This window comes from Thermodesulfovibrio sp. TK110 (assembly GCF_054658355.1).
Genome location: NZ_BAAHNB010000001.1, coordinates 227,350 through 283,677 on the forward strand (window position 1 = coordinate 227,350; position 56,328 = coordinate 283,677).

General features: G+C 34.7%; 61 protein-coding genes and 1 tRNA gene (2 of these 62 cut by a window edge). 47 read left to right on the forward strand and 15 right to left on the reverse strand.

Annotated features, from left to right (window positions below):
- The 4 genes from ACYQ3X_RS01225 to ACYQ3X_RS01240 form a co-directional block, all read left to right on the forward strand.
- On the forward strand, positions 1-283 hold the end of the coding sequence (locus ACYQ3X_RS01225; RefSeq protein ID WP_460180022.1) for a class I SAM-dependent methyltransferase. The gene continues 464 nt to the left of window position 1, outside the view; only the last 283 of its 747 coding nucleotides appear in the window; its start codon lies beyond the left edge, outside the window; it ends in the stop codon at positions 281-283.
- A 273-nt stretch (positions 284-556) separates the two neighbouring features.
- Complete coding sequence (gene selD, locus ACYQ3X_RS01230; protein ID WP_460180023.1) at positions 557-1,579, forward strand: selenide, water dikinase SelD; 1,023 nt, start codon at positions 557-559, stop codon at positions 1,577-1,579.
- Positions 1,580-1,684: 105 nt separating this feature from the next.
- Positions 1,685-2,164 (forward strand): Hsp20/alpha crystallin family protein, encoded by a 480-nt coding sequence (locus tag ACYQ3X_RS01235; protein ID WP_460180024.1) that lies wholly within the window; start codon positions 1,685-1,687, stop codon positions 2,162-2,164.
- 29 nt (positions 2,165-2,193) lie between these two features.
- Complete coding sequence (locus ACYQ3X_RS01240) at positions 2,194-3,078, forward strand: NAD-dependent epimerase/dehydratase family protein (protein WP_460180025.1); 885 nt, start codon at positions 2,194-2,196, stop codon at positions 3,076-3,078.
- Here the strand turns inward: ACYQ3X_RS01240 and ACYQ3X_RS01245 are convergent.
- Positions 3,075-4,310 (reverse strand): molybdopterin molybdotransferase MoeA, encoded by a 1,236-nt coding sequence (locus tag ACYQ3X_RS01245; RefSeq protein WP_460180026.1) that lies wholly within the window; start codon positions 4,308-4,310, stop codon positions 3,075-3,077. The genes ACYQ3X_RS01240 and ACYQ3X_RS01245 overlap by 4 nt on opposite strands.
- 30 nt (positions 4,311-4,340) lie before the next feature.
- Here ACYQ3X_RS01245 and mntA point away from each other — a divergent pair, with 30 nt between their 5' ends.
- From mntA to ACYQ3X_RS01260, 3 genes are read left to right on the forward strand one after another with little or no spacing between them, the layout of a single operon-like run.
- Positions 4,341-5,213 carry a type VII toxin-antitoxin system MntA family adenylyltransferase antitoxin gene (gene mntA / locus ACYQ3X_RS01250; protein ID WP_460180027.1) on the forward strand — a complete coding sequence of 291 codons (873 nt, stop codon included), beginning with the start codon at positions 4,341-4,343 and terminating at the stop codon, positions 5,211-5,213.
- A complete protein-coding gene (locus ACYQ3X_RS01255) occupies positions 5,210-5,911 on the forward strand; it encodes a segregation and condensation protein A (protein WP_460180028.1) in 702 nt (233 codons plus the stop codon). The genes mntA and ACYQ3X_RS01255 overlap by 4 nt, the downstream gene beginning before the upstream one ends.
- The gene (locus ACYQ3X_RS01260; protein ID WP_460180029.1) at positions 5,889-6,368 is read left to right on the forward strand and encodes a metallophosphoesterase; all 480 of its coding nucleotides are present in this window, start codon (positions 5,889-5,891) and stop codon (positions 6,366-6,368) included. The genes ACYQ3X_RS01255 and ACYQ3X_RS01260 overlap by 23 nt, the downstream gene beginning before the upstream one ends.
- On the opposite strand, the gene ACYQ3X_RS01265 is transcribed toward ACYQ3X_RS01260, so the two are convergent.
- A complete protein-coding gene (locus ACYQ3X_RS01265; protein ID WP_460180030.1) occupies positions 6,342-7,292 on the reverse strand; it encodes a radical SAM protein in 951 nt (316 codons plus the stop codon). The two genes, ACYQ3X_RS01260 and ACYQ3X_RS01265, sit on opposite strands and share 27 nt — an antisense overlap.
- 57 nt (positions 7,293-7,349) lie before the next feature.
- On the opposite strand from ACYQ3X_RS01265, the gene mtnA reads away from it, so the two are divergent.
- The 7 genes from mtnA to ACYQ3X_RS01300 are packed head-to-tail and all read left to right on the forward strand — an operon-like array spanning position 7,350 to position 14,185.
- Positions 7,350-8,378 carry an S-methyl-5-thioribose-1-phosphate isomerase gene (gene mtnA / locus ACYQ3X_RS01270; protein ID WP_460180031.1) on the forward strand — a complete coding sequence of 343 codons (1,029 nt, stop codon included), beginning with the start codon at positions 7,350-7,352 and terminating at the stop codon, positions 8,376-8,378.
- Positions 8,375-9,343, forward strand: a complete 969-nt coding sequence (locus tag ACYQ3X_RS01275) for a polyprenyl synthetase family protein (protein ID WP_460180032.1) — start codon at positions 8,375-8,377, stop codon at positions 9,341-9,343. Before mtnA ends, ACYQ3X_RS01275 begins: the two co-directional genes overlap by 4 nt.
- Complete coding sequence (gene surE, locus ACYQ3X_RS01280) at positions 9,343-10,092, forward strand: 5'/3'-nucleotidase SurE (protein WP_460180033.1); 750 nt, start codon at positions 9,343-9,345, stop codon at positions 10,090-10,092. Before ACYQ3X_RS01275 ends, surE begins: the two co-directional genes overlap by 1 nt.
- Positions 10,076-11,458, forward strand: coding sequence for an NAD(P)/FAD-dependent oxidoreductase (locus tag ACYQ3X_RS01285; RefSeq protein ID WP_460180034.1), 1,383 nt, complete (start codon positions 10,076-10,078; stop codon positions 11,456-11,458). The genes surE and ACYQ3X_RS01285 overlap by 17 nt, the downstream gene beginning before the upstream one ends.
- A 30-nt stretch (positions 11,459-11,488) precedes the next feature.
- Complete coding sequence (locus ACYQ3X_RS01290) at positions 11,489-12,307, forward strand: hypothetical protein (RefSeq protein ID WP_460180035.1); 819 nt, start codon at positions 11,489-11,491, stop codon at positions 12,305-12,307.
- A gap of 6 nt (positions 12,308-12,313) precedes the next feature.
- Positions 12,314-12,961, forward strand: a complete 648-nt coding sequence (locus ACYQ3X_RS01295; protein ID WP_460180036.1) for a protein-L-isoaspartate(D-aspartate) O-methyltransferase — start codon at positions 12,314-12,316, stop codon at positions 12,959-12,961.
- 9 nt (positions 12,962-12,970) lie between these two features.
- Positions 12,971-14,185 (forward strand): saccharopine dehydrogenase family protein, encoded by a 1,215-nt coding sequence (locus tag ACYQ3X_RS01300; RefSeq protein WP_460180037.1) that lies wholly within the window; start codon positions 12,971-12,973, stop codon positions 14,183-14,185.
- Here ACYQ3X_RS01300 and ACYQ3X_RS01305 read toward each other — a convergent pair.
- The 3 genes from ACYQ3X_RS01305 to ACYQ3X_RS01315 form a co-directional block, all read right to left on the reverse strand.
- On the reverse strand, positions 14,163-15,443 hold the full coding sequence (locus tag ACYQ3X_RS01305; RefSeq protein ID WP_460180038.1) for a sigma-54-dependent transcriptional regulator: 1,281 nt from the start codon (positions 15,441-15,443) through the stop codon (positions 14,163-14,165). The two genes, ACYQ3X_RS01300 and ACYQ3X_RS01305, sit on opposite strands and share 23 nt — an antisense overlap.
- The gene (locus tag ACYQ3X_RS01310) at positions 15,416-16,543 is read right to left on the reverse strand and encodes an ATP-binding protein (protein ID WP_460180039.1); all 1,128 of its coding nucleotides are present in this window, start codon (positions 16,541-16,543) and stop codon (positions 15,416-15,418) included. Before ACYQ3X_RS01310 ends, ACYQ3X_RS01305 begins: the two co-directional genes overlap by 28 nt.
- A gap of 104 nt (positions 16,544-16,647) precedes the next feature.
- A complete protein-coding gene (locus ACYQ3X_RS01315) occupies positions 16,648-17,712 on the reverse strand; it encodes a ribonuclease Z (protein ID WP_460180040.1) in 1,065 nt (354 codons plus the stop codon).
- A gap of 23 nt (positions 17,713-17,735) precedes the next feature.
- Between ACYQ3X_RS01315 and galT the strand changes: the two genes are divergently transcribed.
- From galT to ACYQ3X_RS01345, 6 genes are all read left to right on the forward strand, one after another.
- On the forward strand, positions 17,736-18,734 hold the full coding sequence (gene galT, locus ACYQ3X_RS01320) for a galactose-1-phosphate uridylyltransferase (RefSeq protein ID WP_460180041.1): 999 nt from the start codon (positions 17,736-17,738) through the stop codon (positions 18,732-18,734).
- Positions 18,731-20,218, forward strand: a complete 1,488-nt coding sequence (glgA, locus tag ACYQ3X_RS01325; RefSeq protein ID WP_460180042.1) for a glycogen synthase GlgA — start codon at positions 18,731-18,733, stop codon at positions 20,216-20,218. Before galT ends, glgA begins: the two co-directional genes overlap by 4 nt.
- Entirely contained in the window at positions 20,193-22,796 is a 2,604-nt protein-coding gene (locus tag ACYQ3X_RS01330) for a PAS domain S-box protein (protein WP_460180043.1), read from the forward strand. Before glgA ends, ACYQ3X_RS01330 begins: the two co-directional genes overlap by 26 nt.
- Positions 22,777-23,136, forward strand: coding sequence for a response regulator (locus tag ACYQ3X_RS01335; RefSeq protein WP_460180044.1), 360 nt, complete (start codon positions 22,777-22,779; stop codon positions 23,134-23,136). Before ACYQ3X_RS01330 ends, ACYQ3X_RS01335 begins: the two co-directional genes overlap by 20 nt.
- The gene (locus tag ACYQ3X_RS01340; protein ID WP_460180045.1) at positions 23,133-24,425 is read left to right on the forward strand and encodes a M16 family metallopeptidase; all 1,293 of its coding nucleotides are present in this window, start codon (positions 23,133-23,135) and stop codon (positions 24,423-24,425) included. Before ACYQ3X_RS01335 ends, ACYQ3X_RS01340 begins: the two co-directional genes overlap by 4 nt.
- Positions 24,426-24,487: 62 nt before the next feature.
- Positions 24,488-25,726 (forward strand): M16 family metallopeptidase, encoded by a 1,239-nt coding sequence (locus tag ACYQ3X_RS01345; protein WP_460180046.1) that lies wholly within the window; start codon positions 24,488-24,490, stop codon positions 25,724-25,726.
- Here ACYQ3X_RS01345 and ACYQ3X_RS01350 read toward each other — a convergent pair.
- Positions 25,721-28,207 (reverse strand): DNA polymerase I, encoded by a 2,487-nt coding sequence (locus ACYQ3X_RS01350; protein ID WP_460180047.1) that lies wholly within the window; start codon positions 28,205-28,207, stop codon positions 25,721-25,723. The genes ACYQ3X_RS01345 and ACYQ3X_RS01350 overlap by 6 nt on opposite strands.
- 82 nt (positions 28,208-28,289) lie before the next feature.
- Here ACYQ3X_RS01350 and ACYQ3X_RS01355 point away from each other — a divergent pair, with 82 nt between their 5' ends.
- From ACYQ3X_RS01355 to ACYQ3X_RS01400, 10 genes are all read left to right on the forward strand, one after another.
- Positions 28,290-29,114, forward strand: coding sequence for a transketolase (locus ACYQ3X_RS01355; RefSeq protein WP_460180048.1), 825 nt, complete (start codon positions 28,290-28,292; stop codon positions 29,112-29,114).
- On the forward strand, positions 29,101-30,081 hold the full coding sequence (locus ACYQ3X_RS01360; protein ID WP_460180049.1) for a transketolase family protein: 981 nt from the start codon (positions 29,101-29,103) through the stop codon (positions 30,079-30,081). Before ACYQ3X_RS01355 ends, ACYQ3X_RS01360 begins: the two co-directional genes overlap by 14 nt.
- Positions 30,078-30,725, forward strand: coding sequence for a cell division ATP-binding protein FtsE (gene ftsE, locus ACYQ3X_RS01365; RefSeq protein WP_460180050.1), 648 nt, complete (start codon positions 30,078-30,080; stop codon positions 30,723-30,725). Before ACYQ3X_RS01360 ends, ftsE begins: the two co-directional genes overlap by 4 nt.
- A complete protein-coding gene (locus ACYQ3X_RS01370; protein WP_460180051.1) occupies positions 30,722-31,585 on the forward strand; it encodes a cell division protein FtsX in 864 nt (287 codons plus the stop codon). The genes ftsE and ACYQ3X_RS01370 overlap by 4 nt, the downstream gene beginning before the upstream one ends.
- Positions 31,582-32,733 carry a murein hydrolase activator EnvC family protein gene (locus ACYQ3X_RS01375; protein WP_460180052.1) on the forward strand — a complete coding sequence of 384 codons (1,152 nt, stop codon included), beginning with the start codon at positions 31,582-31,584 and terminating at the stop codon, positions 32,731-32,733. The genes ACYQ3X_RS01370 and ACYQ3X_RS01375 overlap by 4 nt, the downstream gene beginning before the upstream one ends.
- Positions 32,734-32,754: 21 nt before the next feature.
- Positions 32,755-34,026, forward strand: a complete 1,272-nt coding sequence (locus tag ACYQ3X_RS01380; RefSeq protein WP_460180053.1) for a S41 family peptidase — start codon at positions 32,755-32,757, stop codon at positions 34,024-34,026.
- Between the two features lie 81 nt (positions 34,027-34,107).
- Positions 34,108-34,626 carry a YceD family protein gene (locus ACYQ3X_RS01385; protein WP_460180054.1) on the forward strand — a complete coding sequence of 173 codons (519 nt, stop codon included), beginning with the start codon at positions 34,108-34,110 and terminating at the stop codon, positions 34,624-34,626.
- Positions 34,619-34,801: a 50S ribosomal protein L32 gene (gene rpmF, locus ACYQ3X_RS01390; protein WP_353683344.1), complete on the forward strand. Its 183-nt coding sequence runs from the start codon at positions 34,619-34,621 to the stop codon at positions 34,799-34,801. Before ACYQ3X_RS01385 ends, rpmF begins: the two co-directional genes overlap by 8 nt.
- 8 nt (positions 34,802-34,809) lie before the next feature.
- Positions 34,810-35,847, forward strand: coding sequence for a phosphate acyltransferase PlsX (gene plsX / locus ACYQ3X_RS01395; protein ID WP_460180055.1), 1,038 nt, complete (start codon positions 34,810-34,812; stop codon positions 35,845-35,847).
- Complete coding sequence (locus ACYQ3X_RS01400; protein ID WP_460180056.1) at positions 35,807-36,784, forward strand: beta-ketoacyl-ACP synthase III; 978 nt, start codon at positions 35,807-35,809, stop codon at positions 36,782-36,784. The genes plsX and ACYQ3X_RS01400 overlap by 41 nt, the downstream gene beginning before the upstream one ends.
- Before the next feature lie 3 nt (positions 36,785-36,787).
- Here ACYQ3X_RS01400 and ACYQ3X_RS01405 read toward each other — a convergent pair whose 3' ends face one another.
- From ACYQ3X_RS01405 to ACYQ3X_RS01415, 3 genes are read right to left on the reverse strand one after another with little or no spacing between them, the layout of a single operon-like run.
- On the reverse strand, positions 36,788-37,501 hold the full coding sequence (locus ACYQ3X_RS01405; protein WP_460180057.1) for a TVP38/TMEM64 family protein: 714 nt from the start codon (positions 37,499-37,501) through the stop codon (positions 36,788-36,790).
- The gene (locus ACYQ3X_RS01410) at positions 37,488-38,261 is read right to left on the reverse strand and encodes a slipin family protein (RefSeq protein WP_460180058.1); all 774 of its coding nucleotides are present in this window, start codon (positions 38,259-38,261) and stop codon (positions 37,488-37,490) included. Before ACYQ3X_RS01410 ends, ACYQ3X_RS01405 begins: the two co-directional genes overlap by 14 nt.
- Before the next feature lie 9 nt (positions 38,262-38,270).
- Positions 38,271-39,890 (reverse strand): methyl-accepting chemotaxis protein, encoded by a 1,620-nt coding sequence (locus tag ACYQ3X_RS01415; RefSeq protein WP_460180059.1) that lies wholly within the window; start codon positions 39,888-39,890, stop codon positions 38,271-38,273.
- 162 nt (positions 39,891-40,052) lie between these two features.
- Here ACYQ3X_RS01415 and ACYQ3X_RS01420 point away from each other — a divergent pair, with 162 nt between their 5' ends.
- From ACYQ3X_RS01420 to ACYQ3X_RS01460, 9 genes are all read left to right on the forward strand, one after another.
- The gene (locus ACYQ3X_RS01420) at positions 40,053-40,451 is read left to right on the forward strand and encodes a nucleotidyltransferase domain-containing protein (protein WP_460180060.1); all 399 of its coding nucleotides are present in this window, start codon (positions 40,053-40,055) and stop codon (positions 40,449-40,451) included.
- Entirely contained in the window at positions 40,448-40,897 is a 450-nt protein-coding gene (locus ACYQ3X_RS01425; protein WP_460180061.1) for a DUF86 domain-containing protein, read from the forward strand. Before ACYQ3X_RS01420 ends, ACYQ3X_RS01425 begins: the two co-directional genes overlap by 4 nt.
- Positions 40,881-41,441: a type I restriction enzyme HsdR N-terminal domain-containing protein gene (locus ACYQ3X_RS01430; protein ID WP_460180062.1), complete on the forward strand. Its 561-nt coding sequence runs from the start codon at positions 40,881-40,883 to the stop codon at positions 41,439-41,441. Before ACYQ3X_RS01425 ends, ACYQ3X_RS01430 begins: the two co-directional genes overlap by 17 nt.
- Entirely contained in the window at positions 41,438-43,156 is a 1,719-nt protein-coding gene (locus tag ACYQ3X_RS01435; protein WP_460180063.1) for an NAD+ synthase, read from the forward strand. The genes ACYQ3X_RS01430 and ACYQ3X_RS01435 overlap by 4 nt, the downstream gene beginning before the upstream one ends.
- 58 nt (positions 43,157-43,214) lie before the next feature.
- Positions 43,215-43,460, forward strand: a complete 246-nt coding sequence (locus ACYQ3X_RS01440; protein ID WP_460180064.1) for a hypothetical protein — start codon at positions 43,215-43,217, stop codon at positions 43,458-43,460.
- Positions 43,461-43,566: 106 nt separating this feature from the next.
- A complete protein-coding gene (rsmI, locus tag ACYQ3X_RS01445; protein ID WP_460180065.1) occupies positions 43,567-44,397 on the forward strand; it encodes a 16S rRNA (cytidine(1402)-2'-O)-methyltransferase in 831 nt (276 codons plus the stop codon).
- The gene (locus tag ACYQ3X_RS01450) at positions 44,397-45,404 is read left to right on the forward strand and encodes a zinc-dependent alcohol dehydrogenase (protein ID WP_460180066.1); all 1,008 of its coding nucleotides are present in this window, start codon (positions 44,397-44,399) and stop codon (positions 45,402-45,404) included. Before rsmI ends, ACYQ3X_RS01450 begins: the two co-directional genes overlap by 1 nt.
- On the forward strand, positions 45,401-46,243 hold the full coding sequence (locus tag ACYQ3X_RS01455) for a fumarate hydratase (RefSeq protein ID WP_460180067.1): 843 nt from the start codon (positions 45,401-45,403) through the stop codon (positions 46,241-46,243). The genes ACYQ3X_RS01450 and ACYQ3X_RS01455 overlap by 4 nt, the downstream gene beginning before the upstream one ends.
- Positions 46,240-46,770 carry a Fe-S-containing hydro-lyase gene (locus ACYQ3X_RS01460; RefSeq protein WP_460180068.1) on the forward strand — a complete coding sequence of 177 codons (531 nt, stop codon included), beginning with the start codon at positions 46,240-46,242 and terminating at the stop codon, positions 46,768-46,770. The genes ACYQ3X_RS01455 and ACYQ3X_RS01460 overlap by 4 nt, the downstream gene beginning before the upstream one ends.
- Here the strand turns inward: ACYQ3X_RS01460 and ACYQ3X_RS01465 are convergent.
- Genes ACYQ3X_RS01465 through dtd form a run of 4 tightly spaced genes read right to left on the reverse strand, consistent with a single transcriptional unit; the run spans position 46,762 to position 48,948 of the window.
- Positions 46,762-46,983, reverse strand: coding sequence for a DUF2283 domain-containing protein (locus tag ACYQ3X_RS01465; RefSeq protein WP_460180069.1), 222 nt, complete (start codon positions 46,981-46,983; stop codon positions 46,762-46,764). The genes ACYQ3X_RS01460 and ACYQ3X_RS01465 overlap by 9 nt on opposite strands.
- Positions 46,971-47,282, reverse strand: a complete 312-nt coding sequence (locus ACYQ3X_RS01470) for a hypothetical protein (protein ID WP_460180070.1) — start codon at positions 47,280-47,282, stop codon at positions 46,971-46,973. Before ACYQ3X_RS01470 ends, ACYQ3X_RS01465 begins: the two co-directional genes overlap by 13 nt.
- Positions 47,283-47,298: 16 nt before the next feature.
- Positions 47,299-48,504: a tRNA nucleotidyltransferase/poly(A) polymerase family protein gene (locus tag ACYQ3X_RS01475; RefSeq protein WP_460180071.1), complete on the reverse strand. Its 1,206-nt coding sequence runs from the start codon at positions 48,502-48,504 to the stop codon at positions 47,299-47,301.
- Positions 48,505-48,507: 3 nt separating this feature from the next.
- Positions 48,508-48,948 (reverse strand): D-aminoacyl-tRNA deacylase, encoded by a 441-nt coding sequence (dtd, locus tag ACYQ3X_RS01480; RefSeq protein ID WP_460180072.1) that lies wholly within the window; start codon positions 48,946-48,948, stop codon positions 48,508-48,510.
- Between the two features lie 2 nt (positions 48,949-48,950).
- Between dtd and ACYQ3X_RS01485 the strand changes: the two genes are divergently transcribed.
- On the forward strand, positions 48,951-50,033 hold the full coding sequence (locus tag ACYQ3X_RS01485; RefSeq protein WP_460180073.1) for an HD domain-containing phosphohydrolase: 1,083 nt from the start codon (positions 48,951-48,953) through the stop codon (positions 50,031-50,033).
- On the opposite strand, the gene panC is transcribed toward ACYQ3X_RS01485, so the two are convergent.
- The gene (gene panC, locus ACYQ3X_RS01490) at positions 50,030-50,878 is read right to left on the reverse strand and encodes a pantoate--beta-alanine ligase (protein WP_460180074.1); all 849 of its coding nucleotides are present in this window, start codon (positions 50,876-50,878) and stop codon (positions 50,030-50,032) included. The two genes, ACYQ3X_RS01485 and panC, sit on opposite strands and share 4 nt — an antisense overlap.
- Positions 50,879-51,008: 130 nt before the next feature.
- On the opposite strand from panC, the gene ACYQ3X_RS01495 reads away from it, so the two are divergent.
- The 5 genes from ACYQ3X_RS01495 (at position 51,009) to argC (ending at position 54,521) form a co-directional block, all read left to right on the forward strand.
- Positions 51,009-51,644 (forward strand): YdcF family protein, encoded by a 636-nt coding sequence (locus ACYQ3X_RS01495; protein WP_460180075.1) that lies wholly within the window; start codon positions 51,009-51,011, stop codon positions 51,642-51,644.
- A gap of 181 nt (positions 51,645-51,825) precedes the next feature.
- Positions 51,826-52,566 (forward strand): N-acyl homoserine lactonase family protein, encoded by a 741-nt coding sequence (locus ACYQ3X_RS01500; protein ID WP_460180076.1) that lies wholly within the window; start codon positions 51,826-51,828, stop codon positions 52,564-52,566.
- A 77-nt stretch (positions 52,567-52,643) separates the two neighbouring features.
- Positions 52,644-53,075 (forward strand): 50S ribosomal protein L13, encoded by a 432-nt coding sequence (gene rplM, locus ACYQ3X_RS01505; protein ID WP_460180077.1) that lies wholly within the window; start codon positions 52,644-52,646, stop codon positions 53,073-53,075.
- A gap of 17 nt (positions 53,076-53,092) precedes the next feature.
- On the forward strand, positions 53,093-53,479 hold the full coding sequence (rpsI, locus tag ACYQ3X_RS01510; RefSeq protein WP_460180078.1) for a 30S ribosomal protein S9: 387 nt from the start codon (positions 53,093-53,095) through the stop codon (positions 53,477-53,479).
- A gap of 1 nt (position 53,480) precedes the next feature.
- Positions 53,481-54,521, forward strand: coding sequence for an N-acetyl-gamma-glutamyl-phosphate reductase (gene argC, locus ACYQ3X_RS01515; protein ID WP_460180079.1), 1,041 nt, complete (start codon positions 53,481-53,483; stop codon positions 54,519-54,521).
- On the opposite strand, the gene mnmA is transcribed toward argC, so the two are convergent.
- Entirely contained in the window at positions 54,496-55,521 is a 1,026-nt protein-coding gene (gene mnmA / locus ACYQ3X_RS01520) for a tRNA 2-thiouridine(34) synthase MnmA (protein ID WP_460180080.1), read from the reverse strand. The two genes, argC and mnmA, sit on opposite strands and share 26 nt — an antisense overlap.
- 37 nt (positions 55,522-55,558) lie before the next feature.
- Here mnmA and ACYQ3X_RS01525 point away from each other — a divergent pair.
- Positions 55,559-55,645: transfer RNA gene (locus ACYQ3X_RS01525), tRNA-Ser, on the forward strand.
- A 124-nt stretch (positions 55,646-55,769) separates the two neighbouring features.
- Positions 55,770-56,328: the start of a LytS/YhcK type 5TM receptor domain-containing protein gene (locus ACYQ3X_RS01530; RefSeq protein WP_460180081.1), read on the forward strand. 1,145 nt of this gene lie beyond the right edge of the window; only the first 559 of its 1,704 coding nucleotides appear in the window; it begins with the start codon at positions 55,770-55,772; its stop codon lies beyond the right edge, outside the window.

Below are 56,328 nucleotides of genomic sequence, written 5' to 3' on the forward strand. Positions count from 1 at the left end.
GCAAAGTATCTTTCTTGTTACTGAAAAAGTTTTCTACCCTGATAAGTTTAAATTAATTTATCCTGAATACTCACTGATTTTTAACCATTCCTACCTCTGTGAAAGCTCCTTTGCCTATCACAGCCTTGATGAGATTTTTGAACACTGGGAGTTTAAAAATAAAAGAGAGCTTTTCAGCTGGGAAAGGCAAAAGCTTATAAAATCAATCACTTATGAGAAGGGGCATTACTGGCTCAAAGATTTTGCAATAGTAAATATATTTTACTGGAGGAGGGGAGTATGATTCTGCAAATTTTTGTCACTTTGTTTTTCTATTTTATTCAACATAACAGGCAAACTCAGCTTTTTTCATTCCTGGAAACCTTCACAGTTTGAATATTCAATTAGTGGTAATTATGTGAAAAGCGATGGTTCGTTCCTCTGGAGTTGTCACCAAATAAATGGGATGCCCTTGTTGCTTTGGTACACCGAAGCAGTCAATTTCTTAGGTATTCAAGAGATGATTCTATAGGCAGTTTTAGCAAGTTATGGTAAAATTAAAAAAAAAGGGGTTGAAATGCTTACAGAAAAAGTTAAGGCTGCTGGCTGAGCAGCAAAGATAGGTCCAGGGGACCTGGAAGAAATATTGAAATATATTCCGTTACCTGAAGATCCTAATATTTTAATTGGTTCTGAAGATTGGTCTGATGCTGGAATTTATCGTTTAAAAGAAGATCTGGCAGTGGTGCAGAGTGTTGATTTCTTCACTCCCATTGTTGATGATCCCTATGATTTTGGACAGATTGCAGTAGCCAATGCCTTAAGTGATATATATGCAGTGGGTGCTAAGCCTCTTCTGGCTCTCAATATTGTTTGTTTTCCAGTAAATGAAATGGATAAATCAATCTTAAGAGAAATTTTAAGAGGCGGAGCAGATAAACTCAAAGAAGCAGGAGCTTTTATGATAGGAGGACACAGTGTTGAGGACCCTGAGATAAAATATGGAATTGCAGTAACTGGAATTGTCCATCCTGAAAAATTTGTTACTAACAGGGGTTCAAAAACTGGAGATATTTTAATTTTAACAAAACCTATTGGAACAGGAATTCTTTCAACAGCACTTAAAGGGAAACTTCTTGATCCTCAGACAGCAAAGATTCTTACTCAGACAATGGCTTTGCTTAATAAAACAGCTTCAGAAGTTATGATGAATATTGGAGTTCATGCCTGTACAGATATAACTGGATTTGGATTACTGGGACATGCTTTAGAAATGGCAAGAGCAAGCAAAGTAACAATAAAAATATGGAAAGATAAAGTTCCGCTTCTTCCAAAAGTTTTTGAGTTTGCTTCCATGGGAATTGTTCCAGCAGGAGGTAGAAGAAATGTAAACTATTGTTCAAAATTGATTGATACAGGACAAACAGATCCAATAACTCTTGATGTTCTTTCTGATCCTCAAACCTCAGGAGGACTCCTCATTTCTGTAGCTTCAGATAAGGCAGATGCTTTGATTGCAGAATTGAATTCAAAGGGAATTCTGGCAATCCCAGTAGGTGAAGTTATGGAAAAAAGCCAGGGCAAAGTTATTTTAATTTGATATGAATTGTATAAAATAATTTAATAAAATCTCTTGACAAAAAGAGCATTTTGATGATATATTTAGTTAGATAATATCAATATCACCTAAAAGGAGGTGTTAGCCATGACAAGAAAAGAAACAAAGGATGTAGCAAGGGTTGAACCTTCAATTCTTTCTCCCTTTGAAGAAATTGAGCGTCTTTTTGATGAGGTTATGAGGAGACCCTTTTCTCTATTCAGATCTTTTGTTCCAAGATTAAGAGAGGAAGCTGAGTTTATCTCTCCAGCAGTGGATATATATGAAGAAGGCGATGATTTGGTGGTTAAAGCAGAGCTTCCAGGCATAAAAAAAGAAGACATTGAAGTGAAAATTACCGATGATTATCTCACCATTTCTGGTGAGAAAAAGAAAGAAGAAAAAGTAGAAAAGAAAGACTACTACAGATACGAGCGATCCTATGGTTCATTCTCAAGAACATTCAGGCTTCCTGTGGATGTTCAGACGGACAAGGCAAAGGCAAAATTTGAGAATGGTTTGCTTGAAATAAGAATTCCTAAGAGTGAAGAAGCAAAGAAAAAAGAAAGAAAGCTTCAGATTGAATAAAAAAGGGGGTCCTCAAAAGAGGAGGGCTTTTGCCCTCCTTAATTTTTATGAAAAAATTACTCATTACTGGTGGAACAGGTTTTGTTGGAAGATATATTGTAAATCTTGCTTTAGAAAGAAACTATGATGTTCATTTAATCGTAAGAAATCCAGAAAAAGCAAGACTTCTTTTTAGTGAAAAACCCAAAATCTATCAACTTGATGATTTTACCAATCTAAAAAAACTTAGAAAAATCATAGAAATTATTAATCCCAAGATTGTAATTCATCTTATCGGTATAATTCAGGAAAAAGGGAAAGATACATTTGAAAAAGTGCATTATGAGTATTCAAAAGCTCTTTATGAAGTTTTAAAAGATTCTGGTGTTGAAAAAATAGTGCACATGAGTGCTTTAGGAGTTGATGAAAAAGCTCCGTCTGACTATCATACTACAAAGCTTAAAGCAGAAAAAGAATTAATAAAAACAGGGCTTCCCTTTGTCATACTGCGTCCTTCTTTTATTGTGGGACCTGAGCAACTTCTTTTTTTAAAGCTAAAACCAATTTTAAAGAGACTGCCATTTTTGATATTTCCTGATATTGGCAAATACTACTTTCAGCCAGTAGATGTAAGAGATGTGGCAGAATGTTTTCTTAATGCCATTAATTACAATGACAACGGGATTTTTGAACTATGTGGAGATGAAAAAGTAACTTTAAAGGACATAGTTCATGAGTTTGCAAAAAATCTGGGGAGAAATGTTATTTTTGTTCCTTTGCCAGAGTTTGTTCTTAAAATTTTTGCAAAACAGCAATACAAAATGATGTGGAGAGACAATGTCTGCGGATACAGTGAGGCGCTTCATATGGAGTCTCTTTTAAAAAGAAAGCCAGTTCCTTATAGAGAACAGATAAAATGGGCTGCTCAACACTAATCTATGATTTCAACTAAAACTTCCTGCCCTTCTGAAACTCCCAGTAACTCAGAAGGGATGTGAACAATTCCCTGTGCTTTTACAAGACTCATTATAAGTCCTGATTTACTCAACAAAGGAGTTGCCCATATTTCACCATCGCGACTGTCAAGATAAACTCTTATAAAATCTTCTCTGCCAGCCTGGGAGTGAATACTTCTTGAAATTCTTGCTTTTATGAGTTTTTTAAAGTTTTTATCTGTTAATGAAAGCATATGATAAATCACGGGTTTGACAAAGAGTTCAAAACATATGTAAACAGCTACAGGGTGCCCAGGAAGTCCAAAAACAGGTTTGCCATTGCATACTGCACCAATAACAGGCTTCCCTGGCTTTATTGAAGCACCATGAAAAAGCACGCCAGGACAGCCAAGTTCATTAATAACCTTTGCTGTTAAATCCTTCACACCAGCAGAAGTTCCACCTGTAATAAGAACAATGTCACTTAATTGATAGGCTTTCAGAGCAGTTTCTTTAAGTGCGTTGTATTCATCTCTTATAATTCCCATTTTTAATGGAACAGCAGCAGTTTCATAAATTAAACCTGCAAGAGTAAAGGAGTTTACATCCCTTACTTTTCCAGGAATAACTTTTTCAGTATGAGGAATTATCTCATCTCCTGTAAGAATTATAGAAACAACAGGCTGTTTAAAAACTTTAACAGTTGTTATTCCAACTCCAGCAAGAGCTCCTATATCCTGAGGCTTAAGCTTGTGGCCTGCCTTTATAATAACTTCTCCTTTTTTTGCATCCTCATCACGAAATATAACATTCTCCCCTGGAGAAACAGCTCTTAAAACCTCAATCAAATCCTTTGATACAACATTAACATGCTCTACCATCACAACAGCATCAGCTCCTTCAGGAAGCATACCTCCAGTTGCAATAGATGCTGTTTCCCCATTTGAGAGAGCAAAATCTGGTATAGCCCCCATAGGTATATCACCTTTAACAGTAAGATAGGCTGGAGAACTCTCTTTTGCGCCAAATGTATCAGAAGCCTTAACAGCAAAGCCATCAACAGTGGAACGTTCAAAGCCTGGAAGATCTTCAGGTGAGATTATATCTTCTGCAGTAATTCTTCCATAGGCTTTTTCAATTGGAATTGTTTCAACTTGAAGACAGCCTGGCACAATATGATGGAGTATAAGCTTTAAAGCATCGTGAGGAAGAAGATATTTTTTATCAAGCATAAATTTTATTATACAAGAAAAAACTGAGAGATGCCAGCTGAGATTGTGCTAAAATACTATAAAATGGAAGAAAATATTGACAAATTAATCAAATATTTTCAGCATCAGCCTAATGTGGTAATGGCTTTTTTATTTGGTTCAAGAGCAGAAAAAACTGAAAGAACTGTTTCTGACTGGGATATAGGAGTTTATTTTAAACCTTATGAATACATGGAGATTGAAACAGATGTTGAGTATGAAGATGAATACAGAATATGGAGTGACTTGATTGACATACTGGAAACTGACAATGTGGATTTAATAGTTCTTAATAGAGCGACTCCATCTCTGTTTTATCAGGTATTGACAAAGGGATTTCCATTAATTGTAAAAGATGAAAATCTTTATATTGATCTTTTGTGTAAGCTTAATTATGAGGCAGTTGATTGGATAGATTTTGTTGCTGACTACTATGAAATAAGCGAAAGATCAAAATCCATCTCACCATTTGAAAGAGTTAGATTACTGAGATATTTACATTTTCTTGAAAGTGAATTTAATGAAATAGAAGAAATAAAAAAAATCACATGGCAGGATTACTTAAAAGACAGTTTTAAAAGAAAAATTATTGAGAGATGGGTGGAAAATATTATAATGGCAATGCTTGACATAGCAAAAATTATCATTGCCTCTGAGAAGATTCAGATGCCTCAAACATATAAAGAAACTTTAAAAATTTTTGGTACTCTCTATATAAATGAAGAGTTTGGAGAAAAAATTTCTTGGTTGGCAATTATGAGAAATATAGTAGTGCATGAATATCTTGACATAAAGTGGGGAAAAATTAAAAAATTCATATCCCTTGTGCAAATCACTGTTCCTGTCTTTATGGAAAAAGTTAAAGAAATTTTAAACAAAAAATGATGATTCAGGTTAATTTACCCATATTTGAAGGTCCCTTAGATTTGCTTCTTCATCTTATTAAACAGAATAAAATAGACATCTATGACATTCCAATTGCTTTAATTACAAAGCAGTATCTTAAATATCTTGAACTTATGAAGGAGCTTGACCTTGAAATTGCATCAGAGTTTCTTGTTATGGCAGCTACATTGATTTATATAAAATCAAAAATGCTTCTTCCAGAGCAGGAACCTGAGGAGGAAGATCCAAGAAAAGAGCTTGTAGAACAATTAGTAGAATATCAGAATTTTAAAGAAGCCTCTAAAATTCTTAAAGAAAGATATGAAGTATGGTCATTAGCTTTCTCAAGAAATACTTCAAATCAGGAGGAGTTTTTTCTTGAAGAACTGAGCGTATTTGATCTTTTACAGGCTTTAAGGAAAATAATTGATAAACCTCAGCCCAGAATATATGTTCCAAAGGAAACCATAAAAGTTGAGGAAAAAATTGAACAGATTTTGAATTTATTGAAATTGAAAAAATCCATAGCTTTTTATGAAATTTTTGAAAATAATACATCAAGGCTTGAAATTATAGTGAGTTTTCTTGCATTATTGGAATTAATAAGGCTAAGAATTGCCAGAGCCTATCAGGAAAAACCTTTTGGAGAAATTTTGATAAATCTGGAGGAAAAAAATGAAAATAGGAATTATCTCTGATACTCATGATCATATGGACAACATAAGAAAGGCATTGAAGATTTTTAAAGAAAATAATATAAAAGCAATAATCCATGCTGGTGATTTTGTATCTCCATTTACATGGAGAGTCTTTAAGGATTTTGATGGCGAATTTTATGGAGTTTTTGGAAACAACGATGGAGATAAAGTTCTTTTAAAGAAAATGTATGGAGAAAGAATTCAACCACAGATAAGAGAATTTGAAATTAATGGTAAAAAGATTGCATTGATGCACGAACCTCAGATAATTGAAGTACTTGCTCAATCAGGTAGATTTGATCTGATAGTTTATGGACATATGCATGAAGTTGATATACGCAAGATAAATAATAGTTTAATTATAAATCCTGGTGAAGCCTGTGGCTGGCTTTATGGAAAGGCAACTGTGGTAGTTCTTGATTTTGAAACTTTACAGCCATCGGTAATATCTCTTTGAGTAAATAAGGCAATCAATTCTTGTTAGTCCGTATTCTAAGGCTATATTTAAAGCGTCTTCAAATTCCTTTTGAGTTATTCTTCTATTTAATTCCGGATACTCCTCTGCCTGCCAGCATGGTCTGTATTGATCCATAATGTTTATGTATGTATTTTTTGAGATTTCCTCTGCAATAAATTTTACAACATCCTGTGTTCCTGCAATATTGTTAGGCAAGACAAGATGTCTTACAAGAAGTCCTCTAACTGCAACTCCTTCTTCATTTATAATTAGATCTCCAACCTGCCTGTGCATCTCCTTGAGAGCCTTTTTTGCAAACTCAGTATAATTTTTAACCTTTGAATATTTTTCAGCCAGAGCACTATCAGCATACTTAAAATCAGGCATATAAATATCAATGATTCCATCAAGGATCTTTAATGTTTCAATCGCTTCATATCCACCGCAATTATAAACAATTGGAATTCTAAGTCCATGCTTTCTGGCAATGTAAATGGATTTAATAATTTGAGGCACCTGATGAGTTGGTGTTACAAGATTTATATTGTGACAGCCTGAATTTTGAAGAAAAATCATAACTTGAGCAAGTTCATCATATGAGATTTCTTTGCCTTCTCCAAGATGGCTTATTGTCCAGTTCTGACAGTAAACACAACTGAGATTACAAAAACCAAAAAATATAGTGCCTGAACCATATCTTCCAACCAATGGAGTCTCCTCTCCAAAATGGGGTCCCCAGCTTGAAACATATGGTTTAATTAAAACTTTACATGCTCCTTTTTTGCCTGAGGTTCTGTCAACATGGCAATTTCTTGGGCAGAGAGTGCAGTCTTTTAGAATCTCAAAAGCTTTTTCAATCTTTTGATTAAACTCTTTATCTGATAAATTTAAATAAGCTAAATCCTTGCGCTTAAATAAACTCATTGGTTATTTATTATATCATTTGGAAAAAGGATTTAGCTTGTAAAAAATTGTTATAATATGCCTATGCTTAAGTCTATAAAATGGGAAAATGGCACTGTTTACATCCTTGATCAGAGGCTTTTACCAGAAAAAATTGAATACTTAAAATGTACCAACTATGAAGAAATTGCAAGGGCAATTGAAAATCTCTCAATAAGAGGAGCTCCTGCAATAGGAATTGCTGCTGCATATGCTGTGGCAGTTGCTGCAATTGGTTTAAAGGCTTGTTCTACTGAAAAATTTTTTTCAGAGTTAAATCCTGTTTTCCATAGGCTCATAAATACAAGACCAACTGCTGTAAATATAAAATGGGCTGTTGATAGAATTAAAAACTTGATAAAGAAAAATGCCTCTTTATCTGTCTCTGAACTTAAAGATTTAGTAATAAATGAAGCTTTAAAAATTCACGAAGAAGACATAGAGACAAACAAAAGAATAGGCGAGAATGCTCTACATTTTTTTAAAGAAGGATGCACTGTTATAACATACTGTAATGCCGGTGCACTGGCAACAGGTGGATACGGAACAGCAACTGCACCAATGTATCTTGCAAGGGAAAAAGGAATAAAATTTAAAGTAATTGCATGTGAAACAAGGCCTGTGCTGCAGGGTGCCCGTATTACAGCTTTTGAACTCATGCAGGCAGGAATTGATGTAACCTTAATCTGTGACAATACAGCTGGTTCTTTACTCAGAAAAGGCATGATTGATTTTGCAATTGTAGGAACAGATAGAACTGTAAGAAATGGTGATGTGGCAAATAAAATTGGCACTTATTCTTTAGCTGTTCTTTGCAAGGAAAACAATGTTCCTTTTTATGTAGCAGCTCCCTTATCAAGCATTGACTTAAGCATATCTTCAGGAGATATGATTCCCATTGAAGAGAGAGCATCAGAAGAAGTAACAACCATCAGAGATGTAAGAATTGCTCCAGCAGGTGTTAAGGTAATAAACTTTGCATTTGATGTAACTCCTGCTAAGTATGTAACCGCAATAATCACTGAAAAAGGAATTTTTAAGCCTGAGGAATTAAGGTTTAAACTGTGAATTTTCAAGATATATTCAGGCAATACGAAGATGAATTAAAAATGGTAGAAAGAGAGCTTCTGAATATATTTCAGTCAGAAGCTTCTTTAATCCCTACTATAGGAGCATACATTGTAAACTCAGGAGGTAAAAGGCTTCGCCCACTATTTTTACTTTTAAGTGCTGATCTTGCCGGTTACAGGGAATACAAAAGAGTGATTCTGGCTGCAGTAATTGAGGCACTTCATACTGCAAGTCTTCTTCATGATGATGTGGTTGATGAGGCTGAACTAAGAAGAGGCAAAGCTTCTGCTAATAAAATATGGGGGAATCAGGTTACAGTTTTACTTGGTGATTATCTTTATGCAAAGGCATTGCACATATCTGTGCAACAGGAAAGTCTTCAAATAATGGAAGCTCTATCTCAGGCAACTTCACAGATGGCTGAAGGAGAGATTCTTCAGCTTATGAAAGCAGGAGATCCTACTATAACTTTTGATGAATACTTAAAAATCATTACAGGTAAAACAGCCGGACTTATTCGCACTGCCTGTAGAGTTGGAGGAATTCTTGGTAAACTATCACAGGAAAAACTTCAGGCTTTAACTGAATTTGGAAATAATATAGGCATAGCTTTTCAAATGGTAGATGATATTCTTGATTATGTAGCGGATGAAGCAGAACTTGGGAAAAAACTTGGCAAAGATCTAATGGAAGGCAAAATTACTCTTCCCCTTATTGAGTTAATGAAAAAAGCTCAGCAAAAACATGAAATTATAGGCATAATAAAATCTGACAATTTTTCAGAAGAAAATCTTTCAAAAATCTTAAATTATCTCAAACAGTACAACTGCATTGAATCATCTATGGAAATAGTAAAGCAATACATAGATAAAGCGAAAAAGGCTCTTCAGGTATTTCCAGACTCTGAAGCCAGACAGCGACTTTCTAATATAGCAGACTATATTACTTTGAGGAGTAAGTAATGGCTTTAATTCTTGTAACAAATGATGATGGCTTTTTTTCAAAAGGAATACAAACGCTTGCTGAAACTTTAAAAGAGCTTGGTGAAGTATATATTGTTGCACCAGACAGAGATCGCTCTGCTGTAAGTCATGCTCTTACAATGCACAGACCTCTAAGAGTGGACTTAATAAGAGAGGGCTGTTACAGTGTAAACGGAACTCCCACTGACTGCGTTGTTGTTGGAGTGAAAAAACTTTTGCCCCGTGAACCTGATTTAATTGTGTCAGGTATAAACAAAGGAGCAAATCTTGGAGAGGACATAACATATTCAGGAACTGTTTCAGCTGCTATTGAAGGAACAATTCTTGGAGTTCCCTCTTTTGCAATATCTATTGTTGGCGAAAGACCTTTCAGATATGAAACAGCTGTGTTTTATGCATTAAAAATAGCAAAATTCATTCTTGAAAAGGGTCTTCCTCATGATACACTTTTAAATGTTAACCTGCCCAATAAACCTTTACAGGAAATCAATGGCATAAAAATAACAAAGCAGGGTAAACGTTCCTATGAAAACTCAATTCATGAAATTTTTTCTCCATGGGGCGAAAAGCAGTACTGGATTGGAGGAGGAATTGTATCATGGCAGAGCATGGAAGGGACAGATATTCAGGCAATAATGGAAGGATATGTATCAGTTACTCCACTTCATATTGATTTAACAAACTATCAGGCATTAGATTATTTAAGAAGACATGGCATTGAAGAATAAATATGACGTAATTATTGTTGGTGCAGGACCTGCAGGTATTTTTACAGCCTTAGAGATAATCAAGAATGCTTCATTAAAGGTTTTAATTATTGAAAAAGGCAAAGACATTGAAAAAAGAAACTGCCCAATGGAACAAACAGGAAAGTGTGCACATTGCCCTGTTTGTGATATTTTAAGTGGATGGGGCGGAGCAGGAGCTTTCAGCGATGGAAAACTAAATTTATCCCCTCAAATTGGAGGATTTTTGGATAAATACATGGACAGAGACAGCCTTGTTGAACTTATTGATTATGTTGATAAAATCTATCTTAAATATGGTGCTCCAGAAACAGTTTATGAGCCTCGGGCTGAGGTAGCTGAAAAAATCAAAGCTCAGGCAGCAAAAAATGGGCTTCTTTTTATCCCATCAAAAATAAGACATATTGGAACTGAAAAATGTGCAGAGGTTCTTAAAGCAATAAAAGAAGAACTTTCACGGAAAGTTGATATAATCTTTGATTCTGAAGCATTGAAAATTATTACAAACAGAACTAAAGCATCAGGAATTGAGCTTAAAGATAAAAGAAGGTTTTATGCAAAATACATTGTTGTTGCACCTGGAAGAGCAGGAAGTAAGTGGTTAAGTGAAGAGGCAAAAAGGCTAAATTTAAATACAGAGCTTAATCCTGTTGATGTTGGTGTTAGAGTTGAAGTCCCTGCTTCAGTTTGTGATGAACTTACCAGAGTTTGTTATGAGCCAAAGTTTATCTATTATTCAAAAACTTTTGATGATATGGTAAGAACATTCTGTGTAAATCCCTATGGAGAGGTTGTAAGAGAAAATATAAATGGAATATGGACCGTAAATGGGCACAGTTATGCAAATAAAAAAACAGACAACACCAATTTTGCAATTCTTTCAAGCACATACTTTACAGAGCCTTTTAGAGAACCAATTCTTTACGGACAGAGTATTGCAAGGTTGGCAAATTATCTTGGGCAGGGAGTTTTAATTCAAAGACTTGGTGATCTTAAAAAGGGTAGAAGATCGACCAATGAAAGAATTCTTAAAAATCCTGTTCAACCTACACTTAAAGATGCTACAGCGGGTGATCTCAGTTTTGTTTTGCCTTATCGTTATCTTATAAATATTCTTGAAATGCTTGAAGCCCTTGACAGGGTTATGCCAGGCATAAATTCAAATCATACACTTCTTTATGGGGTTGAGATTAAACTTTACAGTATGAGGCTTAAACTTACTGAAAATCTTGAAACAGAAATAGATAATCTTTTCGCTGCAGGAGATGGAGCAGGAATCAGCAGGGGCTTGATTCAAGCTTCAGTATCTGGTATTCTTGTAGCAAGGGAGATATTGAAACGGAGTTAAACGTTATAATAAATGAAGAAGGAGGCGTGTATGCCTGTAACATTGCCTATAGAAGTATTTGAAATATTTGAGAAAACCTTTGGACGGGAAGATGCTAAAACTTTGTTGAAAACCTTTGAAAAAGTCACTGAAGATGAAATTTATCAAAAATGGTATGAAACAAAAGAGGAGCTAAAAGAAGAATTACTAAAAGAAGTGGCAACAAAAAAGGATATAGAAATTTTGAGAACTGAGCTACTGGGTAAAACTGATAAGGATAAAGAGGAGTTACTGAGCAAGATAGAACAAAACAAGGTTGAATTACTGAGCAAGATAGAACAAAACAAGGTTGAATTGCTTGGTAAGACAGAGAAAGACAAAGCAGAATTACTTGGCAAAATAGATGCATTATATGAAAAGACAGAGAAAGACAAAGCTGAATTGCTTGGCAAAATAGAGGCTTTATATAAAAAGACAGAGACAGACAAAGCAGAATTACTTGGCAAGACAGAGACAGACAAAGCAGAATTGCTTGGCAAAATAGAGGCTTTATATAAAAAGACAGAGACAGACAAAGCAGAACTACTTGGCAAGATAGAAGCATTATATGAAAAGACAGAGAAAGACAAAGCAGAACTACTTGGCAAGATAGAAGCATTATATGAAAAGACAGAGAAAGACAAAGCAGAACTACTTGGCAAGATAGAAGCATTATATGAAAAGACAGAGAAAGACAAAGCAGAATTATTAGGTAAAATCAACAAGTTAGATCTTACTCTTAAATTCCTGATCATTATAAACTTGATAGCTCTTACATTCATGAATCCTGTTGCTGCAGAATTGATTAAAAAGCTATTTAAACTGGGTTAATTTTTTATGGATAAGTTTAAAAATTTACGAGAATGGATGGTTGAAACCCAGATTATTGAAAGAGGTATTAGAGATAAAAGGGTTATTGAGGTAATGAAAAAGATTCCGAGACATCTGTTTGTGCCAGAAGATATTATAGACAGTGCATATGATGACAGAGCTCTTCCAATCGGTCATGGTCAGACCATTTCTCAGCCCTATATTGTGGCTTTGATGACAGAGTTACTTGAACTTAAAGGAGATGAAAAGGTTCTGGAAATAGGAACAGGCTCTGGATATCAGGCTGCAATTCTTGCAGAACTTGCAAGAGAAGTTCATACCGTGGAGAGAGTTGAACCATTGGCTACTGCTGCAAAAAAAAGATTTGAAAATCTCGGAATTCAAAATATCAGAGTTTATATCAGGGATGGTACAGAAGGAATACCAGAAGAAGCTCCATTTGACAGAATAATTATAACTGCAGCAACTCCAGATATACCTGAACCACTTATTGCACAACTTAAAGAAGGTGGAATTATTGTTGCACCTGTTGGTGAAAGATACTCTCAGTATATGCTTAAAGCTATAAAAAAAGACAGTGAAATAGAAAGGCATTATCTAATTCCTGTAGCCTTTGTTCCGTTAATAGGAAAGTATGGATGGAAAGAGGAGTAATTAAGATTTATGAAGATTGCTGTAATTGGTGTTGGAGCAGTTGGATTTTTTTTGTGCAGGTATTTTCTTGAAAAAACAGATTTTACAATAAAGTGCGCTGATAAAAGCATTAGAAATCTCAGAAAGCTTAAACAATTTGCAAGCACTAAAAGGGTAACTCTCCATAGAATTTCAGTAAACGACAATTCTTCTTTAGAAAAATTAATCAAAGATGTGGATCTTGTAATAAATTCAGCAACTCCTGCAATTAACAGAAAAATAATAGAGATTGCTTTGAAACATGCAGTTAATTACCAGGATCTTGCTTCAAATCTTGAAGACCTGATAAATCCTGAACAACTTGAATACTCTCAGGACTTTAAACAGAAAGGAATTGTAGGTTTAATAAATACAGGGATAAGTCCTGGCTTGACAAACCTGATTGCAGGTGAGCTTGCTTCAAAATTTGAAATTGTGGATACTATTAAAGTTAGAATTTTTGAGGATCAAAGACCACCTGGAACAATATGGTCATGGTCACCAAAAGTTTTGTTCAGTGATATTCTGTCGCCTCCTCTTATTTATGAAAAAGGAAAATTTAATTTCCGTGAACCCTTTGATGAGCCTGAATACTACAGTTATCCTGAACCCATAGGTAGAAAAAAAGCCTATCTTGTTTATGGAGATGAGGTCTCCACTTTACCAAGATTCCTCAAAGTAAAAAATGTAAACCTTAAATCTGCAGGCTCTGATATAGAGTTTCTCATGGCTCTTTATAATATGGGACTTTTAAGTGACAATCCATTGAAAATTAATGGAGTTAATGTTTCTCCCTATGAAATTCTTTTGAAAATCACAAAACGAGTTGCCTCAATTAAAGAAATTATTCAGAAAGTAAAGGAAGGAGTGCTTGAAGAAGCAACCTTTGGTCTTGTTGTGGAAACATCTGGAAAGCTACAGGGAGAAAGAAAAACATTAAGAGGTTACTTAATTTTTCCTTCAATTAAAGAACTTACAAAAATCGCTCCTGGCTCTACCCATGTTTCTTATCCTACAGCTTTGATAGCGGGAATTATGGCTAAATTTATAAAAAAAATTCAGTCCCTTCAGCAGGGAGTGTTTGCTCCTGAAGCTTTACCAAAGGTTATAAGAAGAAAAATTTTCTCTAACCTGAAGAAACAAGGATTTAATGTTATGTTAGAAGAACTCACTTATGGAAAGGCTATCCCAGTCCGAATTCTTTAATTTTATTATAAAGAGTTCTTAAAGAAATACCAAGTAACTGAGACGCCATTTTTTTATTGCCACCGGTTTTTTTCAGAGCTTCCATTATTGCTTTTTTTTCAAGACTTTTAAGATTATTCTCCTCCGTCTCCTCTTTTTCAATTTTTATCTCAATCTCCTCAGTTTTTGAAAGAATTATTGCTCTTTCAAGAATGTTCTCAAGTTCTCTTATATTTCCTGGAAAAGAGTAATTCTTGATTGTTTCTACTGATTTTTCGCTCAATCTCTTTGATTCCTTCCCGAGCTTTTTAGAGATTCTTTCTATAAGATAATCAGCAATTTTCATTATATGCTGCTTTCTTTCTCTTAAAGGAGGAATTGTAATTGGAAAAACATTGAGCCTGAAATATAAATCTTCCCTGAATTTTCCGTCTCTTACAAGTTGTTTCAGGTCTCTATTTGTTGCGGTGATAAATCTTGCATTTGTCTTAAGAGTTTGAAGTCCCCCGACTCTTTCAAAGCTTTTGTCCTGCAGCACTTTTAAAAATTTTGCCTGAACTGATGGAGTTAATTCTCCAATTTCATCAAGAAATAGAGTTCCATTCTGAGCAAGCTCAATTTTACCTGATTTTTGCTTTATTGCGCCTGAAAAAGCTCCTTTTTCATATCCGAAAAGTTCACTTTCTATTAAGTTTTCCGGAATTGAAGCACAGTTTATCTCAACAAAAGCTCCTTTTTTATCGCTCATAATGTGAATTGCCTTTGCAATAGCTGATTTGCCTGTTCCTGTTTCACCATAGAGAATCACTGTTGTATCTGTCTTTGCCACTTCTTTAACCATATGATAGACATCTTCAATTCCTGCAAAAAGAATCTCATATGGCGGTAGTTCAAATTCTTCACTGTAATGCCTTTTCTTTAAAATTTTTTCTATGCGCTTTAAAAATTCTTCAGGAGATGAAAGAGGCTTTGTAATATAATCAATTGCACCTTTTTTTATTGCTTCTACTGCAGAAGGAATAGTACCATAAGCTGTTATTACAATAAATTCTGTATTTACCAGATCTTCTGCTCTTTCAATAAATTCAATACCATCCATTTTGGGCATCTTTAAATCTGTAATTATAAGATGAGGAGAAAAATTTCTGATATTTTTTAAAGCTGTTTCAGGGTCATTAAATACATTTACAGTGTAGCCTTCTTCTTCAAGAATTGTTTTAAGAAAGGAGGCAAATGAGAAGTCATCTTCTACTATAACGATTCTGGCACTGTCAACCATATCTTTGTTCCCTGTTCTTTTTTGCTTTTAATTTCCAGATTAATTTTTAAAATCCCACATAGACGACTTACTATTGCAAGACCCAATCCTGTACCTTTTGGCTTTGTCGTAAAAAAAGGCTCTTGCGCTTTTTTTAAAGTTTCTTCATCCATTCCAATCCCTGTGTCAGATATTTCAATTTTTATTTTACCATTGATTTTTTTTGCTTTTATACTGATTCTTTTATCCTCTGTTTCAGATACAGCAAAAACAGAGTTCTGAAGAATATTGCTTAAAATCTGTTTTATCTTATCCCTGTCTGTTTTCAGGTAGAGTTCATCTAAGTCTAAATCAAAAAATATTTCCTTGTGCTCAAGCGTAAAAGGTAAGACTGTTTCATGAATTAATTCTTTAAGATTAACCCTTTGCAGATTAATAGTTTGAGGATTTGCATACTGTGATAGCTCTTCAGTAAGTCTTTCAAGTCTCAGACTCTCTTTTAAAATTATTTCAAGATACTGTTTTAAAGAAGCTTCTGAAATCTTTTTTATAAGATACTGGGCAAATCCTTTTATGCTTCCAAGAGGATTTCTTATTTCATGGGCTAAAACTTTTGAAATCATTGAAAGATTTTCAAGTTCCATCATTTTAATCTGCATTTTTTCTATTTTACTTAAAAGTATTGTTGTGAAAAAACCTGCCAAAATAAGGAATCCTGCTGTAAAAGCCATAAAAAGTATATTTATTTTTGCATTTCTTAAGATAGCCTGAGCTGGGTATGTATGTAAAGCGACTCTTAAAAGATAGGGTATTCCGTGAAGAGTTATTTTTGTATCTGATATAAAAACTTTTTCTCCTGTACCAAGAACAAGATAATGATAATAGGGAGTTTTTTCCTGAAAAACTGGAATTACTTCCTGGATTTTTTGTCCTATCAATGCAGGATTTGAATGGAATACCACATTTCCTTCTTTACTGTAAAGAGCTATAAAAGCAACACCTTCCCATCTCTCATCCAGTAAAATTTCTGAAAAAATTGTGCTACTTTGTTTTTTTATTTTCTCAATTTCAGAAGTCTGTAGCACACTGTTAAGGGTTATTGTTATTCCTATTGCCTGCATCTGAAGAGATTGCTCTGTGGCAAGTTCTGCGTTTTTGTAAAGAAAAAAAGCGCTGATTAACTGAGTTAAAGAGGCAAAGAAAACTAAAAGAAATATTATTAATCTTACTGTAAGCTTTGAAACCTTGATAATTCCACCTCTCTGTAAACTTCCTCTGGATTTTCAATATATTTTGGGGAAATATGAAGGATCACAAGCTCCTTAACTTCTGCTTTCCTTGCAATTTTACCGGTTAAATCAGCTGTTAGATGATTTCTTTCAATTGCTCTTTCCATATCTTTGCTTAAAAAATAGGCTTCACAGAACAGAACATCAGACCCCTTTACAAAATTTATTATTTTTTGAATATTTTCTTCCAGAGGCGCAACATCCATTACATAAGAGATTTTTTCTCCCTTTGTAATATTCACAATCTCAAAAAGCTCTTCTAATAAAAATTCTCCTTTCGGAGTATTGATTTTCACTTTAAGTGATGGATTTTTAGGCTTAAGCATTCCATGAGGCTCATAATCATAGTGAATTTTAATCAACTTTTTAAGCTCTCCAAGCCATGGACCTACTGCAAAGCCTTTTTTCTCAAGCTTTATTTTGTCAATATTTATATGGAAATCTTCTTCAATACAGTAGGCTATAACAGGTATTCCATGGGATAAAATCTGAGCCCTAACTTTAAAAAGAGGCTCCTTAAGAATGAATTCTTGCTTTGGAAGACTCGGCAATTTTTCAATCTTGAATTTCTGAGAAGCCAGAAATCTTGCTCTTTTTATCTTTTTTTCTGTAATTGCATAAACCTCAATTGATAATGGATAATCTGAAACGAGATTCCAGGTATATCCTCTAAGTTTTCCATAAACACAATCTATAATATTTTCAGGTCCGTAAACTCTCAAAGGATCAGCTCTTCTTAAAACAGCTCTTATAATTTGATCAAATCCTATAAAGTGATCAATATGCGTATGGGTTACAAAGATATCGCTTACTTTAAGTATTTCATTAAAGGGAATTTTTCTTATGTCTCCTGCATCAAAAAGCAAGGCTTTCCTCTCCCTGAGAAGCCTCATAAAAACACAAGGGTCTCCAAAGGCATTATTTACAACCTTATAGTGAAAAAGTTTTGCCACAATGGTATAATTATACAAAATGCAAAGCATTTTTGTGCCACTATCCATAAACTTATTCAATGGAGGATTTCATGTCAGAACTGAGAAGAGATCCTATATCAGGAAGATGGGTTATTATAGCTGTTGAAAGAGGTAAAAGACCTTCAGATTTTGCACCTGTCAGTCAGAAAAGAAAAATAAAGGGATTCTGTCCATTCTGCCCAGGAAATGAACATACTGCTCCAAATGAAATTATTGCTTTCAGACCTCCAAATACTCCACCAAACAGCCCTGGCTGGAGTCTCAGAGTTGTTCCCAATAAATTTCCAGCTTTGCAGATTCATGGAGACCTTAATAAAAGAGGAGAAGGAATTTACGATAAAATGAATGGAATTGGTGCCCACGAAGTAATCATTGAAACACCTGACCATCTTGCCTCACTTTCTACAATGTCCCTTAAGGCAGTTGAAGATGTTTTGTGGGCTTATTATTTTAGAATTACTGATCTTAAAAAAGACATTCGCTTTAAATATGTGCTTGTTTTTAAAAATGAAGGTGAAGCAGCAGGAGCATCAATTGAACACACTCATAGTCAGTTAATTGCTTTACCCATTGTGCCTCAAATTGTAAAAGATGAGATGAGTTCTGCCAGGAAATACTTTGAGCTGAGAGACAGATGTATTTTCTGTGACATAATAGCACAGGAGCTTGAATTTGAAAAAAGAATAATCTATCAGAATGATGCCTATATAGTGCTTTCTCCTTTTGCGCCAAGAGAACCTTTTGAAACATGGATTCTGCCAAAAAGGCATGAGTCTCGTTTTGAACCAAGAGAAAAAAGCTTCGGTCTTCTCGCAGATGCTTTGCAAACAACACTTAAAAAACTTGATGCTGTTCTTGAAACTCCTCCTTATAACTATGTTATTCACACATCTCCTTTTCAAGATGAGATAAACGAATACTATCACTGGCATATTGAGATAATTCCAAAGCTTACAAAAACTGCAGGATTTGAGTGGGGTTCTGGATTTTTTATAAATCCAACTCCTCCTGAAGAAGCTGCTCAGTTTATGAGGGAGGCTAAAATATGAAAATTGCTCTTGTTTCAGCAGAGGCTTATCCCTTTTCAAAAACAGGAGGTCTTGGCGACGTTGTAGGAGCACTTTTTAAAGAATTTATCAAAGCAGGTATTGATGTAACACTTTTTCTTCCCTTTTACAGAACAACAAGACAGAATTTTTTCTCATATACAGTAAATGCAGGAATAGTTTATGGAGTTCCTGTTGGTTCAACCAAGCGCTTTGGTGCTGTAAGAACTGCAAAGGTTTCTTTTGATGAGGAAGATAGCTTAAACATTGAAGCTTCAATGGAGGGAAATCTTTTTTTTATTGAGCATAATGATTTCTTTGACAGAGATGAACTCTATGGAACAATTCATGGTGAGTATCTTGACAATGCAGAAAGATTTGTCTTTTTTTCCAGAGCAGTTCTTGAGATTTGTAGGGTTATGAATTTAAAATTTGACATTATTCACTGCCATGATTGGCATACAGCTCTGCTTCCTCTTTATCTAAGAACATTTTATAAAGAATGCAGTTGCTTTGAAAAAACAAAAACTATATTAACCATACACAATCTTGGGTATCAGGGTATATTCAGTCGTGAAAAGCTTGAGATAACAGGATTTGGGCAGGAGATGTTTCATATAGATGGATTTGAATTTTATGGAATGGTGAATTTTCTTAAAGTAGGACTTTTCAATGCGGATATAATTACCACTGTTAGTCCTACATATGCAAAAGAGATATTGACTCCTGAATATGGAGCTGGGCTTGATGGAGTTTTAAGGAAAAGAAAAGAAAGCCTTGTGGGCATTATAAATGGAATTGATTACAAAATATGGAATCCTGAAAAAGATCCATTTATTGTTAAGAATTATGGAGCATGTAATATCAGTGATAAACAAAAAAATAAAGAATATTTAATAAATTACTCTAATATAAAATGCTCCATGCAAGAGCCTTTGATTGCTTTTATAGGAAGACTTGCCTATCAAAAAGGTATTGATATAATTGCAGATGCTATACCAGGGTTAGTTGAAAAGGGAGTAAGTTTTATATTTGAAGGAACAGGCGAAGCTTATTATGAAAATAAAATTAGACAACTTCAAAATAATTATCCATCAAAGATATATGCTTTTGTTGGGTTTGATGAGGCTTTGGCTCATAAAATATATGCTGGTGCAGATGCTCTACTCGTTCCCTCAAGATATGAACCATGTGGTTTAAGTCAGCTTATTGGCATGAGATACGGAACACCTCCAATATGCAGACGCACTGGAGGACTTTCAGACACAGTGGAGGATGAAGTAACAGGCTTTCTTTTTGATGAATACAGTTCAGAAGCTTTAACAGAAGCAGTTGAGCGATTCTGTTTAGTCTATGAAGACAAAAATAGATTTCAGAGAATCGTTTATGAAGCCATGAAAAGAGATTTCTCCTGGAGCAATTCCTGTAAAAAATATATGGAACTTTATAGAGGATTAATAAATGAAGGAAAGACAGGCATTATTTGAGCTTATAAAACTTCTTGAAATATATGAAGACATTGAGATTCTTCTTGAAAGACTTATTTATTACGTATGTGAGCTGATGAATGCTCAGGCAGGAATTGTAAGACTGATTAAAAATGGATATTTATACATTACTGCTACTTATAACATTAATTCTGATAAAACTGTCATTAAATCTGATGAAGGAATATGTGGAAAAGTTTTAAAGGAAGGTAAGGTTAAAACATTTAATAAAGCTGAACTTGAAAAATATGAGCTTGATATACCTGCTTACTCAGCAATATGCATTCCATTGAAAATGCACCAGGAAAATATTGGTACAATTCTTGTTTACAATAAACTTGATTCAGAAGAAGGATTTGGAGAATTTACAGAAGAAGACATTGCAGTAGGAGAGCTTTTTTCAGCAATAGCCTCATTAATTGTTCTTAAATCCTTAAAGTTCAGAGAACTTAAAGAAAGAGAAATGCAAAATATAAAAGTAATGGCTCAGATAGAGGAGCTTAAAAGTTATCTTGAAAGCCTTATTCAGAGTTCTGCTGATGCAATAGTAGCCACTGACTTAGATAATATTGTGACAGCATGGAATAAAGGTGCAGAAAATATTTTTGGTTATACAAACGAAGAAGTTATTGGAAAACCTCTGCCTGTTATTCCGGATTTCTTACGAGAGATGGAAAAAATATATTTTGAAAGAATTAAACAGGATGAGACATTGAAAGATATAGAAACAGTTATGGCAACAAAGGAAAATAAAATCATAGAAGTAAGCCTTACTATGTCTCCGATAAAGAATTCAAAGGGAGAAATAATAGGAGTTAGCAGAATAATAAGAGATATTACAGAAAAGAAAAAGCTTGAAAGAGACCTTATAAGAAGAAACGAAGAACTTACAAAGATTCTTTTCATAAGCTCTGCTGTAAGAAGCACCTTGGAGTTAAATAAACTTTTAAGAATGATACTTACAGTAATTACAATGGGTGAAGGACTTGGTTTTAACAGAGCAGTACTGTTTCTTATAGACGAAGAAAAAAAAGCTCTGAGGGGAGTTATGGCAGTAGGTCCTTCAAGTTATGAAGAAGCCTGGCATATATGGTCAAGCATGTCACGAGAAAAGAAAACTCTTTTTGAAGTTCTTGATGAATTAAGCAAAAGAGAGTTTGAGGAAGATAGCTTTCTTGAAAGACTCTGTAAGAACATCTCCATATCTTTAGATGAAAATACACCAATTGTTAGAGCTGTAAAAGAAAAAAAAGTTTTTAACATTAAGGATGTTCACAAAGAAGAAGCAGACCCTGTTATAATTCAGCAACTTGGGAGCTTTGCCTATGCTGTTACACCTCTTATCTCTAAAGACAAAGCAATAGGAGCAGTATGGGTTGACAATCTTTATACAAGAAAACCTATTACCGAGCAGGATATTAATTTTTTAAAAGGATTTGCTGATCAGGTAGCAGGTGCAATAGAAAATGCCTGGATATTTGACAAAGTAGAACAGGCAGAAAAAGAGCTTGAGATGCTCTTTGATTCAATAACAGACCTTATTTATTATACTGATGACACCTATACAATTAAAAAAGTCAATCGCTCATTCCTTGATGCAGTTGGTTTAAAAGAAAATGAAGTAATTGGTAAAAAATGTTTTAAACTTATTCACAAAACTACTTATCCATTTGAAGAATGTCCCCATAGAAAAGCAATGGAGACAGGAATTCCTCAGGTGGGAGAGCTTGAGGAAAACTATCTTGATGGTGTTTATCTTCTTTCAAGCTCTCCAATATTTGATAAAAATGGTATCCTAATCGGAACTATAAATGTAGCAAAGAATATAACAGAACTCAAAAATTTAAAAGAAAGAATAATATCAATGGAAAAAATGGCAGCACTTGGAGAAATGGCAGCAAAGGTTGCTCATGAAATAAGGAATCCTTTACTTGCAATAGGTGGATTTGCTAAAAGACTTAATAAAGAGCTGAAGGATGGAAAATCACAAGAATATATAAAGATAATCATTGAAGAAGTAAAAAGACTTGAAAGAATCCTCAATGAAATATTAAGCTTTGTAAAACCTTATCCAGCTGGTAAGGAATCTTTTGAAATTAAACAGCTTGTGGATGATGTAGTTAATTTTGTTGAATCTACACTGAAAGAAAATAATAATGAATTTAAATTGATGATAAATGAAAATTTTACTGTGCTCGGTAGTTATGATAAATTGAAAGAAGTGCTTTTAAATCTGATTTCAAATGCAAATGAAGCAACAAAAAATGGAAATATAACTTTAAAAATACAAAAGGCAGATAAATTACCTATAGAGGCAGATACTGAAAAAGAGTATTTTACAATTGAAGTTGAAGATACTGGTTGCGGAATAGAAAAGGCAAATTTAAAAAGAATCTTTGATCCCTTTTTTACCACAAAAACAACTGGAACAGGACTTGGACTTGCCATTGTGAAAAGAATTGTTGATGAGCATGGTGGTATAATTAAGGTAGAAAGCGAAGTCAATAAAGGAACAGTATTTAAAATTTATCTGCCAATACATAAAGAAGGAGGAGATAATGAAAATTTTGGTAGTTGATGATGAAAAAAACATACTTATGCTTTATAAAGCCGAACTTGAAGAAGAAGGATATGATGTTATTACAGCAAATTCTGGTCGTGAAGCCCTTGAGCTTTTTGAGTCAGAAAAACCAGATATGGTGACTCTTGATATAATGATGCCTGATATTGACGGAATTCAGGTTTTAAGACAGCTTAAACAAAAAAACCCAGGTGTTCCTGTAATAATGCTTACTGCTTATGATTACAGAGATGATTTTTCAATATGGGCATCAGATGCCTATGTTGTTAAATCATCTGACCTTGGTCCTTTAAAAGAGACCATTAAAGAAATTGCAGAAAAATTTGGAATAAAATGAGATATCTTGTAATATCTTTAATTTTTGTTTTAATATTTCCACTTATGGGATTTTCTGAAATTAAAGAAGAAGTCTTGAAAAATGGACTTAAAGTAATATTTATTAAGGATAATGCATCTGCTGTGGCAACCTTTCAAGTATGGTATAAAGTTGGATCAATAGATGAACCAGAAGGTAAATCAGGGATAAGCCATCTTCTTGAACACATGATGTTTAGAGGAAGTAAAAACTATCCCGGAAATGTTTTTTCAAAAATAGTTCAGGCTCAAGGCGGAGTTGATAATGCCTTTACAACAAAGGATTATACAGTTTATTTCCAGAAGCTTTCTCCTTCAAAGCTGCAAACATCCATTGATCTTGAATCTGATAGAATGACAAATCTTCTTTTCAATTCTGAAGACTTTGAACTTGAAAAAAAGATAGTTCTTGAAGAAAGAAGACAGAGATATGAAGATGATCCTGAAAGCCTGATAATTGAAGAAGTTATCAGCTTAGCTTTCAAAGATCATCCATACCGCAAGCCTGTAATTGGCTGGACTGAAGATATTAAGTCTATCACTCTTAATGAGTTGAAAAAATACTATAATGAATACTACTGCCCTGGTAATGCCTTTATAATTGTGGCAGGAGACATAAAGATTGATGAGGTAAAAGAAAAAATAAAAGAGAAATTTGAAGATATTCCATCCTGCAGTGTTTTAAGAAAAACCTTTCATGAACCCAAACAATATGGAGAAAAAAGAGTTATAATGAAAAGACAGACTCATCTTCCAGTGCTTGTTTTGGGCTATAAAGTTCCTGCTTATCCCAATAAAGATAGTATTGCTCTTGAGATTTTAAGTTCAATAATAGGAGAGGGTAAAAGTTCAAGGCTTTACAGAACCCTTGTTACAGAAAAAGCACTGGCAGTAGATGTTTCAACAAGTAATTCACCATTAAGCAGAGATGGATTTTTATTTTTTGTTGTAGCTTATATTAAAACTCCAGACAAAGTTGATGAGGTTGAAAGGATTATAAGAGAAGAAATTGAAAAAATAAAAATTGTGCCTCCCAGTGAAATGGAGATTGAAAAGGCAAAGAATCAGATAGAGGCATCTTTTCTTTTCAGTCAGGATTCTGTTTTTGGGCATGCTCTTTATCTTGGTAAATTTGAAATTCTTGGAAGTTGGAGACTCATTGAAAAATATAAGGAAGATATAATGAAAGTAACAGCAAAGGATGTTCAGGAAGTAGCCAGAAAATATTTTAACTTTGACAATCTATCAGTAGGAGTCCTTTTGCCAAAATGAGGAAATTTTTAATAATATGCGTTTTAATTTTATTTTTTAATTCCATAGCAGGAGCTACGAGTATGGATTTTAAAACCTTTAAACTGGAAAACGGAGCAAAAATTAAATATCTTTACAGGGATAGCATTCCCATTATTTATGTATCTGTTTTAATTCCAGCATCTCCACTTGATGAGTCAAAGCCTTCAGTTGCCTATCTTACAGCACACTTACTTACTCATGGGACAAAAACAATGGATTCCCGTGAGATTGAAGATAGAGTTGACTTTCTTGCAATTTCCATTGACAAAAAAATTACCCATGACTATACAATGCTTAGCCTTGCAACAACGAAGAGACATTTAAAAGAAGCTTTAAATTTATTTTTTGATGTCCTTATAAATCCTACATTTCCTGAAGAGGAACTAAAAAAAGAACTTACAAGAGTTGAAAAAACTTTAAAGCAGATGGAAGAAGACCCTTCTTATGTAGCTTATAAAAACTTTATTAAACAACTTTTTGATAGGCATCCCTATGGAAGAGCTGTAGAAGGTGAGCCTGAGGAACTCAGAAACATTACAAGGCAGGACATAGTAGATTTTTATAAAAAATTTTATAATCCTCACTCAATGATTTTTTCAGTTGTTGGCAGTATAGATGAAAAAGAATTAAAGGAGCTTATTGAAAAGCCTATATCTCGGTGGCAAGGAAGTTTTTACACTCGCATGATAAATCCTCCTTCATTTAAAAAGAGAGATGAACCGCTAAAAATTTATTTGAAACGACAGGATTTAACTCAATCAACAATAATTCTTGGTTTTGAAGGAATTTCAAGAAAGGACAATGATTTTTATGCCTTAACTGTTATGAATTATATTCTTGGTGGTGGTGGGCTTACATCAAGACTTGCAAGACAGGTTAGAGAAGAGCGAGGGCTTGCCTATTCAGTTTATAGTACTTTTTCTCCATATCTAATGCCTGGAGCCTTTTATATAGAAGTGAAGACGAAAACAGAAAATACTCAGGATGTAATAAAACTAATTATTGAAGAAATTAAAAAAATGAAAGAAAAAGAAGTCAGTGACGAAGAACTTAAAGAAGCAAAGGCATTCCTCATTGGAAGTTTTCCATTAAGAATTGATACAATGAAAAAAATCAGCGAGTTTTTGCCAGTCATTGATTTTTATGGTCTGGGAGATGATTACATAAAAAAATATCCTGAATATATTGAAAAAGTAACAAAAGAAGATATAAAAAGAGTGGCACAAAGAATTCTTAATACGCAAGGATATATTGTTGTAATTGTAGGGAAAGATTTATAAATTCAAGTTTTTACCTGTAAAAATGTTGACCTCAAGAGGCACTTTGAGATCAAAATTTTTCATCTCATTCTGGACAATTTCTTTTACCTCTTCAATGATATTTTCTTTTACCTCAAGCACTATCTCATCATGAATCTGAAGAATGAGCTTTGCATTCATATTCCTGGTTTTAAGATGTTTGTGTATTCTTATCATTGCGATTTTTATAATATCAGCTGCAGTTCCCTGAATAGGAGCATTCACTGCTATTCTTTCTGCCTGCATTCTTAAAGATTGATTTGAGCTATTAATTTCTAACAGAGGACGAATTCTTCCAAAAAGAGTTCTTACATAACCATTTTTTCTTGCAAAAGAAATTGTCTCCTCAATAAATCTTTTCACCATCGGATATTTTAAAAAATAAAGATCAATCAATTCCTGAGCCTTTTCATAGGGAATTTTTATTGAGTCAGAAAGTCCAAAGGGAGTTATTCCGTAAGAAATACCAAAATTTACAGTCTTTGCAATTCTTCTATGCTCATCTTTAACAGCTTCTTCAGGTATTGAAAAAATCTCAGATGCTGTTGCTCTGTGAATATCTTTTCCTTCATGAAATGCCTTAATTAGAGAAGCATCATCACTCATATGAGCGAGGACTCTTAGCTCAATCTGTGAATAATCAGCACTCAGAAACAGATATCCATCTTCAGGAACAAAGACTTCTCTTAGAAACTCTGCCCATTGTCCTTTTACAGGAATATTCTGTAAGTTTGGTTCACTGCTTATGAGTCTTCCTGTTCCTGCTACGGTTTGAGACCATTTTGTATGAATTCTTTGTGTTTCTGGATTTATACAATCTCTGAGAGGGATTAAATAACCTCTAAGAAGCTTATTTAGCGTACGATAATTAATTATTTCCTGAGGCAGTTCATGCTTTGTGGCAAGCTCTTCAAGAATCTCCATTTCTGTTGAACGCGCCTTTTTACCTCTTTTTCTGGTTTTAAGTCCAAATCTGTCATATAAGATTTCTGCCAGCTGTTTGGTTGAGTTAATGTTGAACTCTGTCCCTGCAATCCTGTAAATTTTTTCTTTAATTTTTTCAATCTCTGAAGATACAAGTTTGGTAAGAGAGTTAAGTTTTTCAACATCAACCTTTATTCCTGCTTCCTCCATCTGAAAAAGCACTTCAATAAGAGGCATCTCAATATCAAAATAAATTTTTTCAAGCCCCTTTTCTTTTAATTCTTTGTTTAGTTTTTCATAGAGTTCAAGCATATAAACCACAGAATTTTGAGAGTCATCATAGAATTTACCAAGATATTCAAGAACAACTTCATCAAAATTATATTTGCCTCTATTTGGATTTATAAGATATGCTGCTATCATAAGATCAAAGTAAGGAGGCTCAAGTTTGATAAGTGAATTTTTCAATTTTTTAAGTGTCTCTTTTACATTGAATAAGATCTTTAATGCTGGAGAAGACAAAATTAATTCTGAATCGTTAAGGGATATTTCATATACATCTGCATTAATACCAACATTAAGAGCATTTTCATGAATTGAGGCTGAAAAAATTCCCTTTTCTTTTATTTTTTGAAATAATGTTTGAATATCAGCTTTTTTGTTCTCAGATTTTTTTGCCTGGGAGGTTTGGTAAAGTTGCATTGTTTGCTTTAAAAGGCTGTTAAATTCAAGTTCAAGAAAAATTTGAGCAAGTCTTTCACTGTTTTGCTCCTTTATTTTAAGCTGCTCAGGTGTGATTTCAATGGGAGCATCCTTTTTCAACATTACAAGTTCTTTGCTGAGCTTTAAAACTTCAATGTTTTGTCTTAGAAGTTCTGCTACCTTTGAAGGTTTAATAATATCAAGATTTTTAAGGATATTTTCCATAGAACCATATCTTTTTAAAAGTTCTAAAGCTGTTTTTTCTCCAATTCCTTTTACTCCAGGAATGTTGTCAATAGAGTCACCTACCATAGCCATAAAATCATTAAGTTTTTCAGGAGAAATTCCATATTTGTTAATGACATATTCTTCATCAATGATAAGGCAATTGAAGGGATCATAAATTTTTACATTATGGGATACAAGTTGTAGCATGTCTTTGTCAAGGCTAACAATATAAAAAAAAGCTGGGGACTCAAGTTTAAATATAACAGAGGCTATTATATCATCAGCTTCGTATCCAGGAATTTCTATTCTTTTGATACCCAGAGCATCAACAATCTCTTTCATGTATTCAATCTGAACTGGCAAATCCTTGGGTGTTTCAGGTCTTGTTATTTTATATTTTTCATATATTTTATGCCTTTTTGTTGGATGAGGACTGTCAAAGGCACAGAGCATGTATTCAATATTTTTTTCTTTAAGAAGCTTAAGAAGCATTCTTGTAAAGCCATACACAGCGCCTGTTGGAATACCACGACTGCTGCTTAATCCCTTTATAGCATGATATGCTCTGTAAATAAAACAGCTTCCATCAACCAGATAAATTTCATGCATATTTTTAGAATACCATATGTAGGTGTCTTTTTTTGTGATTTTGATTTATAATTAAAAGTTAACAAAAAACAGAGGTGAGCAAGTGGTAAACATAGAAATTTTAAAGGAAAAGGCAAGGCAATTAAGAATTGAGATCGTTAAAATGCTTGCTCAGGCAGGTTCTGGTCATACAGGAGGTAGCCTTTCTGCAGCAGATATAGTAACTGCTCTGTATTTTTATAAAATGAGGCATGACCCGGAAAATCCTAAATGGCATAATCGTGACAGATTTGTTCTTTCAAAAGGTCATGCTGCACCAGTTCTTTATGCTGCACTGGCTCTTTCAGGATATTTTGACAAATCCCTTCTTGGTACCCTAAGAAGGCTTGGTTCTCCTCTTCAGGGCCATCCCTGCTGCAAAGAATTGCCAGGGATTGAAGTTTCAACAGGCTCTCTTGGTCAGGGACTTTCTGTTGCCTGTGGAATGGCTCTTGGACTAAAGCTTGATAGAATTCCTGCAAGAGTTTATTGCCTTTTAGGAGATGGAGAAATACAGGAAGGTCAGGTATGGGAAGCTGCTATGACTGCTTCTCATTATAAACTGGATAATCTCTGTGCCATTATTGATCACAACAATCTTCAGATTGATGGAGCATGCACAGAGGTTATGAACATAAAGCCTGTAGAACCCAAATTCATTGCCTTTGGCTGGAATGTATTAACAATAGACGGTCATAATATGCAGGAAATCGTAGATGCCCTTGATGAAGCTGAAAAAATAAAAGGAAAACCAACAATGATTGTGGCGAATACTGTTAAAGGTAAAGGAGTTTCAATATTTGAAGGAAAAGTTCAGTATCATGGAGTAGCTCCAACTCAAGAGGAGCTTGAAATTGCGCTTAAGGAGTTGAAAGATGGGCAAAACTGAATGCAGTTGTCTATTAGAAGGGATTCAGGTTTATGGAAAGGAAATGGCAACAAGAGATGCCTATGGCATTACACTTGTTGAATTGGGTAAGAAAAATCCCGATATAGTTGTTCTTGATGCTGACTTAAGCTGCTCAACAAAAACTGCTAAGTTTGCAAAAGCCTTTCCAGAAAGATTTTTTAACATTGGAATTGCTGAACAGGATATGATCGGCGTTGCTGCTGGATTGGCTCTTACAGGAAAGATTCCTTTTGCATCAACCTTTGCAATTTTTGCCACAGGAAGAGCATGGGAACAGATAAGACAGACTGTCTGCTATTCAAGGGCAAATGTAAAAATTGTTGCAACCCATGGAGGAATTACAGTTGGAGAAGATGGAGCAACTCATCAGGCAGTTGAGGACATTGCTCTTATGCGGGTTATTCCTGAGATGACTGTAATAGTTCCTGCTGATGCTTATGAAACTGCACAGGCTATAGCTGTAGCAGCAGATTATTACGGACCTGTTTATATAAGACTTGGAAGAGCAAAGGTTCCTCCAGTAATGCCTGAAAACTATAAATTTCAGATTGGAAAATCTCATATATTCAGAATTGGCAAAGATGTAAACATAATAGCCAATGGAATAATGGTTTCAGAAGCATTAAAAGCTTCAGAAATCTTGAATAAAGAAGGTATTCATACAGGTGTGGCAAATTTTTCCTCTGTAAAACCTCTTGATTCAGAGGCATTAATTAAAATTGCAAAATCTTCAAAATTAATTGTAACCGCAGAAGAACATTCAATAATAGGAGGTCTTGGTTCAGCTGTAGCTGAGAGTCTTTCTGAAAACTATCCTGTAGCCGTAAGAAGAATCGGAATAAAAGATACCTTTGGTTGTTCTGGTTCATGGAAAGAATTACTTAAATTTTATGGGCTTACAGCAGAAAATATTGTTCAAACAGTGAAAGATTTTTTTAAAAGATGATAACCTTTCAGGGAGTTTATAAATACTACAGCGGTATAGCAGTTTTGCAGAATGTTTCATTTAATATAGAAAAAGGAGAGCTTGTATTCATAACAGGACCTTCTGGAGCTGGTAAAACAACTCTTCTTAAATTAATATTTGGTAGTGAATTCCCTGACGAAGGTGAAATAAAAGTAGCAGATTTTGAACTTATGAAGATAAGACAAAAAGACATACCAAAATTAAGAAGAGCTGTTACCTTTGTTTTTCAGGATTTCCGATTAAGACAGGATTTAACAGTCTTTGAAAATGTGGCACTTCCTTTGAAGGTCACTGGAGAAAGCAGTAGAGATATTAAAATAAAAGTTTTTGATGCATTGAAAGATGTGGCTTTAAGACATAAAGCAGACAACCTTGTGAAAACTCTTTCTGGTGGAGAACAGCAAAAAGTTGCCATAGCAAGAGCCATTATTACACAGCCACAGATTATTCTTGCTGATGAACCTACAGGAAATCTTGATCCAGAGGCATCAGAGGATGTAATGAATCTTTTTAAAAGAATAAATAATAAAGGTTGCACTGTTGTTATAGCTACCCATAATTCAGAGCTTTTTAAAAATTCTCCTTACAGAGTTTTAACTTTAAAAGAGGGGAAAATTCAATGAAGGCACACATTCAGTCAGCAATTAAAGGAATGTGGTTTAACAGATGGTCAACTTTACTGGCAATAATCAGTATTGGTATATGTTTTTTTATTTTGACTGGAGTATTTTTGCTTCTTTACAATCTTGAAATATTTACAAAAAAACTTTCTGAAAAAGCTGCTATAGTTATATATCTAAAGGATAACACAACTCAGGCTGAAACTTCTTTGATAATTTCTGAGCTTAAAAAAATGGGAGTTTTTTCCAGAATTCAGTATATTTCAAAAGATGAAGCTTTAAAAGAAATGAAAAACCTTATTGATCCTCAACTTATAGAACTTATTGGATACAACCCTCTTTCTAACACAGTAGAAGCTTTTATAAAAGAAGAAAATCTTCAGAATATTAATGATGTGACAAAAAAGATAAAAGCAATGGAAATGGTTGACGATGTTTATTATCCAGCTCAAATCATAACTGGATTGAAAACAATAAGAGTAACTTTGCGCAATCTTGCTGTGGTTGTTGCCTTTCTTATTTCAATTGCCATTTTATTCATAATTTATGCAACTGTAAAGAGTTTTTACTGGAAAAAAACTGAGGAAATAGAGATTTTGAAGCTTCTTGGAGCAACTCCTTCATATATAAGATTTCCCTTTTTAATTGAAGGTGGAATTCTGGGGCTTGGAGGAAGTGTTTTTGCAGTTGTTTTAGTGATTTTAATATACTTTTCTTTACATTCAAAGGATATTTCAGCCTATATGCCAGCAATTACGCAGATTGCTTTTCCTTTTGAAATTTTTTATACATTACCAGTTTTTGGTATAGTTTTTGGAATGCTTTCTTCATTTTTTGCACTTGGCAAAATAAAATATCAATGAAGATGGTAAAAAAGCTACATATCCTTCTTTTAGTTTTTATTGTTATGAGTTCGCTAAGTTATGCTTCACAGCCAAAGGAAGAATTAAGAGAGATAAAAAAAGAAATTGAGATTCACAAAAGAAAGCTTAAAGAAACAAAAAAAATTGAAAAGAATGTGCTTGAAGATTTAAAAAGGGTTTCAAAGGAGCTTAATGAGATAGAATGGAAAATAAAAAATCATCGGGCAAAAATAAAAAATCTACAGATAAAAATTGCAGAAACAGAAAAAGGGATAAAAACTTACAGCGCTCAACTTGAAGAAAGAAAAAGTAATCTTATAAAGAGAATAAAAGGAATTCAGAGACTGAACAATCAACCTCACCCAGCTTTAATAATTTTGCTGGAAGAAGACACAACAAAGGCATTTCGTCTGATAAGAAATACTCAAAAAATTATTAATATTGATAAAAACCTTATACAGCAATACAGAGCTGAGCTCAATAACTTAATTGTTCAACAAACTGAGCTGAAAAAACTCTATGCTTCATTAAAACATGAAGAGGAAGCATTAAAAAAAGCAGAAGAAGTTCAAAAGCAAAAGAAAAAAGAAAAGGAGATTTTACTTGCTAAAGTAAGACAGGATAAAGCCCTATACGAGAAAAAAATCAAAGAACTTGAAGAAAATGCAAGAAGGCTCACAAGACTTCTTCAGGAGACAGAAAAAAAAGAAAAAAGGGCAGGTAAAGAGTCTTTACCAGAAGGAGACTTTACTAAAAAAAGAGGCTCTCTTTTATGGCCTGTGAGCGGTCCTGTGGTTGCTCATTATGGTAGTCAGAAGGACCCTGTTTTTAATATCCCAATCATGAGAAGCGGAATTTATATTCAGGCACAACCCGGCACTCCAGTAAAAGCATCTGCTGAAGGAAGGGTTGTTTATGCCAGCTATTTCAAAGGATATGAAAACCTTGTTATAATAAGTCATGGAGATGGATACTATACAGTATATGGAAGTCTTGGCTCTATGAATGTTAGAGAAGGTGCTTATGTAAAAACAGGACAGGTTATTGGAACTGTTGGAACTGCTTCAGCAATAGATACACCAGCAGTTTATTTTGAAGTAAGATACAGAGGAAAACCACTTAATCCAGAACAGTGGTTAAGAAAATAAAAAAGGAGGAAGAAATAAAGGATGAAGAGAAAAATTGCTGTTTCAGCATTAATTTTGATTATTGCCTTTACCGGAATAATAATAGGTAGATGGTCAGCAGCACAGAATACAGATAGTATTTATGAGGATTTACGCACATTTACAGAGGTTTTTACAACAATTAAGAAAAATTATGTTGAAGATGTTAATCCCCATGAACTTATAATATCAGCAATAAAAGGAATGGTTAATTCTCTTGATCCTCACTCTGCCTACTTAACTCCAGAAGCTTATAAAGAATTTCAGACAGAAACTAAGGGTGAATTTGGAGGAATAGGAATTCAGATTGGAATAAAAGATGGCGTTTTAACAGTAATTGCTCCAATTGAAGACACTCCAGCATGGAAAGCTGGAATTAAAGCAGGAGATAAAATAATGAAAATTGACGGGCAATCAACAAAAGATATGAATATAAATGATGCTGTGTCAAAAATGCGTGGTCCAAAGGGAAAGCCTGTTACATTGACAATTCAGAGAGATGAATGGAAGGAGCCAAAAGATATAACAATTGTGAGAGACATCATCAAGATTAAAAGCGTTAAATACAAAATGATTGACAAAGAGATTGGCTACATAAAACTCATTCAATTTCAGGAAGGCACTGCACAGGATCTGGCAAATGCTTTACAAAGTCTTAAAGAGTCAGGAATGCAGAGTCTTATTCTTGACCTTAGAAACAATCCTGGAGGACTTCTTCAGAGTGCTGTAGATGTTTCCGAGCAGTTTTTACCTCCAAAGCAGCTTGTTGTATCAATTAAAGGAAGGGCTGGAGAAAAAATAGATTATTATACAGAAAATTTAAGAGCTTCTTACACAGATATTCCAATGATTGTTCTTGTAAATCAGGGTTCTGCCTCTGCATCAGAGATTGTGGCAGGAGCTTTACAGGACTGGGGTAGAGCCCTTATTCTTGGAGTTCAAACCTTTGGTAAAGGTTCTGTCCAGAGTCTTATTCCTTTAAGTGATGGCTCTGCTCTGAAACTCACAACAGCAAAATATTACACGCCAAAGGGAAGAAGCATTCATGGAGTTGGAATTATGCCAGACATAGTTGTGAAACTTGAAACTAAGAATGGCAAAGAAGTTCCTGTAATAAGAGAAAAGGAACTTGAACAACATTTAAAGGGAGAAAAAGTTGAACCTCAGGAAAAAGTTCCTGAGAAAGTTGATGAGAAAGATGATACCCAGCTTCAAAGAGCAATTGATATTCTTAAAAGCTGGAGAATAATGGAAAAACTTAAAAAAGCAGCATAAGGCTGTAAATAGATATTTATTTTTTGTTAAAATAATTTAACTCCCGTTTAACGGGAGAATTTTATTTTTGAGGTCTTTAAGATGAAAATTGAGGTCTTTGATATACCTGAAGAAGGAGTTGACATTGAAATTGAAGAAACTCCGAAGATAGATGGAGTTAAAATTACTCAAGCTTTTAAGGCGATTTTAAGAATAGAAAAAAAAGGCGTGGAGGTTTTTGTAAGAGGTATTGTCAGTGGAGAAGTTGAACTTCAATGTAGCAGATGTCTTAAGGAATATACACTGCCTATAAAAACTCTGGTGGAACTTACTTATCATCCGATTGAGGAACTGAATAAGGAAGAACTTGTAGAGCTAAAAAGCGATGAAATGGATGTAGATTTTTATAGAGATGGATTGATTGATACAGGAGATATAATTCGTGATCAGATTTTGCTTAATATTCCAATGAAACCTTTGTGTTCAGAAAACTGTAAGGGCTTATGTCCTGTTTGTGGAACAGATTTGAATGAATCTGAATGCGGATGCATAGTAAAAGAAATAGATCCAAGAATGGCAGTATTACAAACACTTTTAAGGAGGATGAAAAAAAATGGCTAATCCAAGACACCGTCATACTCCCTCAAGAAGGGACAAAAGAAGAGCAAACTGGTTTAAAATGGCTGTGCCCACACTTGTTGAATGCCCTGAATGTAAGGAACCAAAGCTTCCTCACAGGGTATGTCCAAATTGTGGAAGTTATAAAGGTAGAAAATTCTTAGAGGTTGAAGAGTAAGCTGAAAAATGCTAAAAATTGCTGTTGATGCAATGGGAGGTGATTTTGCTCCTGAAGTAAATATACTGGGCGCTATAGAAGCAGCTTCAGACAATGAGATAGAAGTAATCCTCGTTGGAGATGAAGAGAAAATTAAAGAATTTTTGAGAGAAAAAAAGGATTTAAAAGGCAGAATTTCTGTTTTACATGCTGAAGACCATATTCTCATGGATGAAAATGTCTCATCTGCCATCAGAAGAAGAAATACATCCATGAGAAAGGCAATAGAACTTGTAAAAGAAGGCAAAGCCAATGCTGTTTTAAGTGCTGGTAATTCTGGTGCAATGATGGCTTTAAGCTTTCTTTTACTTGGTAAACTGCCAAATGTGGACAGACCAGCTATTGCTACAGTAATGCCCTGTATTAAAGGACATTTTATCCTTCTTGATGCAGGAGCTAATGTGGACTGCAAAGCAGAACATCTGGTTCAGTTTGCATACATGGGAGATGCTTATCATAAAGCACTTTTTAATTCTTCATCTCCACGAATAGCCCTTCTTAGCATAGGTGAAGAAGGTACTAAAGGAAATGAAGCAACAAAAGAAGCATTCAGAGTTCTAAAAGATTCAAAGCTCAATTTTACTGGAAACATTGAAGGAAAAGACATATTCTTTGGTTCTGCAGATGTGGTCGTATGTGATGGCTTTGTTGGAAACATTGTTCTTAAAGTAGGAGAAGGGCTTGCAGAAGCATTAATGAAGATGCTTAAAAGAGAGATTGTAGAGCTTATAACTGGAAGACTTGGCTATATGATGATAAAACCTGCAATAAAGAGTTTTCGGAAAAAAGTTGATTACTCAGAGTATGGTGGTGCTCTTTTGCTCGGAATTAATGGCACAAGCATAATATGTCATGGAAGGTCTTCAGCAAAGGCAATAAAAAATGCAATAAAGGTTGCTGCAGAAATGGCAAAAAAAGAGATTTACAGAATAATATCAGAAAGCTTACAAACTACGGAGGAGATGAATGAAAGCCAGAATAGTATCAACAGGCTCTTATGTTCCTGAAAAAGTTTTAACAAACCATGATCTTGAAAAAATGGTTGAAACATCAGACGAATGGATAACTGAAAGAACAGGAATAAAAGAAAGAAGAATAGCTTCACCTGAGCAGGCAACAAGTGACCTTGCCTATGAAGCTTCAGTTAAAGCATTAAAGAATGCAAACTTAACTGCAAAAGATATAGATTTAATAATTGTTGCTACAGTTACTCCTGACATGCTTGTTCCATCCTGTGCCTGTATTCTTCAGATGAAGCTCAGAGCAACCAATGCAGTAGCCTTTGACATAAATGGTGCATGTACTGGCTTTATCTATGCACTGGCAGTAGCTGAAAAATTCATACGGACAGGTTCATCAAAGAGAGCACTTGTCATAGGTGCTGAGACTCTTTCAAGATTTACAGACTGGACAGACAGAACTACATGCGTTCTTTTAGCGGATGGAGCTGGTGCAGTTATAGTTGAGCCAACACGGAAAGATGAAGGAATTAAAATAATAGACATTTTTTCAGATGGCACAATGTGGGATTTTATCCACATGCCTGCAGGTGGTTCTAAGATGCCTGTTACTGAAGATGTAATTGAACAAAGGCTTAACTTTATAAAAATGAGAGGCAATGAAACATTTAAAGTAGCGGTAAAAACACTTGAAGAAATTGTTGATACTACTTTAAAAAAAGCTGGTATTTCTTCTTCAGAACTTGCTCTTTTAGTTCCTCATCAGGCAAACATTAGAATTATTCAGGCAATGGCTAAAAGACTTGATCTCCCAATGGAAAAAGTAATGGTCAATATTAACAAATACGGCAATACCTCTGCAGCCTCCATCCCCATTGCACTTGATGAAGCAAATGATGAGGGTAAAATCAAAAGAGGTGACCACATTATGCTTGCAGCATTTGGTGCAGGATTAACCTGGGGCGCTGCTTTGATTAAGTGGTGACTTTCACTTCCTTTTGTTTTTTCTGTATCTGCTTATGTGCCAGATTCTTAAAAGGCGTTCAATTTTTTCTTTAAATAGCCATACTACTGTCATTACAACTATTGCAACTCCTGCAAGACTGAAAAACTTTTCATACTCATGATGTCTAAGATAAGCACCACCGAGAGAAAGAAGAACTGTTCCAAGAAGTCTTCCAACTCCTGCAATTACTGTGAATTCAAGCACACTTAGTTTGCTTAATCCAAGAAAGTAACTCAGATAGTCCTTTGGAAATCCAGGAATAAGAAAAAGAAAAAATACTAAAAAAGCTCCTTTATGATGAAGCAAATAATCAAATTTGTTGAGAACCATAGGATCAACAACTCTTTCAATAAAGGGTCTTCCAAATACTCTTCCAAGAATGAATGCAACTACTGAGCCAAGTGTAAGTCCGATAGTGGATAAAACTATTCCACCCAATGTTCCGTATAAATATCCTCCAAGTAATCCTGTAACCTCACCTGGAATTGGTGCAGCGATTACTTGAAAAGCCTGTATTAGAACAAAACCTATAACCCCGAATGGACCGAGAGATTGAATGAATTTTCTAAGTTTTTCTTCGTTTGTAAATAATTCAATAATTCCGAATTTATATGCTAAGAATATGGATAAAGCAATAAGCACTGCAAGAGCAAAAACTCTAAGCAGTGCTTTAAAAGTTATTTTATTTTTTACCACGAGATATGAGCTCCATAAACGGAGTTATTAAATCTATTGGAAGAGGAAAAAGTATTGTTGAATTTTTTTCAGATGCAATCTCTTTAAGTGTTTGCAAATATCTGAGCTGTAATGCTGCTGGTTCAGAAGAGATTATTCTTGCAGCTTCTGTAAGTTTTTCAGCCGCCTGAAGCTCTCCCTCAGCATGAATTATTTTTGCTCTTCTTTCTCTTTCTGCCTCAGCTTGCCTTGCCATTGCCCTGAGCATTTCCTGAGGAAGATCAACATTTTTAACCTCAACAGCAGTAACCTTAATTCCCCATGGTTCTGTCTGTGAGTCAATTACCTGTTGTAGCTCAGCATTTATCTGTTCACGATTTGTAAGCAAATCCTGAAGTTCACTCTGTCCAAGAATGCTTCTAAGTGTTGTCTGGGCAATCTGGCTTGTGGCATAGTAAAAATCTTCAACTGCTGTAACCGCTTTAATGGGATCAATTGGTCTGAAGTATACAACTGCATTAACTTTAACAGAGACATTGTCTTTTGTAATTATGTCCTGTGCTGGAACATCCATTGTAACTATTCTCAGACTAACTTTGACCATTTTATCAATCACAGGCCATATAAGAACAAGTCCTGGACCTTTCACAGGAATTACTCTTCCCAATCTGAATACCACTCCTCTTTCGTATTCCTTAAGGATTTTGATTGCACTGCTTAGAATGTAAATGGCAAGAAAAATAATTACAATCAAAGTTAAAAGCGATGTTTCAAAAAACATAAACCCTCCTTAAACTTTAAATCTGCCAATGGCAGTATTCAACTCTACACCTAATCTTGCAATATCGCTTGCTGTCTGGGCTGACTGATCCACTGCAAGAGATATCTCCTTTGAACCCTCTGCTATGCTGCTTATGTCTTGTGTAATGTGATCTGTTACTGAGCTCATCTCCTCTGTAGCTGAGGCAATCTGCTGTATCATGCTCTGTAGTTCCTCTGCTTTCTTTAAAATATCACCAAGTATCTGTGCTGATTTCTCACTTAGCTCAACTCCACTTACCACCTTCTTTGTGGCATCCTCCATTGAACCCTCTGCTACATTAACCTCTGTCTGTATCCCCCTTATCATCTCTGCTATCTCATCTGTTGCCTTTGCTGTCCTTTCTGCAAGTTTACGAACTTCATCAGCTACAACTGCAAATCCTCTGCCTTGCTCTCCTGCTCTTGCTGCCTCTATTGCTGCATTCAATGCAAGAAGATTTGTCTGATCTGCTATATCTTTAATTACAGTTACAATCTCTCCAATCTGACGGGAACGGTCTCCTAAGACATTTATAACTTCTGAAAGTTTCTGTATTGCACCCTCTATTAGTTTTATCTCATTGGCTGTCTTAAGTGTCATATCTCTTCCATCTTTTGCTACACTGGCTGTTGTAACAGAAACCTCTGCTATCTGTGAGGCATTTTTTGCTATGTCAACTACTGTCTGGCTCATCTCCTCTGCAGCAGAGGCAATCTGACTTGCACGCTCTGTCTGGGATTTAAGATTTCGGGATATCTCTTCTGTGGTTGCGCTCAGTTGTTCGCTTGATGATGCAAGGGAGCTTGATATGGTTTTTGACTCTGAGATAAGGGCTTTAATGCTTGCTATTGCTTCATGAACTGATTGAGAGATCATGCCAAGTTCATCTTTGCTTTTTGTTTTTATATCAACTGATAAATCACCCTGTGCAACTCTCTCAAGCACTCCCTTAAGCTCTGTAACAGGTTTTTTAACTGAGCGAGAGATGAACAGGGCAAAAGCAACTCCTATCAATACTGAAGCAATTGTGAAAATAACAATAATAATGATTTCCCTCATTATAATGGAATTTATTTCTGCAATTCTTGCAGCAAGTTTTTTATTGTGAAAACTTACTTCTTCATCAAGAGCTTTTTCAAGGCGAGCAAGTTTTGATGAAACCTCTTGATTAAAAATTTCTATTGCCTCCTTATTTTTACCTGCCAGTGCAAGTTCTATTACTTTATTATTTGACTGAGCTGCATCATTTACTGCATCTTCAATATTTTTTAAAAGCTGCTCACCTTCTTTTGTATGGGTTGTCTTTCTTATTGTTTCTAATTTTTCTTTGTATCTGGCTCTGTTTTCATCAATGGCTTTTTTAAGCTCCTGTTTTTTCTTTGAATCTTCAGTAAGCATCATATCCTTTACATTACTAATTACTTCTAAAATAGATCTTCTTACACTTACTGCATTATTTAATTTGTCTATTCTTTCATCAATATCTGTAATATTACTTTTAATAGAAGATAACTGCAAAAGTGTTATAAGACCTGACAGAATTAAAAAAAAGATAATAACTCCAAATCCCACTGTAAGTTTTTTACCGATTGTAAGATTTTTAAACACTGCTTAACCCTCCTGTTTTTTTATTTCTAATTTTAAACCAATATCATTTATTTTTCAACCTCTTAGTTTATCTTATCTTTAGTTGAAGGCAAATTTCACAGAGAGATTTTTGATGATTAGCTGTTTGATTTTTTAGTCTTTATTGTTTAAAAATATTGAATAATGAGAATAGAACTTATTGATAAGATAAAAAAAGTTTTATCAGAAAATGAAAAGGTCATATTTGCCTACTTATTTGGTTCTTTCATGAAATCTGAGATTTATAATGATATTGATATAGCCGTATACTGCAATGAACCACTGGAAAATCCATTTGAAGTGACATCAGACTTAAAAATGGCTTTATCTGAAGCTACCGGGCTTTATCCTGATTTTTTTGATATAACTCTTATAAATTACAGCCTTAAATCCGACAGAGCAGACTCTTTGCTGATTCTCTATGAGATATTTAACGGTTTTCTTCTGCTTGATAGAAATCCTCACTTAAGAACCAGTTTAATAGAAAAGACATCGCTTCAATTAAGAGAAATAGAAGGCATCCTTAAAGAGGTTTTTGCATGAAACTGGATTTAAATAGGATTGAAAAATATCTGCTTGAAATAATTGAAAATACAAGAAAAATGGAAGCCATTTTAGGAAAAACAAATATAGAAGAAAAATCTTTAAACGAAATAAATATCCTTGCATTAAAATATCTTGTGCTTGAAATTTCTGAGGCTATGGCAAATGTCCTACAGCATCTTCTTGCAAAACAATTCGGTATAGCAGTGAAGGGATATATTGATACAGTTAAAAAAGCACATGAAAAAGGTATAATTTCAGAAGAGTTAATAAAAAAACTTAAACCTTTTTTTGACTTCAGAAACTCTCTTATCCATAGATACTGGGTAATTGACGATGCCACTTTTCTTAAAAATTTGTCCAAAGGATACAATGATTTCTATGATTTCTGCGTTGAAATAAAAAATTTTTTGAAAGGAGGAGGTTTTGATGTATTTACCACTTAATAAAACGCCAGAATCTCCAGAAGAAAGGAAGGAACTTATTGGAGATATTATCAAGCAACAGGAAGAACTTTTTGCACAAAGCATCGGATATATCCAGAGATTGATGATTCAATATTTAATTGAACGCGGCTATACATCTGACAATATTGAGCTTAACAAAGCCTATGAAGTTAATGTTTCTGAGAAGGAAAAGTTTGTAACCAGTGTAGACATACTTATCAGGCTACAGGAAAAGGTTTTATATGCTATAAAATGCACTCCCGCAAGTATTGAGTCATGGGAAAGATTTATGCTTGCATTTTGCAGGGTTGTTGAACCATATCAGATTCCATTTGCTATGGTGACTGATGGAAGGGAAGGAAGGCTGATAGATGTGCTTACAGGACAGGTAAAAGAGACAATGGATATTTTAGAGAAAGAGGAATTGCTCAGGCTATTGCCATCAATAAAATTTATACCCTACAGCGAAGAAAAGCTTCCGAAGGAAAGAAGAATACTTTATGCATTTGATGCGATAAAATGCTGCCCAACCTGTAATATATGAGAACCCTGAGGTTAGCAGCCTGTCAGATAAATCCTGTTGTTGGAGATATTGAGGGAAACCTTGAAAAGATCCTTTTTTACATTGATAAAGCAGTAGCTGAACAAGCAGAGATTATCGTATTTCCAGAGCTTGCCATAACCGGATACAATCCTGAAGATCTTCTTTTTTATCCAGCCTTTATAAAAAAAGCAGAGGATGCTTTATATGAGATAGTTAAAAAAGTTAAGGATTTTATCGTGATTGTTGGTTTGCCAGTAAAAAAGGATGATCTTTATAACTCTGCTGCTATTATTGCAACTCAAAGCCTGATTGATGTTTATCACAAAGTTTATCTTCCCAATTACAGTGTTTTTGATGAGATGAGATATTTTAAACCTGGAAGCAGAACTCCTGTTTATGAGTATGATGGAGTATTTTTTGCTGTGAATATATGTGAAGACATATTTCATCCTTCTGTTCCCGGGCTTATTCAGGCAGCAAATGGTGCAGAATTGATAATAAACATAAGTGCCTCACCATTTTATGCTGGAAAATACCAGAGAAAAAAAAGAATGCTTTCAACAAGAGCCTATGATATGGGAGTTTATGTTTGCTACTTAAACATGGTTGGTGGACAGGATGAAACAGTTTTTGATGGAAGAAGTCTTATTATTTCGCCATCAGGAGAGATTCTTTTAAGAGGCAAAGCCTTTGAGGAAGATTTTATAGTTGCTGAGATTGATATGGAAGAAGTAACAAGAACAAGACTTCGTGAGCCAAAGATAAGATGGGAAGGTGAATTTGAAGAAAGGGAAATTATTAAAATTCCACTTAAAAGAAAAAGCAAAGCTATTCCTAAAATTGATAGTAGTAAAAAGCCTCCTACAACATATGAAATGACAGAAGAAGAGGAGATCTTCAAAGCTCTCAGCACAGGATTGAGAGATTATGTAAACAAGAATGGCTTTCAGAAAGTATGTCTTGGGTTAAGTGGAGGAATTGATTCTTCCTTTGTGGCATTGATTGCAGTAGAGGCATTAGGTAGAGACAGAGTCATCGGAGTTTTTATGCCTTCAAGATACACATCAAAGGAAAGCAGAGAAGATGTGTATGAGCTTGGAAAAAATCTCGGGATTGAATTAATTGAGATTTCCATTGATGAAGTTTTTGAGGAGTATCTTAAATCCCTTTCAAATACTTTTAAGGACATGCGTCATGATGTTACTGAAGAAAACATTCAGAGCAGAATTCGTGGTAATATTCTCATGGCTCTTTCAAACAAATTTGGCTGGCTTGTGATAACTACAGGAAATAAATCAGAACTTTCTGTTGGTTATGCAACTATTTATGGTGACATGGCTGGTGGTTATGCTGTAATTAAGGATGTTTATAAAACTCAGGTTTACAGAGTTGCAAGATGGGCATCCAATGGAAGAATTCCTGAAAGGGTATTTACAAAGCCACCATCTGCAGAGCTTAAACCAGGGCAGACTGATCAGGATACTCTCCCTCCATATGAAGTGCTTGACAAAATTTTATATCTTCATATTGAAAAATGTATGGGAGAGCAGGATATTGTTGAGTACGGGCTTGACAGAGACACGGTTAAAAAAGTATTGAAAATGGTAAAAAAAGCAGAGTTTAAAAGAAGGCAGGCACCATTAGGCATAAAAGTATCTCCAGTATCCTTAGGCAAAGACTGGAGATTCCCCATTACGAACAGATTTGGAGGATAGAGGTGCCTACATGGCATAAATTAATAATCGGAAATGCTATAAAAATTCTGGAGGAACTATGAGAAAATTATTCATAATCACCGCTATATTTTTAACATTTAGTTTTTTAACTGATACCTCTTTTAGTCAACAGGTTCAGGTTATGAAGGATAAGGCACTTCAGTATGCGAAGCCAAAGAAACCAGTTAAAATAAAGCTTCATCGTGATAAAAAGGGTGAATACACATGGGATATTACAGGTGAAAGTGTTGATGATGTAATAAAGGCTGATAGAAGACTCAGGCAGTTATTGAAGGAGGAGTAGAGATTTCCATGCATCATAATCAAATTTTGAACTTTGAACCTTAAACTTTGAATAGCCTGTCAGGGCTATTGATAGTCCTGACAGGCTAAGGTAGTGGAGGAGATAGATGTCTCAGGGAAGGCTCTATATAGTATCAACGCCAATTGGTAATCTTGATGACATAACATTAAGAGCAATTGAGACTCTGAAAAAAGTTGACTATATTGCCTGTGAAGATACAGAACACAGTCTAAAACTTCTCAATCATTACGGAATAAAAAAGCCTCTAATAAGTTACTGGTCAGAGAAAGAAAAGGTGCGTGCTGAGGAGATAATTGAAAAAATTCTTTCAGGGCACCAAGTGGCTTTAATAACTGATGCAGGAACTCCTGGAGTCTCAGATCCGGGTGCAGTTGTCATCAGAAGGGCAATTGAAGAGGGAATAGAACTGATACCAATCCCAGGTCCTACAGCCTTGATAACTGCATTGAGTATTTCAGGATTGAACACAGAGGAATTCACCTTCATAGGCTTTCTTCCTGTCAAGCAGTCTCAGAGAAAAAAGAAACTTCTTGAGCTCAGCACAGAAAAAAGAACCCTTGTTTTTTATGAAGCTCCTCACAGAATACTTCAGAGTCTTGTTTCTTTGCTTGAAGTCTTTGGAGATAGACGAGCCTGTATTGCAAGAGAGCTTACAAAGATGTTTGAGGAAGTTGTAAGAGGCAAGCTTTCAGAACTCATTGAAAAGCTTGAAAATTCTAAGATAGCAGGTGAATATGTTATAGTAGTTGAAGGAGCTTCTCATGCTGCTCAGAGCTTTGAAGAGGCTCTGAAGGAAGTAAAAGAGCTCATGAAAAAGGGAAAAGGAAGAAAAGAAGCTGTTAAAATAGTATCAGAGCTTTATAATTTGAGCAAAAAAGAACTCTATGAAAGAAGCCTGAAAATGGATAAAATGTAATGAAATCAGCTTATTTAATAGAACCAAATAAAATTGAAGTTGTAGAAAAACCTCTTCCCACCATAAATGAAGGAGAAGTTCTGGTTCGCGTAAAAGTAGCGCTTACCTGTGGCACTGATCTGAAAGCTTACTTAAGAGGACATCCTCTTATTCCCATGCCAGGACCTTTTGGGCATGAATTTTCAGGAGTGATTGAGGAGCTTGGTAAAGGTGTAAATGGCTTCAAAATTGGTGATGCTGTTATGCTTGTTCATACAGCACCCTGTGGAAAATGTCAATACTGTAAACAAGGTCTTTTCAATCTCTGTGATACTCTGACAAAGGAGATGATGCTTGGTGCTTTTGCTGAATATATAGTTGTAAAGGAGAGAGTTGTAAAGCAGAACATGTTTCATAAGCCAGAAAATGTAGATTTTGATGAAGCTGCTTTTTTAGAACCTCTTTCATGTATAGTTCACGGAGTAAAGTCACTTAATCCTAAAAAAGAAGACAAAGTTTTCATAATTGGAACAGGTCCTGTAGGGCTTCTTTTTCTTCAGGTTTTAAAAAGTATGGGGATAAGTGTTGCAGTTATGGGAAGAAATAGAAATAAGCTTGCTCTGGCTGAAAGCCTTGGTGCTGACAAAATCTACATTTCAGGAGACAATCCCCTTGATTTTACAGATGGATTTGGCTTTGACAGCGTTGTGGAGTGCACAGGCCAGAAAGAAATATGGCTTAAATCAATAAATTATGTGAGAAAAGGTGGAACAGTTCTGCTTTTTGGAGGGCTTAAAGCAGGCACAGAGGTATGCTATGATGCAGCCAGACTTCACTATGATGAAATAACTCTTAAAGGAGCTTTCCATTATAATCCCGATGATGTAAAAGATGCTGCAAAGCTAATTCAATCAAAAAAACTTAAACTAAAAGAATTAATAACAGATAAACTTCCACTTTCTGAGATTTCTCTGGCTTTTGAAAAACTATCAAGAGGGGAGGGTGTTAAATATTTAATTGAGATATGAGAAAACTGAGTAAGGAAGAGATAGTAAAAACAGTTAAAAAACTTTACATGGATGCAGTGTTTTCTCTGCCACAGGATGTCTCAGAGGCATTGAATGCTGCTTATGAGATTGAAACAGGGATAGCAAAGGAGATACTTAAACAGATTATTGATAATCAAAGAGTAGCACTGGAAGATAGAATCCCACTATGTCAGGACACTGGCATTGCTGTTATATTTGTTGAATGGGGCAGTGAGGTAGTTTATGAAGAGGAAGACCCTCTGGAAGCCTTCAATGAAGGAGTAAGGCTTGCGGTGAAAGACGGATACTTGAGGGCTTCAGTGGTTGATGATCCTGTATTTGAAAGAAAAAATACAAAGGACAATACACCCTGTATTGTGCATTTTGAACTGGTAAAGGGTGACAGAGTAAAAATCATAGTTGCACCAAAGGGTGCAGGAAGTGAAAACATGTCTGCTCTTCGGATGCTTAAACCTGCGCAGGGATTAAAAGGAGTGAAGGATTTTGTTATTGAAACAGTAAAAAATGCAGGAGGTAATCCCTGCCCACCAATAATAGTTGGAGTTGGAATTGGAGGAAACTTTGAAAAGGCAGCAGTCCTTGCCAAAAAAGCAGTTTTGAGGAAGGTAGGACAGTCCAATAAGAATCCATCTTATGCTCAGCTTGAGAGGGAATTACTACAGGAAATAAACTCTCTTAACATTGGTGCTATGGGTGTAGGAGGTAAAGTCACTGCACTGGCTGTTCAGATTGAGTATGCACCTTGTCATATTGCATCACTTCCTGTTGCAGTAAACATTCAATGCCATTCAGCAAGACACAAGGATGCAGAGATATGATAAAGATTGAAACACCGCTTACAGATGAAGTGGTGGAAAATTTAAAAGCAGGGGATATGGTCTTAATAAATGGTTATGTATACACAGCAAGGGATGCGGCACATAAAAGAGTTGTAGAATTGATAAACAATGACGCTCCTTTACCCTTTGATTTGAAAGGACAGGTAATATATTATGTGGGACCAACACCAGCACCTCCGGGAAAAGTGATAGGCTCAGCAGGACCAACAACTTCATCAAGAATGGATTCATATACTCCCCTTCTTCTTTCACTGGGACTTAAAGGAATGATTGGGAAAGGACAGCGAGGAGAGGAAGTCAAAGAGGCTATAAAAAAATATAAAGCCGTTTATTTTCTTGCCACAGGCGGAGCAGGAGCACTCCTCAGCAGACACATTGTTTCAGCAGAAGAGATAGCTTTTCCTGAACTTGGAACAGAATCAATCAAAAGATTGCTCCTTAAAGATTTTCCTGCCATAGTGGCAATTGACTGTCACGGAGGAGATATTTTTAAAAAATCAATTTAACTTCAGACTTTTTAAAAGTCTCTCCTTCACTCCGATTAATGTAAGTCCTACAACTTCTCCTGTTGATTCAATATACCTTATAATTACTCCTTCTCCTATATCAACACCCACTGCCTTTTGAGGTTCGCCTATACTTATGTATAGGACATCTGCTTCCTCATCATAATGCCAGTTAAGATTTTCTTTTTTTTCAAGTATTTTTATTGTTTCCATAATATTTTCCTCCTTTCTGAAGGTTTATTGGTATAGTAAGCCGTAATTACAAAACCATCAAAACTTTCAATCTCTTTATATATTACCACTAAATATTTTGATGTAAGCGGTGTTTCTTTATAGAATTTTATCGCAATAAGTTCACCAAAGTCTCCTTCCTGAATTATTTCAGGCTCTGCTATAGTTTCAAGAATTCTTTCTTTCTGGTCAATTAATTCAGGGTGTCTTGATATGATATGGCACCACCTTTCCTTAGTTAATCTTATTGGTATACTGTTTTTTGATTTTATAATTATCATTCTTTGTGAAGGTTGTTTATTTTACAATAAATCTTTTTTTAATCTCATCAATTGCCTGCTCTTTATTTGAAATTTTTCCTGCTAAAACAAGGGTTTCTATTCTTTCAACTATTTCACCAACTATTGGAGAAGGATCAAATCCCAGTGAAAGTATATCTTCACCTTTCAGAATCGGAAGCTTTTTCTTATTTTTCAAGTAAACTTTTTTATAAAACTCCTCAATCTCATCGTAAAACCATTTTCTTGATATTTTTAATGGATCCTTACACATTCCATATATGAGTGCTGGATAAAGAATGCTTTCAAACTCTCTTATAAATTTTACTTTATCAAGTAAGGTCTCTATTTTTCTTATTCTTACTCCAGCCTGAATTAAATCTTCAACAAATCTTTGCTCTTTTTTTGCTGGTTTTATTTGCTTTATTAGTTCAGAGGCGTAAAAATCAAAAAGACACACAAACTTAAAACATCCTAAGTTTTTCACTTCTCTTTTTGAATTCATTAAAATTTCTTCAGCAGTCTTTAAGGCTTCAATATCAGGTTTTATTTCAAGAAACTCACGTGTTTTAAAGAGAGCTTTAAATATCTCATCTTCAATCATAAGTTGAAGGGTTTTGAAACTTTCAGATACTGAAAAAATCTTCCATAGTTCATCTTTTATTCTTTCCTTAGCGGTGATCTTCATTAAATGGGCATTTCTTTTTAAAGCTTCTCTGGTGCTTTCCTCTATTGCGCAATCCAGTGTGGCATGAAATCTGTAAGCCCTGAGCACTCTAAGAGGGTCTGCCTTGAGGTTTTCTTCATTGACCATTCTGATTAATCTGTTTTTTAAATCCTGCTTTCCATTAAAAGGATCAATTAGAGTATCTAAATTTAGAGCTACTGCCATAGCATTTATAGTAAAGTCTCTTTCTGATAAATCAGCCTCAATTGAGCCACCTCTTAATTGAGCAAAATCTATTGTTACATCATCCTTTACAATTCTTCCAATCAGGAAAACTTCATCAAGTAAAACAAAACTTCCATTAATTTTTTTTGCAAAATCCCTTGCAAGCTCAATAGTATCACCCTTTATTGCAAAGTCAATATCCTTTAATTCACGATTAAGTAATATGTCTCTTACACTTCCACCCACGAGGTAGGAGCTTTCATAAAGATTTTTTTGTTTTAAAAACTTCACAGCTTCCTTAAAATGTTGATTTTCTTTTAATTTTCCAAACATGGCTCACCTCGTATTTAATATAAATGTTACAGGTCCTTCATTTACAAGGGATACATGCATATAGCTTCTGAATACTCCTTCTTTTATAGGGATTCCTGTTTTTTTAATGGCATCAACAAAATATCTATAAAGTTTTTCAGCTTCTTCTGGTGGCATTGCCCTGTCAAAGGATGGACGATTACCCTTTTTACAATCTCCTGCAAGGGTAAACTCTGATACGACCATAATTTCACCATTAATATCTTTTACTGAGAGATTCATTTTGCCAGACTTGTCTTCAAAAATTCTTAAATTTACAATTTTGTTAATAAGATATTGGGCATCCCTTTCAGTATCTTCTTTTTCTATTCCAATGAAAACTAAAATGCCTCTGCCAATTTCTGATGCTTTTTTTCCTTCAATTTCTACATATGCTCTTATTACTCTCTGCAGCAGTGCTATCATTTATGTTAATATATCATAACATGTTTGAAGATGTTTCAAAAATCTTAGTAGTTGATGATGAAACTGTAAATCTGGAATTAATATCTGCTGTTTTCATAGACTCTCCAGATATTATGATTATTACAGCAAGGGATGGATTGGAAGCACTGGAAGTTCTTAAAAAACACACTCCTGATGTGATTGTTCTTGATATAAGAATGCCAAGAATGAATGGAATAGAGGTTTTAAATGTCTTAAAGTCTGATTCTCAAACTTCACATATTCCTGTTGTTGTTCTTTCAGGAGATGAAAAGGAAAGAAAGAATGCTCTAAAAAATGGAGCTAATGATTTTATTCCAAAACCTTTTGATGCTGAAGAGCTGAAGCTCAGGGTGATAAATAACCTGCAGGTGAAGAAATATCAGGATTTAATAAAAAACATAAACGAAGTTTTGCAGAAAGAAGTAATGAAAAAAACAAAAGAATTGAGAGAAGCACTGGAACTTGCAAGGGAAGCAGAGTATGAGATGGTTGTAAAATTAGGTATGATTTCTGAGTTCAGAGATGAAGAAACAGGACAGCATATAAGAAGAATTAGTTATTATTCCAGATTGCTTGCTCAACTGGCAGGCTTGTCGGAGTCTGAACAAAATATTATATTTTATGCCTCTCCTTTACATGATGTTGGCAAAGTTGGAATTCCTGATAATATTTTAAGAAAACCCGGACCTTTAACACCTGAAGAGTTTGAGATAATGAAGCTTCATACTATCATAGGTGGAAAGATATTAACTTCTGATCCAAGATTTACAACACTTCATGCAGGAAAAATCATTGCTGAGCAGCATCATGAAAAGTGGGATGGTTCTGGATATCCTAAGGGAATTAAAGGGCATGAAATACATCTTTATGCAAGAATTGTGGCAGTATGCGATGTATTTGATGCAATGACATCAGATAGGGTTTACAGACCAGCTTTTACTGTTGAACAAACAGTTGATATTATGAAAAAAGGCAAAGGAAGCCATTTTGATCCTGAATTTTTAGATCTTTTCATTGAAAATCTTGACAAGTTCTTAGAAATCAGAGAAACATTTAAAGATTAATTTAATTCAACAAGGAGATTGTCAATTAATCTTGTATCTGAAATTTTTAAAGCAATGGCGAGCAAATAACTTTTCTGTTTTTCCTTAACTTCTTCAAGTGTTAATGGATCAAAAACACCAGCATACTGAATTTCTTTAACAAGAGGCTCATTCTTAAGAATTTCCATCATTTTTAAATTTACATCCTCTGGCTGAGCACCTTCTTTTAAAAGCTTTTCACCTTCCTGTAAGGCTTTATATAAAACAGTAGCTGCTTTCCTTTCTTCTTCATTTAAATAAAGATTTCGTGAGCTCATTGCAAGCCCATTGTCCTGTCTTATTGTTGGACAGACAATAATTTCAATGTCAAAGTTTAAGTCCTCAACCATTCTTTTGATTATTAATGATTGTTGATAATCTTTCTGTCCAAAATATGCTTTTGCAGGCTTTACAATATTAAAAAGCTTACAAACTATTGTAGCAACTCCTCGGAAATGCCCTGGTCTAAACTTTCCGCAAAGTTTATTGCTAAGTCCTTCTACTGTTACATAAGTGCTGTATCCATGGGGATAAAGAGATTCAACATCAGGTAAGAATAGATAATCAATTTCAATGTTCTGTAGTTTCTCTTTATCAGATTCCACATCTCTTGGATATCTCTCATAGTCTTCTCCCTGTGCAAACTGTGTTGGATTTACAAAAATGCTCACTACAGTAATATCATTTTCTTCTTTTGCTCTTTTAATCAAAGAAAGATGTCCATCATGAAGCGCACCCATTGTAGGAACAAATCCTATAGATTTCCCCTTTGATCTTAACTGTCTGGATATCTCTCTCATTATTCTCGGAATTCTTATTATCTCCATTGTTGTCTATTATAACCTAATTTTGCATGGAACAGGCAATTTTGCTATACTTAATTTCATGTTTTTTCTGAAAAAATTTTTAACTTCCATAATTTTACCACCAGGCATTTTGATATTGATCTTTCTTTTGATGGCAGTTTTAGAGAAAAAAAGAAAATTTATTCGTTTTTTAGCAATTTTATCAGCTTTATTTGTTTATCTCATATCTATTGAGCCTGTAAAGGATTTGTTGTTGTACCCTCTTGAAAAAAATTATGCTGTTACTGAAAAATTAAATGCTGATGCTATTGTTATACTGGGTGGGGGTACATATTCTTTAGATTCATTCACTGAAGATACATCAAACAGATTATTAGCTGGATATAGGATTTATAAAAAAACCAAGCTTCCTGTTATTGTTTCAGGTGGTGCAGTGGAAGGAAGAATTCCAGATTCAGCAGCAATGGCTGAAATGTTAAAAAAACTGGGAGTTGAATCAGGTAAAATTATTGAAGAAACTAAAAGTAAAGATACAGCTCAAAATGCTTCATATGTTAGTGAGATATGCAAAGAAAAAAACTTTAAAAGAGTAATACTTATTACATCAGCATATCACATGGAAAGAGCAGTTAAAATTTTCAAAAAAACAGGGCTTATGATTTTGCCTTATCCTGCAGATTTCAAAAGAAGTAATCACTACAATGTTTACAGCTTTTTACCAAAATTTAGTAATTTCGCAATTTCATCAAAAGCAATAAGAGAGTATATAGCTTTAGTTGTAACTTAAATTTTTCAAGCAGGAGATTTCTCGGCTCGCGTCTAGCAGGCTAACATCCTGAGGTCAGATTGCTTCGGGGCATTAAGTCCCTGCAATAAAAGCAGAGGTGATTTTTTATTAATTATAATGGCAATTTCAGGTCATAAGATGAACTTGACATAATTTCGTAAAAAACATTTAATATAATAAGATGTTTTACAGGATTCATCCAATTGTAGTAGGAGCAAAAATTTTTGACAAAGGTATGATGACCTATCAGCATGACTATGGTAAACCCTTTGTTATACCCATATTTTCATGGTATATTGAGGGTGGAGACAAGAATATTCTGGTGGATACAGGGGAGTTTGCTCCTCGTAGTTCCACTGAAATTGAAAAAGCAGTTGGAAAAGTTTACAAATTTGAGGAAGGGCTTGCAAAATGGGGATTAAAGCCCGAGGATATTGATATTGTAATACATACTCATCTGCATAATGACCATTGTGAAAATGATTCAAAGTGTGTGAATGCTAAATTTTATGTTCACGAAAAAGAATTAGAGCAAATTCATAATCCCCATCCACTTGATTTTAGATACAACGAAGACTTTATTACAGAGATTGAAAGCAATGGTCAGATTATTACATTAAAGGAAGATGCTGAAATACTTCCTGGCATAAAAATGATTCATACTCCTGCCCATACTCCGGGTGGTATGTCTGTTCTTATAAATACTGAAAAAGGCAGTGTTTTAATAACAGGATTTTGCATTATTGAAGAAAACCTTAATCCTCCACCAAAAATTGTTGGTATGGGTATGGAGGTAATTCCTCCCGGAACTCTTGTAAATTCTTATGATGCTTATGATATACTTTTAAAAACAAAAAATATGGCTCAAATGGTCATCCCTCTTCATGAACCTAAATATGCCTTTTTAGATACAATCCCTTAATTATTTGACAAATAAATAGTTTTTAAGGTATTTTATAATTTTAGCTCATAATTAAAATTTAGGGGTGAGGGATAAAGATGAGAACCGCTTTTGTTAAAAAAGAAGAAGTTGACAGAAACTGGTATATTGCTGATGCAAATGGACAGACTCTTGGAAGATTTGCATCAAGAATAGCAAAAATTCTAATGGGCAAACACAAACCAACTTACACTCCCAATGTAGATAATGGAGACTTTGTTATAGTTATCAATGCGGACAAGATTAAAGTAACAGGGAAAAAACTTACTGACAAAGTTTATTATCATCATACGGGGTTTATGGGGAATCTCAAAGCAGAAACTCTTAAAGAAAGGCTTGAAAAAGAGCCTGAGGAAGTTATTGTTGATGCTGTCTGGGGCATGCTGCCAAAAACAAGACTGGGCAGAAAAATGATAAAAAAACTGAAAGTTTACAGAGGTTCAGAGCATCCTCATGCTGCCCAGAAACCTGAACCTCTTAAAATAAGTTAATTTTTGAGGTGAAGATAATGGCTGAAAACTTAGCTACAGGAAGAAGAAAAAGATCAATTGCAAGAGTAATTCTAATGCCAGGCTCAGGGAAAATTATTGTTAATGAAAAACCAGTGGAAGAGTATTTTCCAAGAGAAACCTTGAGAATGATACTTATGCAGCCCTTTCATGTAGCAGGGGTGACTGGCAAGTATGATGCAATTGTAACAGTTGATGGTGGTGGTTTAAGTGGTCAGGCTGGAGCAATCAGACATGGAATAGCAAGAGCTCTTGTAAACCTTAATCCAGACCTAAAGCCAAAACTCAAAAAAGAAGGACTTCTTACAAGAGATCCAAGAGAGGTAGAGAGAAAGAAATACGGGCAGCCAAAGGCAAGAAAGAGATTCCAGTTCTCCAAGAGATAAAATGCTTAAAGTTTTTATATGCGGAGGAAGTGGCTATACAGGTAGTGAGCTTTTAAGAATTCTTGCCCTCCATGATGAAGTTGAAATAGTGGGAGTTACTTCTGAAAAATCAGCAGGGATGAAAGTTTCAGAGCTTTTCCCTGCTTTTTTTATTTATAATGAACTTAAATTTGAAAGCCTCAATATAGAAGCCATCAAAAACAGGGCAGATGTTTATTTTCTTGCGCTCCCCCATGGAAAATCTCAACAGGTTGCTAAAGAACTTCTTGATAGTGGTAAAAAAGTAATAGATCTTTCTGCTGATTTCAGAATTAAGGATGTCAGGATTTATGAACAATGGTATAAAACTCAACATATGTTTCCTGAGCTACTTAAAGAAGCAGTCTATGGATTGCCTGAAATTTACAGGGAAAAGATAAAGAAAGCAAGACTTATAGCAAATCCTGGATGTTATCCTACAAGTGTGATTCTTCCTCTTTATCCCTTTTTAAAAAATAAAATGATTGATCCCTGCAGCATCATTGTTGATTCATGCTCAGGTGTTTCTGGAGCAGGAAGAAAAGCTGAAATCAGTTTAAGCTACTGTGAAATAAATGAAGATTTCAGGGCTTACAACATAGCAAAACACAGACACACACCTGAGATAGAGCAGGAACTTGGTTTTGCCTTTGATAGTTCAATAACTATTGATTTTACAACCCATCTTTTACCTCTAAACAGAGGAATTCTTTCAACAATATATGCCAGTATAAATAAAGATTTATCAACTGCTGAGGCAATAGAAATTCTTAAAAAACATTATCAGAATGAGCCATTTATTCAGATTATGCCAGAAGGTGATTTTCCGAGTATAAAGCATGTAAAAGGAACAAACTATTGTTACATTGGTGCAGTTACTAATCCTCGCACAAAAAGGCTTATTCTTGTATCTGCTATAGACAATCTCGTAAAAGGTGCATCAGGACAGGCTGTGCAGAACATGAATATTATGTTTCAAATGGAAGAGACAAAGGCACTCAGGAGCCTTGCACTATCTCCTTAATTACTCCTCCACCTAAAACAACTTCATCATTATAAAAAACAGCACTCTGTCCAGGTGTTGGTGCAAACTGGGGCTCATTAAACCTAACTCTCACTTTATTATTCATTAAAGTAACGGTTGCTTTTTCTGGATTCATGGCATAGCGAATTTTCACTTCACAGGTGAAACTGTTAGTTTCTGGAGTAACAAGCCAGTTTAATTGATTCACATAAAATTCTTTCATAAAAGCTTTTTCCTTTGAATCAACATAGACTGCATTTATATCAGGATCTATTTTTATCACATAAAGAGGATAGGTTGATGAAATTCCCAGTCTTTTTCTCTGTCCAATTGTAAAAAGATGTATTCCTCTATGCTGCCCAATAATTTTCCCAGTGGATGATTCAATTATGGGTCCATAAGATGCTGGCTTAAGAATCTCATAGTATCTTTTGTTTTTGAGAAAACAGGCTTCTACACTTTCCTCCGCAACCTTAGAAGGAATTTGAACCTGTTCAGCAATTTCTTTAACCTGTTGTTTAGTATATTCTCCAAGGGGCAAGAGAAGCTGATTAAGAAATAACCTGTTTATTCCATAAAGAAAGTATGACTGATCCTTTTTCCTGTCAATGCCTTTAAGAAGAAAGCATTTGCCATCTTTTTTCAATACTTTTGCATAATGTCCTGTGGCAAAAAAATCCGCAGATGTTCTGAGAGCAATTTTTTTAAGAGCGGGAAATTTTATGTATTTATTGCAGAGAATACATGGATTTGGTGTGAGTCCCTTTTTGTATCCTTCAAAAAAAGGATTGATAACATATTTTTTAAAATCCTCTCTTAGGTCTTCAATATGAAGCTTTATTCTGAGAAAATCTGCGGTTTTCTTTACCAGTTCTATGTTTGGTGGTTCGTCAAAGAGAATAAAAAATACTCCTTCTACAGCCTTTTTTTCTTTAATGAATAAATAGGCTGTAACAGACGAGTCAACTCCACCGCTCATTGCAACAACTACTTTTTCCATTTATATAAGTGATATAATTTATTATAAACTTTCTGCTGGAGAGGTGCCAGAGCGGACGATTGGGGCGGTCTCGAAAATCGCTGTGGGATTAAACCCACCGAGGGTTCAAATCCCTCCCTCTCCGTTATAGCTATTGATTTTACTTAAAGATTTCTCAGAGCATTGGAATTCCAAATTTACGAAGCCAGCGAGGAATCTCTTCCAGTAGCAGTAGCCAATACTTTTAATTTTATTTTATACTTAAAAAAATGGATATTCTTGAATTAACTCTGATACTTTCTCAAAGGCTTGGTATTATAGCAACAGTAGCTTTTATCCTTTCAAGAATGCCTGCTCTGGGAAGAGTTCTCTCAAGAAAACCCTCAACTAAGGATAAATTAATTCTCACAGTTGTCTGCGGAGGACTTGGAATACTGGGAACATTCGGAGCAGTTGAGATTCACGGCGCTCTTGCTAATTCAAGAGTTGTTGGTGTTATGGTGGGAGGGCTTCTTGGTGGTCCCTTAGTAGGAGCAGCAGCAGGATTTATTGCAGGTGTGCACAGATACTTTGTTGGTGGATTTACTGCCTTTTCATGTGGATTGTCAGCAGTAGTGGAGGGATTTCTCGGAGGTATTGTTTACAGATACTGGAAAAAGGGATTAATTCCATGGCATGTGGCATGGTTAGCAGGTTTTACTGGAGAAATTATTCAGATGCTTATTATTCTTACTTTTGCAAAGCCATTTTCAGAAGCAGTAGAACTTGTCAGAATCATCGCAATTCCTATGATTACTGTTAATTCCATAGGTGTTGCAATATTCATGC

Coding starts and splice junctions, on each gene's coding strand:
- rpmF (WP_353683344.1), top strand. CDS start 34,619: ATGGCTAATCCAAGACACCGTCATACTCCCTCAAGAAGGGACAAAAGA.
- ACYQ3X_RS01495 (WP_460180075.1), top strand. CDS start 51,009: ATGGCAGTTTTAGAGAAAAAAAGAAAATTTATTCGTTTTTTAGCAATT.
- ACYQ3X_RS01255 (WP_460180028.1), top strand. CDS start 5,210: ATGATGATTCAGGTTAATTTACCCATATTTGAAGGTCCCTTAGATTTG.
- ACYQ3X_RS01465 (WP_460180069.1), bottom strand. CDS start 46,983: ATGGAAACAATAAAAATACTTGAAAAAAAAGAAAATCTTAACTGGCAT.
- ACYQ3X_RS01290 (WP_460180035.1), top strand. CDS start 11,489: ATGCCTGTAACATTGCCTATAGAAGTATTTGAAATATTTGAGAAAACC.
- mntA (WP_460180027.1), top strand. CDS start 4,341: ATGCCAGCTGAGATTGTGCTAAAATACTATAAAATGGAAGAAAATATT.
- mtnA (WP_460180031.1), top strand. CDS start 7,350: ATGCCTATGCTTAAGTCTATAAAATGGGAAAATGGCACTGTTTACATC.
- ACYQ3X_RS01385 (WP_460180054.1), top strand. CDS start 34,108: ATGAAAATTGAGGTCTTTGATATACCTGAAGAAGGAGTTGACATTGAA.
- ACYQ3X_RS01310 (WP_460180039.1), bottom strand. CDS start 16,543: ATGCAGGCAATAGGAATAACAATAACCCTTAACAGTGTGCTACAGACT.
- ACYQ3X_RS01380 (WP_460180053.1), top strand. CDS start 32,755: ATGAAGAGAAAAATTGCTGTTTCAGCATTAATTTTGATTATTGCCTTT.
- ACYQ3X_RS01330 (WP_460180043.1), top strand. CDS start 20,193: ATGAAGGAAAGACAGGCATTATTTGAGCTTATAAAACTTCTTGAAATA.
- ACYQ3X_RS01305 (WP_460180038.1), bottom strand. CDS start 15,443: ATGGTTGACAGTGCCAGAATCGTTATAGTAGAAGATGACTTCTCATTT.
- ACYQ3X_RS01475 (WP_460180071.1), bottom strand. CDS start 48,504: ATGTTTGGAAAATTAAAAGAAAATCAACATTTTAAGGAAGCTGTGAAG.
- ACYQ3X_RS01295 (WP_460180036.1), top strand. CDS start 12,314: ATGGATAAGTTTAAAAATTTACGAGAATGGATGGTTGAAACCCAGATT.
- ACYQ3X_RS01500 (WP_460180076.1), top strand. CDS start 51,826: ATGTTTTACAGGATTCATCCAATTGTAGTAGGAGCAAAAATTTTTGAC.
- ACYQ3X_RS01400 (WP_460180056.1), top strand. CDS start 35,807: ATGAAAGCCAGAATAGTATCAACAGGCTCTTATGTTCCTGAAAAAGTT.
- rplM (WP_460180077.1), top strand. CDS start 52,644: ATGAGAACCGCTTTTGTTAAAAAAGAAGAAGTTGACAGAAACTGGTAT.
- ACYQ3X_RS01235 (WP_460180024.1), top strand. CDS start 1,685: ATGACAAGAAAAGAAACAAAGGATGTAGCAAGGGTTGAACCTTCAATT.
- rpsI (WP_460180078.1), top strand. CDS start 53,093: ATGGCTGAAAACTTAGCTACAGGAAGAAGAAAAAGATCAATTGCAAGA.
- panC (WP_460180074.1), bottom strand. CDS start 50,878: ATGGAGATAATAAGAATTCCGAGAATAATGAGAGAGATATCCAGACAG.
- plsX (WP_460180055.1), top strand. CDS start 34,810: ATGCTAAAAATTGCTGTTGATGCAATGGGAGGTGATTTTGCTCCTGAA.
- ACYQ3X_RS01460 (WP_460180068.1), top strand. CDS start 46,240: ATGATAAAGATTGAAACACCGCTTACAGATGAAGTGGTGGAAAATTTA.
- ACYQ3X_RS01360 (WP_460180049.1), top strand. CDS start 29,101: ATGGGCAAAACTGAATGCAGTTGTCTATTAGAAGGGATTCAGGTTTAT.
- ACYQ3X_RS01410 (WP_460180058.1), bottom strand. CDS start 38,261: ATGTTTTTTGAAACATCGCTTTTAACTTTGATTGTAATTATTTTTCTT.
- ACYQ3X_RS01450 (WP_460180066.1), top strand. CDS start 44,397: ATGAAATCAGCTTATTTAATAGAACCAAATAAAATTGAAGTTGTAGAA.
- ACYQ3X_RS01335 (WP_460180044.1), top strand. CDS start 22,777: ATGAAAATTTTGGTAGTTGATGATGAAAAAAACATACTTATGCTTTAT.
- ACYQ3X_RS01260 (WP_460180029.1), top strand. CDS start 5,889: ATGAAAATAGGAATTATCTCTGATACTCATGATCATATGGACAACATA.
- dtd (WP_460180072.1), bottom strand. CDS start 48,948: ATGATAGCACTGCTGCAGAGAGTAATAAGAGCATATGTAGAAATTGAA.
- ACYQ3X_RS01345 (WP_460180046.1), top strand. CDS start 24,488: ATGGATTTTAAAACCTTTAAACTGGAAAACGGAGCAAAAATTAAATAT.
- ACYQ3X_RS01285 (WP_460180034.1), top strand. CDS start 10,076: ATGGCATTGAAGAATAAATATGACGTAATTATTGTTGGTGCAGGACCT.
- ACYQ3X_RS01265 (WP_460180030.1), bottom strand. CDS start 7,292: ATGAGTTTATTTAAGCGCAAGGATTTAGCTTATTTAAATTTATCAGAT.
- ACYQ3X_RS01245 (WP_460180026.1), bottom strand. CDS start 4,310: ATGCTTGATAAAAAATATCTTCTTCCTCACGATGCTTTAAAGCTTATA.
- surE (WP_460180033.1), top strand. CDS start 9,343: ATGGCTTTAATTCTTGTAACAAATGATGATGGCTTTTTTTCAAAAGGA.
- ACYQ3X_RS01420 (WP_460180060.1), top strand. CDS start 40,053: ATGAGAATAGAACTTATTGATAAGATAAAAAAAGTTTTATCAGAAAAT.
- ACYQ3X_RS01440 (WP_460180064.1), top strand. CDS start 43,215: ATGAGAAAATTATTCATAATCACCGCTATATTTTTAACATTTAGTTTT.
- glgA (WP_460180042.1), top strand. CDS start 18,731: ATGAAAATTGCTCTTGTTTCAGCAGAGGCTTATCCCTTTTCAAAAACA.
- ACYQ3X_RS01340 (WP_460180045.1), top strand. CDS start 23,133: ATGAGATATCTTGTAATATCTTTAATTTTTGTTTTAATATTTCCACTT.
- ACYQ3X_RS01315 (WP_460180040.1), bottom strand. CDS start 17,712: ATGGATAGTGGCACAAAAATGCTTTGCATTTTGTATAATTATACCATT.
- ACYQ3X_RS01375 (WP_460180052.1), top strand. CDS start 31,582: ATGAAGATGGTAAAAAAGCTACATATCCTTCTTTTAGTTTTTATTGTT.
- ACYQ3X_RS01370 (WP_460180051.1), top strand. CDS start 30,722: ATGAAGGCACACATTCAGTCAGCAATTAAAGGAATGTGGTTTAACAGA.
- ACYQ3X_RS01425 (WP_460180061.1), top strand. CDS start 40,448: ATGAAACTGGATTTAAATAGGATTGAAAAATATCTGCTTGAAATAATT.
- mnmA (WP_460180080.1), bottom strand. CDS start 55,521: ATGGAAAAAGTAGTTGTTGCAATGAGCGGTGGAGTTGACTCGTCTGTT.
- ftsE (WP_460180050.1), top strand. CDS start 30,078: ATGATAACCTTTCAGGGAGTTTATAAATACTACAGCGGTATAGCAGTT.
- argC (WP_460180079.1), top strand. CDS start 53,481: ATGCTTAAAGTTTTTATATGCGGAGGAAGTGGCTATACAGGTAGTGAG.
- rsmI (WP_460180065.1), top strand. CDS start 43,567: ATGTCTCAGGGAAGGCTCTATATAGTATCAACGCCAATTGGTAATCTT.
- ACYQ3X_RS01485 (WP_460180073.1), top strand. CDS start 48,951: ATGTTAATATATCATAACATGTTTGAAGATGTTTCAAAAATCTTAGTA.
- ACYQ3X_RS01435 (WP_460180063.1), top strand. CDS start 41,438: ATGAGAACCCTGAGGTTAGCAGCCTGTCAGATAAATCCTGTTGTTGGA.
- ACYQ3X_RS01300 (WP_460180037.1), top strand. CDS start 12,971: ATGAAGATTGCTGTAATTGGTGTTGGAGCAGTTGGATTTTTTTTGTGC.
- ACYQ3X_RS01350 (WP_460180047.1), bottom strand. CDS start 28,207: ATGCATGAAATTTATCTGGTTGATGGAAGCTGTTTTATTTACAGAGCA.
- galT (WP_460180041.1), top strand. CDS start 17,736: ATGTCAGAACTGAGAAGAGATCCTATATCAGGAAGATGGGTTATTATA.
- ACYQ3X_RS01470 (WP_460180070.1), bottom strand. CDS start 47,282: ATGATAATTATAAAATCAAAAAACAGTATACCAATAAGATTAACTAAG.
- ACYQ3X_RS01430 (WP_460180062.1), top strand. CDS start 40,881: ATGTATTTACCACTTAATAAAACGCCAGAATCTCCAGAAGAAAGGAAG.
- ACYQ3X_RS01455 (WP_460180067.1), top strand. CDS start 45,401: ATGAGAAAACTGAGTAAGGAAGAGATAGTAAAAACAGTTAAAAAACTT.